This window comes from Streptomyces melanogenes (assembly GCF_014649795.1).
In the GTDB taxonomy this organism is placed as follows: Bacteria; Actinomycetota; Actinomycetes; order Streptomycetales; family Streptomycetaceae; genus Streptomyces; species Streptomyces noboritoensis.
Genome location: NZ_BMTS01000002.1, coordinates 1 through 56,352 on the forward strand (window position 1 = coordinate 1; position 56,352 = coordinate 56,352).

Annotated in this window: 53 protein-coding genes and 1 tRNA gene (1 of these 54 only partly in view); 31 read left to right on the top strand and 23 right to left on the bottom strand. The window is 71.2% G+C overall.

The window, feature by feature from the left end; translation table 11 throughout:
* Nucleotides 1-216: 216 nt before the first annotated feature.
* A complete protein-coding gene (locus IE252_RS03885) occupies nt 217-879 on the bottom strand; it encodes an FMN-dependent NADH-azoreductase (RefSeq protein WP_190087871.1) in 663 nt (220 codons plus the stop codon).
* Nucleotides 880-1,008: 129 nt separating this feature from the next.
* Here IE252_RS03885 and IE252_RS03890 point away from each other — a divergent pair, with 129 nt between their 5' ends.
* Nucleotides 1,009-1,617, top strand: a complete 609-nt coding sequence (locus IE252_RS03890) for a TetR/AcrR family transcriptional regulator (protein WP_190087872.1) — start codon at nt 1,009-1,011, stop codon at nt 1,615-1,617.
* Between the two features lie 5 nt (nt 1,618-1,622).
* Here the strand turns inward: IE252_RS03890 and IE252_RS43040 are convergent, their stop codons facing one another.
* From IE252_RS43040 to IE252_RS03930, 8 genes are all read right to left on the bottom strand, one after another.
* A complete protein-coding gene (locus IE252_RS43040) occupies nt 1,623-2,489 on the bottom strand; it encodes a LysR family transcriptional regulator (protein WP_268248387.1) in 867 nt (288 codons plus the stop codon).
* A 208-nt stretch (nt 2,490-2,697) separates the two neighbouring features.
* On the bottom strand, nt 2,698-3,072 hold the full coding sequence (locus IE252_RS03900; protein ID WP_190087874.1) for a cupin domain-containing protein: 375 nt from the start codon (nt 3,070-3,072) through the stop codon (nt 2,698-2,700).
* A gap of 63 nt (nt 3,073-3,135) precedes the next feature.
* On the bottom strand, nt 3,136-4,479 hold the full coding sequence (locus IE252_RS03905; protein WP_190087875.1) for an MFS transporter: 1,344 nt from the start codon (nt 4,477-4,479) through the stop codon (nt 3,136-3,138).
* Nucleotides 4,480-4,661: 182 nt separating this feature from the next.
* A complete protein-coding gene (locus tag IE252_RS03910; protein ID WP_190087876.1) occupies nt 4,662-5,075 on the bottom strand; it encodes a VOC family protein in 414 nt (137 codons plus the stop codon).
* A 24-nt stretch (nt 5,076-5,099) separates the two neighbouring features.
* On the bottom strand, nt 5,100-5,567 hold the full coding sequence (locus tag IE252_RS03915; protein WP_190087877.1) for a cupin domain-containing protein: 468 nt from the start codon (nt 5,565-5,567) through the stop codon (nt 5,100-5,102).
* Nucleotides 5,521-7,392 carry an FAD/NAD(P)-binding protein gene (locus IE252_RS03920; RefSeq protein WP_229847979.1) on the bottom strand — a complete coding sequence of 624 codons (1,872 nt, stop codon included), beginning with the start codon at nt 7,390-7,392 and terminating at the stop codon, nt 5,521-5,523. Before IE252_RS03920 ends, IE252_RS03915 begins: the two co-directional genes overlap by 47 nt.
* Entirely contained in the window at nt 7,389-8,240 is an 852-nt protein-coding gene (locus tag IE252_RS03925; RefSeq protein WP_190087878.1) for an N-acyl homoserine lactonase family protein, read from the bottom strand. Before IE252_RS03925 ends, IE252_RS03920 begins: the two co-directional genes overlap by 4 nt.
* 5 nt (nt 8,241-8,245) lie before the next feature.
* Nucleotides 8,246-9,598: a KamA family radical SAM protein gene (locus tag IE252_RS03930; protein ID WP_190087879.1), complete on the bottom strand. Its 1,353-nt coding sequence runs from the start codon at nt 9,596-9,598 to the stop codon at nt 8,246-8,248.
* A 358-nt stretch (nt 9,599-9,956) separates the two neighbouring features.
* On the opposite strand from IE252_RS03930, the gene IE252_RS03935 reads away from it, so the two are divergent.
* Both IE252_RS03935 and IE252_RS03940 read left to right on the top strand, forming a co-directional pair.
* Nucleotides 9,957-11,867, top strand: a complete 1,911-nt coding sequence (locus IE252_RS03935; RefSeq protein WP_229847981.1) for an FAD/NAD(P)-binding protein — start codon at nt 9,957-9,959, stop codon at nt 11,865-11,867.
* Nucleotides 11,864-13,105, top strand: coding sequence for an MFS transporter (locus IE252_RS03940; RefSeq protein WP_190087881.1), 1,242 nt, complete (start codon nt 11,864-11,866; stop codon nt 13,103-13,105). The genes IE252_RS03935 and IE252_RS03940 overlap by 4 nt, the downstream gene beginning before the upstream one ends.
* Here IE252_RS03940 and IE252_RS03945 read toward each other — a convergent pair.
* From IE252_RS03945 to IE252_RS03970, 6 genes are all read right to left on the bottom strand, one after another.
* Nucleotides 13,059-13,637, bottom strand: coding sequence for a TetR family transcriptional regulator C-terminal domain-containing protein (locus IE252_RS03945; protein WP_190087882.1), 579 nt, complete (start codon nt 13,635-13,637; stop codon nt 13,059-13,061). The genes IE252_RS03940 and IE252_RS03945 overlap by 47 nt on opposite strands.
* A 935-nt stretch (nt 13,638-14,572) precedes the next feature.
* Nucleotides 14,573-15,304: a GAF and ANTAR domain-containing protein gene (locus IE252_RS03950; protein WP_190087883.1), complete on the bottom strand. Its 732-nt coding sequence runs from the start codon at nt 15,302-15,304 to the stop codon at nt 14,573-14,575.
* A gap of 11 nt (nt 15,305-15,315) precedes the next feature.
* Nucleotides 15,316-16,170 (bottom strand): GAF domain-containing protein, encoded by an 855-nt coding sequence (locus IE252_RS03955; protein WP_190087884.1) that lies wholly within the window; start codon nt 16,168-16,170, stop codon nt 15,316-15,318.
* A gap of 24 nt (nt 16,171-16,194) precedes the next feature.
* A complete protein-coding gene (locus tag IE252_RS03960; RefSeq protein WP_190087885.1) occupies nt 16,195-18,060 on the bottom strand; it encodes a CheR family methyltransferase in 1,866 nt (621 codons plus the stop codon).
* Entirely contained in the window at nt 18,060-18,659 is a 600-nt protein-coding gene (locus tag IE252_RS03965) for a chemotaxis protein CheB (protein ID WP_190087886.1), read from the bottom strand. Before IE252_RS03965 ends, IE252_RS03960 begins: the two co-directional genes overlap by 1 nt.
* A 501-nt stretch (nt 18,660-19,160) precedes the next feature.
* Nucleotides 19,161-19,234 (bottom strand) — tRNA-Gly (locus tag IE252_RS03970).
* A 270-nt stretch (nt 19,235-19,504) separates the two neighbouring features.
* Between IE252_RS03970 and IE252_RS03975 the strand changes: the two genes are divergently transcribed.
* From IE252_RS03975 to IE252_RS03985, 3 genes are all read left to right on the top strand, one after another.
* On the top strand, nt 19,505-19,690 hold the full coding sequence (locus tag IE252_RS03975) for a hypothetical protein (RefSeq protein WP_190088447.1): 186 nt from the start codon (nt 19,505-19,507) through the stop codon (nt 19,688-19,690).
* A gap of 91 nt (nt 19,691-19,781) precedes the next feature.
* Nucleotides 19,782-20,357, top strand: a complete 576-nt coding sequence (gene dcd, locus IE252_RS03980) for a dCTP deaminase (RefSeq protein WP_101389042.1) — start codon at nt 19,782-19,784, stop codon at nt 20,355-20,357.
* A gap of 14 nt (nt 20,358-20,371) precedes the next feature.
* Nucleotides 20,372-20,869, top strand: a complete 498-nt coding sequence (locus IE252_RS03985; RefSeq protein WP_101392481.1) for a phosphoribosyltransferase — start codon at nt 20,372-20,374, stop codon at nt 20,867-20,869.
* 72 nt (nt 20,870-20,941) lie between these two features.
* On the opposite strand, the gene IE252_RS03990 is transcribed toward IE252_RS03985, so the two are convergent.
* Both IE252_RS03990 and IE252_RS03995 read right to left on the bottom strand, forming a co-directional pair.
* Nucleotides 20,942-21,883, bottom strand: a complete 942-nt coding sequence (locus IE252_RS03990; RefSeq protein WP_190087887.1) for a Yip1 family protein — start codon at nt 21,881-21,883, stop codon at nt 20,942-20,944.
* A 126-nt stretch (nt 21,884-22,009) separates the two neighbouring features.
* Nucleotides 22,010-23,107, bottom strand: a complete 1,098-nt coding sequence (locus IE252_RS03995) for an FG-GAP repeat domain-containing protein (protein WP_190088384.1) — start codon at nt 23,105-23,107, stop codon at nt 22,010-22,012.
* Between the two features lie 252 nt (nt 23,108-23,359).
* Here IE252_RS03995 and IE252_RS04000 point away from each other — a divergent pair, with 252 nt between their 5' ends.
* Nucleotides 23,360-24,337 carry a hypothetical protein gene (locus IE252_RS04000; RefSeq protein WP_190087888.1) on the top strand — a complete coding sequence of 326 codons (978 nt, stop codon included), beginning with the start codon at nt 23,360-23,362 and terminating at the stop codon, nt 24,335-24,337.
* A gap of 143 nt (nt 24,338-24,480) precedes the next feature.
* On the opposite strand, the gene IE252_RS04005 is transcribed toward IE252_RS04000, so the two are convergent.
* Complete coding sequence (locus IE252_RS04005) at nt 24,481-26,745, bottom strand: (Fe-S)-binding protein (RefSeq protein WP_190087889.1); 2,265 nt, start codon at nt 26,743-26,745, stop codon at nt 24,481-24,483.
* 253 nt (nt 26,746-26,998) lie between these two features.
* Between IE252_RS04005 and IE252_RS04010 the strand changes: the two genes are divergently transcribed.
* The 7 genes from IE252_RS04010 (at nt 26,999) to IE252_RS04040 (ending at nt 34,205) form a co-directional block, all read left to right on the top strand.
* Nucleotides 26,999-28,027: an MraY family glycosyltransferase gene (locus IE252_RS04010; protein WP_190087890.1), complete on the top strand. Its 1,029-nt coding sequence runs from the start codon at nt 26,999-27,001 to the stop codon at nt 28,025-28,027.
* Complete coding sequence (locus IE252_RS04015; protein WP_190087891.1) at nt 28,024-28,791, top strand: FkbM family methyltransferase; 768 nt, start codon at nt 28,024-28,026, stop codon at nt 28,789-28,791. The genes IE252_RS04010 and IE252_RS04015 overlap by 4 nt, the downstream gene beginning before the upstream one ends.
* 251 nt (nt 28,792-29,042) lie before the next feature.
* Nucleotides 29,043-30,896 carry a molecular chaperone DnaK gene (dnaK, locus tag IE252_RS04020; RefSeq protein WP_190087892.1) on the top strand — a complete coding sequence of 618 codons (1,854 nt, stop codon included), beginning with the start codon at nt 29,043-29,045 and terminating at the stop codon, nt 30,894-30,896.
* Nucleotides 30,896-31,537 carry a nucleotide exchange factor GrpE gene (gene grpE, locus IE252_RS04025; protein WP_190087893.1) on the top strand — a complete coding sequence of 214 codons (642 nt, stop codon included), beginning with the start codon at nt 30,896-30,898 and terminating at the stop codon, nt 31,535-31,537. The genes dnaK and grpE overlap by 1 nt, the downstream gene beginning before the upstream one ends.
* A 45-nt stretch (nt 31,538-31,582) precedes the next feature.
* Entirely contained in the window at nt 31,583-32,770 is a 1,188-nt protein-coding gene (gene dnaJ, locus IE252_RS04030) for a molecular chaperone DnaJ (protein WP_190087894.1), read from the top strand.
* A 1-nt stretch (nt 32,771) separates the two neighbouring features.
* Nucleotides 32,772-33,218, top strand: coding sequence for a heat shock protein transcriptional repressor HspR (locus tag IE252_RS04035; RefSeq protein ID WP_190087895.1), 447 nt, complete (start codon nt 32,772-32,774; stop codon nt 33,216-33,218).
* Nucleotides 33,219-33,317: 99 nt separating this feature from the next.
* A complete protein-coding gene (locus tag IE252_RS04040) occupies nt 33,318-34,205 on the top strand; it encodes a sigma-70 family RNA polymerase sigma factor (RefSeq protein ID WP_308434513.1) in 888 nt (295 codons plus the stop codon).
* A 63-nt stretch (nt 34,206-34,268) separates the two neighbouring features.
* On the opposite strand, the gene IE252_RS04045 is transcribed toward IE252_RS04040, so the two are convergent.
* Entirely contained in the window at nt 34,269-34,727 is a 459-nt protein-coding gene (locus IE252_RS04045) for a hypothetical protein (RefSeq protein WP_190087896.1), read from the bottom strand.
* Nucleotides 34,728-34,762: 35 nt separating this feature from the next.
* A complete protein-coding gene (locus IE252_RS04050; protein WP_229847983.1) occupies nt 34,763-35,689 on the bottom strand; it encodes a helix-turn-helix transcriptional regulator in 927 nt (308 codons plus the stop codon).
* 398 nt (nt 35,690-36,087) lie between these two features.
* On the opposite strand from IE252_RS04050, the gene IE252_RS04055 reads away from it, so the two are divergent.
* On the top strand, nt 36,088-36,405 hold the full coding sequence (locus tag IE252_RS04055; protein ID WP_101389032.1) for a Rieske (2Fe-2S) protein: 318 nt from the start codon (nt 36,088-36,090) through the stop codon (nt 36,403-36,405).
* 113 nt (nt 36,406-36,518) lie between these two features.
* Here IE252_RS04055 and IE252_RS04060 read toward each other — a convergent pair whose 3' ends face one another.
* Nucleotides 36,519-36,971 (bottom strand): pyridoxamine 5'-phosphate oxidase family protein, encoded by a 453-nt coding sequence (locus IE252_RS04060; protein WP_190087897.1) that lies wholly within the window; start codon nt 36,969-36,971, stop codon nt 36,519-36,521.
* A 142-nt stretch (nt 36,972-37,113) separates the two neighbouring features.
* On the opposite strand from IE252_RS04060, the gene clpB reads away from it, so the two are divergent.
* Both clpB and IE252_RS04070 read left to right on the top strand, forming a co-directional pair.
* The gene (clpB, locus tag IE252_RS04065) at nt 37,114-39,726 is read left to right on the top strand and encodes an ATP-dependent chaperone ClpB (protein ID WP_190087898.1); all 2,613 of its coding nucleotides are present in this window, start codon (nt 37,114-37,116) and stop codon (nt 39,724-39,726) included.
* 114 nt (nt 39,727-39,840) lie between these two features.
* Nucleotides 39,841-40,389 (top strand): type III secretion system chaperone family protein, encoded by a 549-nt coding sequence (locus IE252_RS04070; RefSeq protein WP_190087899.1) that lies wholly within the window; start codon nt 39,841-39,843, stop codon nt 40,387-40,389.
* Nucleotides 40,390-40,399: 10 nt separating this feature from the next.
* Here the strand turns inward: IE252_RS04070 and IE252_RS04075 are convergent, their stop codons facing one another.
* Both IE252_RS04075 and IE252_RS04080 read right to left on the bottom strand, forming a co-directional pair.
* Complete coding sequence (locus IE252_RS04075; protein WP_373298512.1) at nt 40,400-41,581, bottom strand: putative hexosyltransferase; 1,182 nt, start codon at nt 41,579-41,581, stop codon at nt 40,400-40,402.
* Between the two features lie 52 nt (nt 41,582-41,633).
* Complete coding sequence (locus IE252_RS04080; protein WP_190087901.1) at nt 41,634-42,848, bottom strand: pyridoxal phosphate-dependent aminotransferase; 1,215 nt, start codon at nt 42,846-42,848, stop codon at nt 41,634-41,636.
* A gap of 102 nt (nt 42,849-42,950) precedes the next feature.
* Here IE252_RS04080 and IE252_RS04085 point away from each other — a divergent pair, with 102 nt between their 5' ends.
* The 14 genes from IE252_RS04085 to IE252_RS04150 form a co-directional block, all read left to right on the top strand.
* Nucleotides 42,951-43,235, top strand: coding sequence for a hypothetical protein (locus IE252_RS04085; RefSeq protein ID WP_190087902.1), 285 nt, complete (start codon nt 42,951-42,953; stop codon nt 43,233-43,235).
* A gap of 333 nt (nt 43,236-43,568) precedes the next feature.
* Nucleotides 43,569-44,093, top strand: a complete 525-nt coding sequence (locus IE252_RS04090) for a DUF2617 family protein (RefSeq protein ID WP_190087903.1) — start codon at nt 43,569-43,571, stop codon at nt 44,091-44,093.
* A gap of 122 nt (nt 44,094-44,215) precedes the next feature.
* On the top strand, nt 44,216-45,796 hold the full coding sequence (locus IE252_RS04095) for a polyamine aminopropyltransferase (protein ID WP_190087904.1): 1,581 nt from the start codon (nt 44,216-44,218) through the stop codon (nt 45,794-45,796).
* Nucleotides 45,797-45,867: 71 nt separating this feature from the next.
* Nucleotides 45,868-46,704 carry an SRPBCC domain-containing protein gene (locus IE252_RS04100; RefSeq protein WP_190087905.1) on the top strand — a complete coding sequence of 279 codons (837 nt, stop codon included), beginning with the start codon at nt 45,868-45,870 and terminating at the stop codon, nt 46,702-46,704.
* A gap of 69 nt (nt 46,705-46,773) precedes the next feature.
* Nucleotides 46,774-47,580, top strand: coding sequence for an aldose epimerase family protein (locus IE252_RS04105; RefSeq protein ID WP_190087906.1), 807 nt, complete (start codon nt 46,774-46,776; stop codon nt 47,578-47,580).
* A 10-nt stretch (nt 47,581-47,590) separates the two neighbouring features.
* A complete protein-coding gene (pyrE, locus tag IE252_RS04110) occupies nt 47,591-48,130 on the top strand; it encodes an orotate phosphoribosyltransferase (RefSeq protein ID WP_190087907.1) in 540 nt (179 codons plus the stop codon).
* Nucleotides 48,131-48,437: 307 nt separating this feature from the next.
* Entirely contained in the window at nt 48,438-49,460 is a 1,023-nt protein-coding gene (gene fbaA, locus IE252_RS04115) for a class II fructose-bisphosphate aldolase (RefSeq protein WP_190087908.1), read from the top strand.
* A 97-nt stretch (nt 49,461-49,557) separates the two neighbouring features.
* Nucleotides 49,558-51,015, top strand: coding sequence for an MFS transporter (locus tag IE252_RS04120; protein ID WP_190087909.1), 1,458 nt, complete (start codon nt 49,558-49,560; stop codon nt 51,013-51,015).
* Nucleotides 51,016-51,292: 277 nt separating this feature from the next.
* Nucleotides 51,293-51,706 (top strand): DUF3151 domain-containing protein, encoded by a 414-nt coding sequence (locus IE252_RS04125; RefSeq protein ID WP_190087910.1) that lies wholly within the window; start codon nt 51,293-51,295, stop codon nt 51,704-51,706.
* A 278-nt stretch (nt 51,707-51,984) separates the two neighbouring features.
* Entirely contained in the window at nt 51,985-52,773 is a 789-nt protein-coding gene (locus tag IE252_RS04130) for a DUF3152 domain-containing protein (RefSeq protein WP_229847986.1), read from the top strand.
* Between the two features lie 133 nt (nt 52,774-52,906).
* Nucleotides 52,907-53,770 (top strand): tryptophan 2,3-dioxygenase family protein, encoded by an 864-nt coding sequence (locus IE252_RS04135; protein ID WP_229848040.1) that lies wholly within the window; start codon nt 52,907-52,909, stop codon nt 53,768-53,770.
* The gene (gene kynU / locus IE252_RS04140) at nt 53,763-54,953 is read left to right on the top strand and encodes a kynureninase (RefSeq protein WP_190087912.1); all 1,191 of its coding nucleotides are present in this window, start codon (nt 53,763-53,765) and stop codon (nt 54,951-54,953) included. Before IE252_RS04135 ends, kynU begins: the two co-directional genes overlap by 8 nt.
* Before the next feature lie 407 nt (nt 54,954-55,360).
* Nucleotides 55,361-56,230 (top strand): alpha/beta hydrolase, encoded by an 870-nt coding sequence (locus IE252_RS04145; protein ID WP_190087913.1) that lies wholly within the window; start codon nt 55,361-55,363, stop codon nt 56,228-56,230.
* Nucleotides 56,231-56,327: 97 nt separating this feature from the next.
* Nucleotides 56,328-56,352 carry the start of a sensor histidine kinase gene (locus IE252_RS04150; RefSeq protein WP_373298501.1) on the top strand. The gene runs 1,334 nt beyond the window's last position, so 25 of the gene's 1,359 nt are visible here — the first part of the coding sequence; it begins with the start codon at nt 56,328-56,330; the stop codon falls past the right edge of the window.

Consider the following 56,352-nt stretch of genomic DNA (forward strand, 5'->3'; position numbering starts at 1 on the left):
TGATCGCCCACCTGGACGCCCAGGCCCGTCTCAACACCCTGGCCCTGGACCCGTCCAACGGCTACCGCCCCACCGGCACCCCGACCTGGTCCGCCCACCCGACCCCGGCCTCCCGCGTGGCGGAACCGACCCGGGTCTGACGACGAAGGGGGCCCGGGGCTGTCGGCCCCGGGCCTCCTTCCGCTCCCTGCTCGCCCGTGGTCAGCCGCGCCACGATCAGGAGCAGCTGAAGTGGGCCAGTTTTTCCGCGAGTTCACGCGCCGCCCTGGTCGCTTCGGCCGACGACTCGCGGTGCTGGTCGAGGCGTGCGGCCAGCGTGGGGTCGACGCGGGCGTTGACGAGTTCGGCGCTGATGATCTCCGCGTCGTCGACGGCGTAGTGGCCCCGGAAGAAGTCCAGGAGGTAGCGGCCCTGGTGGTCGTACGGCTCTCGGGGCAGGCCGGGGCCGTAGGCGCCGCCGCGGGCGGAGGCGACCACGAATTTGCGCGGGGCCAGCACCATCTTGGGGAACGTGACCTGGTCGATCCACGCCTTGAGGGCGGCCGGGACCCCGAAGTTGTACATCGGCGCCCCGATGAGGACGACATCGGCGGCGACCAGCTCGGCGAGGAGCGGTTCGACGACCGCCCAGGCCGCCCGCTCCTCGTCGGTGCGGACGGCCTCGGCGTAACGGTCGATGTCGGTGATGCCCTCGCGCAGCAGCGTGTCGCAGATACGGGTCCACGCCTCCCCGATCGGCGGCACCGGCTCGGCGGCGAGGTCCCGGTACGTCACGGTGCCGCCGCCGGCCGTCCGCCACGCGGTCGTGAACGTCGCCCCCAGCCGTCGGGAGAAGGAGTCGCGGCGGGCGCTGGAGTCGAGGTGCAGGAGGTGCGGCATGGAGAACTCCCTTGGAAGGTCCGGGTGTTGCAAGCCGAAGGGAGTAAGTGGACGCGTTGTCCACTTGCCCCGCAACGGGACCGTACGCCTAAGTGGACAGCGTGTCCACTTGCCTTCTAGGGTGAGGGAGTGAGTGAACTTCCGCTGCTGCCCCAGGCCGGGTCCGCGCCCCCCGAGCGGGCCGACGCGGCCCGCAACCGGGCCCGTATCCTCGCGGCCGCCGAGCGGCTCTTCGCCGAGCGCGACCCCGCCTCGGTGACCATGGAGGACATCGCGAAGGCCGCCGGAGTCGGCCGGGGGACGCTCTACCGCCGCTATCCCGACCGTGCGGCGATCGCCCGCGCCCTGCTCGACGAGCACGAGCGGGCCCTCCAGGAGAAACTGCTGCGCGGCGCACCGCCGCTGGGGCCCGGGGAGCCGGGCGGGCGGTCCGCGTCGCCGGGGGAGCGGCTGGCCGCGTTCTACGCGGAGATGGCCGCCCTTCTGGAAGCCCACCTTCCGCTGGCCCTGGGCGCGGAGACGGGGGCGGCGCGGTACGGGACGGGTGCGTACGGCTTCTGGCGCGCGCACGTCGCCCAGCTGGTGCGCGAGGCCGGGCTCGACGACCCGCAGACGCTCGCCGACCAGCTACTGGCGCCGCTGGCCCCCGAGTTGTTCCGCCACCAGCGCGAGCTGGGCCTCAGCGGGGAGCGCATCGCGGCGGGGCTGGCGACGCTGGCGCGCCGCACTCTCGACTGATCCGGTCAGTCCGCACAGTCGGTCGGCGTACCGAGCGCCGCCTGGGCCATCGCCACGAACCGGCGGATCAGCGGATGTCCGCCCTGCTGCGGAAAGACCAGGTTGAGGGGGACGCGCGGCGCGTCGGGGACGGACAGGAACGACACGAAGGGGTGGATGTGCTGGCGGCCGACGAACTCCGGCACCACGCCCACGCCCTTGTTGGACGCGACGGCCTCCAGCCACTCGTCGAAGTTGCGGCAGACCACGGAGACACTGGGGCGGCGGTCCGCCGGCCAGTCCGCCAAGTCGGTCGTGCCGCTCACCTCGTTGAGGACGAGCCGGTGGTCGGCGATCTCCTCCCAGCGGATCTCCTCCTGCCCGGCGAGTTCCGAACGCGTCGACACCGCCACGATCCGGCGCTCTTGCAGCAGGGTGACGGACCGCATGTTCGCGGCGGATATACGGCCCCGGAGGATCGCCAGGTCGGCGTCGCCCCGGTCCACCCCCGCGAGTTTCGCGTCATGGCGGTGGACCCGTACCGACATCCCGGTCTCCGCCTCGAAGGACGCGATGACCTCCTGCGTCCATCCCGTGGGAAAGCCCCAGGCGAACCCCACGCGAAACACGTCCTCGTGGACTTCGGGCCGCAGCGCCGCTTCCAAGCGGGGAATGATGACCCGGAGTTGGTCATAGAGATCCTCACCGGCCGGGGTGAGAGCGACCTGACGCGTGGTCCGTTCCAGCAGGCGCCGGCCGACCAGTTCTTCGAGGCGTCGGATGGTGCGACTGAGCGTCGGCTGGGACACGTTCATCCGCTTCGCGGCCCGGGTGAAGTGCTTCTCGTCTGCCAAGGCCAGAAACCCGCGCAAGTGATGCAGCTCGATACTCATGGACAGCAGCATATGTAATGCCGCGAAGGGAGCCTTTACACCGTCGGGCGGCACTTGGTTGTGGGAGCGCACGATACCTGAGTCATTTCTCCCAAGGGTCATCGCGGGGTAATCGTGAACCTACAGAGGGAACAGCGGAGTTCGCCCTCTCAATGGCCCGTCGGCGCGGGGATGGGGGCCCCGCGCCGACGCTCCACCCGGCCGGGTTTCAGTCCCGGTACTCGGCCTCCGTCACGTGTTCCTTCCATTCCGTCGGACCGTCCGTGACGGCTATGTGCGTCATGAACGTGTTAGGGCCCGCGCCGTGCCAGTGCTCTTCGCCCGGGTGGCACACGACCGTGTCGCCCGCGCGGATCTCCTGGCGCTCGCCGCCCCGGTAGCCGACGACCCCCACACCCTCGGTGACGTGCAGGACCTGCCCCGCCGGGTGCCGGTGCCAGGCACTGCGGGAGCCGGGCGTGAACAGCACGTTCCGTACTTCCGTGTGGGCGGTGGCGCCGATGCGCGGCCACAGCCACACATCACCGAAGAAGCGGTCCTCGGGCCCCTTGATCGCATCTCCGGGGTGACGGATGACATCCACAGTACGAACTCCATTTCTTTTCGATTCGTTTGCTTTTTCTTGCGGGGATAAGCAAGGTCAATATCAGCTCTGTGCGGGCTTGTTAGCCGCCTCGGCCTTTCCCGCGAGCGCGATCAGCGCGGACGCGGCGAGCGACACGAGCGCCAGAACCGCGTTGGTCGTACTGAACGCGTCCCGCGGATCACCGCTGTGTTCGACGAGTCCCAGATATACGGTTCCGAAGACCGCCACACCCATGGTTCCGCCGACCTGGAGCGTCGTGTTGAACAGACCGCTCACGTCCGGCGCGTACCGCGCTTCGACGGAGTCCGTCAGACGGGCGAGCGTCCCGCTGAACGCCGCGCCGTACCCGACGCCCCCGATGCCGAGGAGGACAATCAGCCAGCCGGTGCTCTGCGCGCCGGCCGCCACACCGGCGAACGCCACCGCCATCAGCAGACCGCCGACGGGCGCCGCGAGCTTGCGGATGCGCGGCCCCGTCCGGCCGAGCACCGGCCCGACCAGCGCGAACGTCGCCACCCACGCGATCGGGACCAGTCCCGCGTACACCGCGCTCTTGCCGAGCCCCTGCTGGAGGTAGATCGCGAGGACGAACAGCAGCGCGAAGTACCCGGCCCGGGTGGCTCCTTGGGAGACCAGCGCCAGCGCGATCTGCCTGCGGGCGAGCAGTGAGACGTTCATCAGCGGGTCGCCGCCGCGCCGCGCGATGCCCCGCTCCACCCCGACGAACAGGGCGAAGACCGGCACGGACGCGATCAGGCTGACCCACGTCCACAGCGGCCAGCCCTCGTCCTGCCCCAGCACCAGCGGTGTCACCAGCAGGAACAGGGCGAGCGACAGCAGCCCGACGCCCCGCAGGTCCAGCTTCTTCCGCCCGGTGCTCTCGTCGGCGGGCAGGAAGGTGTACGAGGTGACGAACAGGGCGATCCCGATCGGCACGTTGATCAGGAAGATGGGCCGCCAGTCCATGCCCAGGATGTCGGCAGACACCAGGACCCCGCCGAGCGCCTGTCCGATCACCGAACTCACGCCGAGGACACCGGTGTAGGTGCCCAGGGCCCGCCGACGCGCGGCGCCCTCGAAGTTGACCTGAATGCCCGTCAGGACCTGCGACACCATCAGAGCGGCGCCGAGCCCCTGCACGACCCGCGCGCCCACCAGCGTGGTGCTGTCAGGAGCGAGGCCGCACGCGAGCGAGGACAGCGTGAAGACGGCGAGCCCGAACAGGTAGGTCCGGCGCCGCCCGCGGATCTCCCCCAGCCGCGCACCGGTGATCAGCAGCATCGCGTACGCGAGCGTGTAGCCCGAGACGATGAGCTCCAGCTCACCGCCGGACGCGTGCAGCCGGTCGCGGATCGAGGGGATCGCGACGTTGACGACGGCGATGTCCACGTTCCCGAGGAACATGCCGCCGAGCAGGGAGATCAGCAGCCAGGTCGACCGGCGCCCGTCCGGTCTGGATGCGCCTTGCTCTGTCCCGGCTCGCGCTTGGTCATGTGCAGGAGACGTCTTCAAGGAATCCACATCCAGGACTGTAGCTACTAGTAGGTACAGGCTGCAACGCGAGGCGTCGCAGGCCGGTCACCGGCCTACTGGACGGCGTCCCGCTGGACCAGCTGGAACTGGATGCCCTTCGAAGTCCCGGGCTCAGTCCACGCGTTGAGGTTCGGACCGACCGGGACGGGCTCGCTCGTGGTGAGCTCGATGCCGAGGCCCTGGACCGCCCGCATCATCTGGGACACGTCGTCGACCTCGACGCCGATGTGCTCAAGGCGGGCCTTGTTGCCCTCGCCCAGCCGGCGCTGCCGGGCCTCCGGAGTGGTGGGCTCGATGAGCTCGATGCGGCCGTCCCCGCAGTGGTAGAACGCGATCTTCACGTTCCGGGCCGGTACCTCCTCGGCCCGTTCCAGCCGCATTCCCAGGCTCTCCAGGAGCGCCCTCGCTTCGCTGATGTCGTCGACGACCACACCGATGTGGTCGATGCGCTTGAACATGTCCGCCATGTCCGCCTCCTGATGTGTTTTCTCTTAAGCGTTCTCTTTGGAGAACTTGTTGTGCAGACCGGCCATTTGCGGCAGGTTCGACATGTTGAGCAGCAGCAGATCCGTGTCCGCCCCGTGGTTCTCGAAGTGGTGGACGTGCCACGCCGGGATCAGCACGATGTCGCCGTCTGCGAGCGCGACCGTCTCGTCCGTCTCGTCGAATACGAGGACGCCCGATCCGGACCGTACGAAGTAGAGATGCCACCAGGAGTGCGTGTGCGGCGTGGTGCGGTCACCGGGCCGTACGGACTGGAAGGTCATCGACGTTCCCGGAATGACCTGGTGGTCGCCTCCGGGCGCGGCCAGCGTGACCGTGCCGTATTCCGTGTGCTCGGCCGCCTCGATTTCCTTGGCCAGGCTCTCCCACGGCCAGACGACCGGTTCGGGCCGCTCCTGCACATGGCGCTTACGGAACTCCGGGTAGGGAAACTGGCTTCCGCTCTGCACCGGCATGCTCGTCCTCCTGGCTGGTGTCGTGCAGGTCCTGGATGTGCCCGACCATGCCGCGCACGGCGGCGTCGGCGTCGAGGGTGAACTGCGAGGTCATGCCCTGGCGCGGCAGCGCGTGGGTGTAGAACCGCGGGCCCTCGACGAGATAGCCGACCGCCCAGGCGGTGCGCAGCGGCTCGCCCGCCGCGGTGAGCGGGCGGCCCTGCTCGTCGATGTCGAGGCCGCCCGGTGTGAACGGGCCGTTCGCGTAAGGGCGGACGAGCCCGCGCCCCAGGAGTCCGGCGATCAGCGGCGACCTGTCGTGCTCGGGGTGGAACGCGTCGAGCCGGGCGACCACCAGGGCGTCGGCGTGGCGGATCTCGGGGCCGTCCGGGTAGTCGGTGCGGACGGCGAACCGCGCCGCCTCCCGGTCGAGCACCAGCCGCCCGCCGGGCCCGCCGGCCAGGTCCACCATCCCGGCCCGCAGCAGGGCCAGGAGCTGGTAGTTACGGTGCCGGGGCGGGCCGAACGAGACCCGGTTCATGACCGGCACGTACGTGGCGTTGAACGTCCGGTGGGACGCGGGCGTCAGCCCGGAGAACTCGACGGCCTCCCGCAGACTCGCCCGGGTGTCGCGGATGACGTCCGTGGCGGCCTTCAGCGGGCTCGTGGTGTTGCCCAGCTCCGCGTGCTCCAGGTCGTCCTCGACGTAGTCCACGAAGAACTTCGTGAACGCGCCCTGGTTGGCGAAGTCCAGCCCGCCCAGCGGGTCGAGGATCTCCTCGACCACCCGGCGGTCGGCCTCGGTGAGCTCGTACTCCTCGGGCGGAAGGGAGCGCTGCTCCGCCGCGCGATAGGCGTAGCCCATCTCGCGCAGCAGGAGCGGAAGGACGTCCTCGGTGAAGTCGAGCCGGGAGTCGCCGCGCTCGGCCGCCCGCTCCCGCGCCCGCCGCACCGCTTCCTTGGTGAAGAACCGCGGCCGGTGCGCCCCGGTGATCCCCTTCTGGTTCACTCCGCGCGCGCTGAACGGCAGGCACTGGCGGGAGAAGAGGAGGATCTTGGGTTCGCGCCCCGAGGGGCGGTACTCCATGGCGTGGCCGGAGCCGTGGAACGTACCGCCGCGCCCGACCGTGAGCTCGGAGATGACGTCGTGCGCGGTCAGCCCGAACCCCTGGACCGCGACGGTCGAGCCGGGCGCGATCGCCTGGAGTCGTTCGACCGGATAGGGCGTGGAGCAGTACGCGAGCGCCGGGTTGCGGTCCGCGTGCTCCCGGGCGAACTCCTCGTACGCGAGGTCCTCCTCGGTCGGGATCCGCTCGCAGTGTCCGGTGGTGAGGAAGACGTAGTCGCTGGGGAGGGCGAAGCCCTTCTCCAGGTGGACCACGAACCGGTCGCCGTCCCTCTGCTCGATGTCCACGGCCCGGTCGCGGTGGTGGACGACCCGCACCTGCGGCGGCAGCGTGCGGACGGTCCGGTCGAAGACCCAGCTGAGATACGCGCCGAGGATCTGCCGGGGCAGATAGGCGTGCTCGCCCAGCGGCTCGCCCGATTCGCCACCGGTCGGGTGGAAGACGCCGTCGAACTCCCGGTACCCGGCGGACTGCGCCCACTCGGTGAACGAGGGTCCCCGGTTGTCGGCGAACATCGTCACCTGGCTGGCGACGGTGTTGGTCAGCAGGTGGGAGGGCTGGCGGGCCGAGTGCGTGCCCTGGCCGCCGTCGCCCGGGTCGATGAGGTGCACGTCCAGCGTGCGCCCCTCGGGCAGCCGGTCCGCGAGGTCGGAGATCCGCTGGAGCACGCTCAGGCCGCGCGGGCCCACTCCGACGACTGCCACCTGGAGCGCCGTCATCGGACGGCTCCACCGGCCACGGCGGCGGCTTCCAGGCTGTCGAGCGCGGGCTCGTGGAGCCGCACCCAGTCGGGCGCCCCCGGCAGCGCCGGGAACCGCAGGGCGACCTGGGGGTCGTGGCCGGGGATGATGTGGTCGTCGCCGTCGGCCAGCGCCTCGATCTTCTCGTACCCCTCCAGCATCGGAGTGAGGTGGTCGAGGATGGGGAACGGGCTGCGCAGCCGGATGTTCGCCCACAGGTGCGTGGCGTCGCTCGCCAGCACGACCCAGCCGCGCGCGGTGGGGACGCGGACCACCTGGGTGCCCGGCGTGTGGCCCGGCACCGGATGCACGGTCACGCCGGGGATGATCTCCGCTTCCCCCCGGTGCAGGACGAGCTGGTCCTCGAACAGCCCCTGGACCGCCGTCTTCACGTTGACCGGCTCGAAGGGCTTGCGCACGACGTGGTGGCGCATGGCGGGGCCGGTGCAGAAGCGGAGCTCGTCCTCCTGCAGATGGATCCGGGCGTGCGGGAAGCGGTCCAGGTTGCCCGCGTGGTCGTAGTGCATGTGCGTGACGACCACGTCCGAGACGTCCTCGGCCGCCACGCCGAGGTCGGCCAGCGCGTCGACCGGGCAGCGGAACAGGGTGCGGCCCCGGCGCCGCGCCATCTCCTCGTTGAACCCGGTGTCCACGAGCAGGAAGTGCCGGTCGTTGCGGATCACCCACAGGTAGAAGTCCATGGGCATGTCGCTGCCCGGGGTGAACTGCCCCTCGTTGACCAGGAAGTTGTCCCGCGCGGGCCGGTCGGCGTGCGTACCGAACCGGAGCGCCAGGACCTCGTACTCAGGAGGCGTGTCCTCGGCCATGTCCCTCACGCCCCCACGAGGTCGAGCGGCTTGCCGAGCACGGAGGAGTCGGCGGCCGACGGCTCCTCCTCGAAGAGGAACTTGCTCTCCCCGAAGGCGGGTTCGAGCTGGTCGAACCAGGTCGCGGCCGGGTCGAACTTCGCGTAGAAGGGCTGCCGGACGAGACCGCCGCGGCGCGCCTGGAGCAGTTGCAGGGCGAAGACCTTCTCGCCCCGGATCGTCGGCGTACCGTCGATCAGGACCTTGCCGGGGAACGCGCTCATCGAGGGCCCGCGCACGGTGCGCGAAAGCCCGGAGACGCCCGCGTACGCCGTGCGGAAGATGTCGTACGCCTCGGCCAGCGGCAGCTCGAAGTAGGAGCGCGCGCCGGTGTCCCGCTCGACGAACATGTAGTACGGGATGGCGCCCAGCTTCACGCCCGTGGTCCACAGCTCGTGCCAGGCGGCCGGGGCGTCGTTGATGTGCCGCAGCACGGGCGACTGCATGCGCACGACGGCGCCGGTCGCGGTGATGCGCCGCAGGGCGTCCTGCGCGATGGCGGGGCGCAGTTCGGCCGGGTGGTTGTAGTGGCCCATCAGCGCGAGGTGCTTGCCCGCGCCCACCACGCGCTCGAACAGGCGCAGCAGGTCGTCGGCGTCCACGTCGCTGACGAAGCGCTGCGGCCAGTAGCCCACGGCCTTGGTGCCGATCCGGATGTTCTGGATGTGGTCCAGCTCGGGCACCAGGAGCGGTTCGAGGTAGCGCTCCAGATTGGCCGTGCGCATGATCATCGGGTCGCCGCCGGTGATCAGGACGTCGGTGACCTCGGGGTGCCGCTTGAGGTAGGCGGCGAGCCCCGCCGCGTCCCGGGCCGCGAAGTGCAGGTCCTCCTCGCCGACGAACTGCGGCCACCGGAAGCAGAAGGTGCAGTAGGCGTGGCACGTCTGCCCGGCGCTCGGGAAGAAGAGGACCGTCTGGGCGTACTTGTGCTGGATCCCGGGGACGACCTCGCCGTCCAGCTCCGGCACGTTGTGCGTCAGCTGGCCGGCCGGGTGCGGGTTCATCCGCGAGCGGACCACGTGGATCTGCTTGGCCAACTGCTGCTTGTCGCCCGACCGCAGGAGATCGCGCAGGGTCGCGAAGTCGTCCGGGTCGAGCATGCTCTGGTGCGGGAAGTTGAGCCGGTAGATCGGGTCGTCGGGGATGCGGTCCCAGTCGATGAGCTCGTCGAGCACGTACTGGTTGGTCCTGAACGGCAGCACGTGCGACACGACGTCGACCGCTTCGCGCAGGTCGTGCGGTATGCGCTCCCATTGCGGCGCCTTTTTGATCGACGACCGATTGTAGGGCTTGTACTTGATGGGGGTGGAATCACCCATGAGGATTCTCCGTCCGGAAGGCGGAAAGTGGGGGCCGGCGGCCGCGCCTCGACGGCAACGGCCCGCCGGTTGACGGGGATTGCGCGAGCGTGGAGGCTCCCGCGCATTTCTGCTTCTCCACGCTCGCGCGGCCAGGTGGAACCCGACCTTGCGGGCAACCCTCGCTCGCCGGTTCAGAAAGCTATCCGGAGGAATTGCGGGGTGGGAAATAGGCGGACCGCCCCACTTATTCAGCAGGCGCATGAATAGATCTATGTGTCATATGAATCAATCGGTCGTGCGACGCATTGATGGATTTGCTCTCGGCTTAGGATCGGCAACTGCCCGAGCATGGACAACAGAAGAAGTGGGGCTCGCGTTGAACGGTCGGCTCAGCGTCGGCATCGTGGGGACGGGGCCGCGCGGGCTCATCGTCCTGGAGCGGTTGTGCGCCAACGCGGCGGCGGATCCCGGCGCGCGCCCGGTGACCGTGCACACCGTCGACCCGGCCCCGGCGGGCGCGGGCCGGGTCTGGCGCACGGACCAGTCCGCGCACCTGCTGATGAACACGGTCGCGGAGCAGATCACGGTGTTCACCGACGCGAGCGTCTCCTGCGCGGGCCCGGTGGTGCCGGGCCCCAACCTCCACGAGTGGGCGACCCTGCTGGCCGTCGTCGGCGAGGCCGAGGGGTACCCGGACGACGTCGTCGCGCAGGCGCGGGAGCTGGGGCCCAACTCCTATCCCACGCGCGCCCTTTACGGGCGGTACCTGCGGTGGGCGTTCCGGCGGACGGTGGAGACGGCGCCGCGCCATGTGACGGTACGGGTCCACCGGGACACGGCGGTCGAACTGGGGGAGGAGGACGGGCGGCAGGTGCTGCGGCTGGCGGGCGGGGAGCGGCTGGTGCTCGACGCGGTGGTCCTGGCCCAGGGCCATCTGGCGGCCGAGCCCGCGCCCGGCTTGGCGGCTCGCCACATCGCGCCGGGCAACCCCGCCGACGTGGACCTCGACGCGATCGGGCCCGGCGAGCCGGTGGCGCTGCGCGGCCTCGGGCTCACCTTCTTCGACTACCTGGCGCTGTTCACCCAGGGCCGCGGCGGCACGTTCGTGGAGCGCGCGGACGGCCGCCTCGACTACCGCGCCTCGGGCCGGGAGCCCCGCCTGTACGCGGGCTCCCGCCGGGGCGTCCCGTACCAGGCGCGCGGCGACAACCAGAAGGGCCTGGGCGAACGCCACGAGCCGCTGCTGTTCACCCCGCAGACGATCGCCGCGCTACGGGAACGCGCCGCCGCGCACGGCGACGTCCGCTTCCGCAGGGACGTCTGGCCGCTGATCGCCCGGGAGGTGGAGATCGTCTATTACCGGACGCTGCTCCGCCGACGCGGTGAATCGGGCGAGGCGGTGGAGGAATTCGTGCGGTGCTGTCTGCTGGGCGATGCGGACGGCCCGTTGGACGAGAAGCTGTTGCGGCGGTACGGGATCGAGGAGGGCGACCGCTGGAGCTGGGAGACCGTCGAAACTCCCTATGAGGCCCAAGCGCTGAGCGGGCCAAGGGAGTTCACGCAATGGCTCGTCGGCCACCTGGAACGAGATGTCGTGCGCGCAAGCGGAGGCAATGTAGGCGACCCGATCAAATCGGCTCTGGACGCCCTGCGTGATTTGCGGAACGAGATACGCCAGGTGGTGGATCACGCGGGTCTCACCGGGAACTCCTACCGCGATGAACTCACGGGCTGGTACTCGCCGTTCAATGCCGCGCTGTCGATAGGCCCGCCCAGGCGGCGCATAGCGGAGATGGCCGCGCTGATCCGTGCGGGTGTGCTGGAGCCGGTGGGCCCAGGAATGCGAGCGACACCGGAGCCAAAATCCGACGGCTTCCTCATTTCCTCCTCCGTGCTGCCGGGGTCGCCGGTCCACGTCACTACCCTCATCGAGGCCCGCATCCAGGACCCGGACGTACGCGCGACCGCCGACCCGCTGCTGCGGGGCCTCCTCGACACGGGTCAGGCCACGCCGTACCGCCTGCCGAACCCGGACGGCGACCCGCACGAGACCGGCGCGCTCGCGGTGACCGAGCGCCCGAGCCGCCTCCTGGACGCGCACGGCCGGGCCCACCCCCGGAGGTTCGCGCTCGGCATCCCCACGGAGGGCGTGCACTGGGCGACGGCGGCGGGCGTACGGCCGGGGGTCGACTCCGTGTCGCTGGGCGACGCGGACGCGGTGGCCCGGGAGTTGCTGGCGTGCGGGGCGGAACGGCCCACGGGCAGGGTCGAGGTGAACGCGTCGTGAGCGTCCTTGTCCGTACGGAGGCGCGCGACACGGCCGACGCGGGTCCTCCACCGGCGGGGATGTCCACCGCGTCGGGCGTCGCGGCGGTCACCGTCCTCACCTCGCTGCCGGTGTTCCTGCCCGGCGCGGCGAACGGCCTGATCTGCGCCGAACTGGGCTGGAGCCCGGTACGGATGGGGGCCGTCCTGGCCGTGTACTGGCTGGCGTCCCTGTCGGGCGCCTTCGTCAGCAGACGGGCCGCGCTGCCGCCGGTGGTGGAACGCACCCTGTGCATCGCCCTGTTCGCCACGGCCCTGGGCCTGCTCACCGCGGCGACGGCTCCGTCCGCAGGCCTGTGGATCAGCTCGGCGGCCGGGGGCTACGCCTACGGCTACACCCAGCCCCACACCAACGCGTTGCTCATGCGGCGATGCGCGCCCCGACTGCGCGCCTTCGCCTTCGGCCTGAAGCAGGCCGCGGTGCCGACGGCCACGCTGCTGGCGAGCGTGGCGATGCCGCTGCTGGCGGGCCCGGTGGGCTGGCGGCTGGTGTTCGCGGGGACGGCGGTGGTGTGCGGCGCGGGCGGCGCCTTTCTCGTACGACAAGGTCACTCAGGCGCACAGCACCCAGCGCCGGTACGGGACCGAGGCGCCGCCCTCCGCATGGAGCCCTTCCTCCTGGCCCTCACCAGCGCGGGCTTCTTCGGCGCGATGGTGGGGAACGGCCTGGGCGGCTTCCTGGTGCTCGCGCTGACGACCCGAGGGGTGTCGCTGTCGACGGCAGGAGCGGTGGCGACGGCGGGTGCCGCGCTGAACATCGCGGTCCGCCTGGCGATGGGCTGGCTGGTCGGCAGGGCGCCGGGCGTGGCCTGGACGGCGTTGACGGTGCTGTTCCTGACGGGCGCGGCGGGCACCGCGCTCCTGACCCGGCCGGGCCTCGGCGCGCTGACGGTAGGCGCCCTGCTGGCGTACGGCGGCGGCTGGGGCTGGGCGGGCCTGCTCCACTACGCCATCGGCCTCCCCTACCCCGGCCAGGAGCAACGGGCCACGGCGTACAGCCAGATGGGCGTCTCCCTGGGCGCGGCCACCGGCCCACTGGTGTGCGGCCTGCTGTTCCAGGTGGACCCGGACGCGGCCTGGTGGGCACTGACGGCGGCGGGGCTGGCCGCAGCGGCCAGCGTCCTCATAGCCCGCAGACGTCCAAACGCCGACGTCAGCCCCGCCCGGAACCGGCAACGAGATTCCCCACGACCTGCTTGACCCCATCAACGGCCTGCCGGAACGCCGCCGGGTCCTGATGGGCACGGGCCAGGGTGTACCCGCCCTGCACCGCCGCGATGATCAACGACGCCATCACGTCGGGCCGGGTGTCGGCCCGGAGCTCCCCGGTACGCACCCCGTCCGCGAGCACGCCCGCCAGCCGCCCCTCGACCCAGCTGAAGAACTCGGCGGCGGGCGCGCGCAGGACGTCGTCGCTGACGACATCGTGATCCTGCGTCAGCCGCCCGATCCGGCACCCGGCGAGCGGATCGCGCTCCAGATCGAGAAAGGCGTTGATCCGCGAGACGGCCGACCCGTCACCACCCAGCGCGTCCTCGGTACGGGCCCGCAGCTGATCACTCATCTGCACCATGGCAGCCACCGCGAGCTCGGCCTTGCCGGAGAAGTGGTGGTACATACTCCCCTGCCCCGCCTGAGCCCGCTCCAGAATCATGGCCGGGCTGGTACCGGTGTACCCCCGCTCCCAGAGGAGATCGGCAGCGGCGCGGGTGAGTGCCTCCTTCTTGCTCATGGAGGCGAGTGTACCTACCACTCCTTACAGGACGCGGTAAGTCGGAAAACAAAGAAGCCCCGGGCCGCTGGGCCGGGGGCTTACTGGAGCGAGTGACGGGAATCGAACCCGCGCTCTGAGCTTGGGAATCGCCCGGGCTGCGGGAGTCGATGTGGCCTCTGACCTGCAGGTATGCCTTCAGCGGGCGAGGCTGGGGGGTGGCCGTGGGGCGTCTCTGCCGGCCGCTGTTTACCGCCCTGTATGGCATGTAGTGGCACGGAGGTGCATACGAGACGGACCCCGGCAACGCCGAGGACGGCTGATTCGGAGCCCTGTCAGGTGGGCCTGCCAGGTACTACCGTGGGCTGTGCGGCCCAGGACCCCGGTCGACTCGTTGCCTCCCGAACGCCTGCCGGGCTCTTGTTCCGCAGCCCGCCGTACCGGTTGAGGCGCACTACCCGAGACCTCGCGGTGGGCGTGCGGCGCGTCCGTACGGCCGGGCGCGGTGCGTCCGAGACAGCAGCGGGTGGATGAACTCCTGGGTGAATTCCGCTCGTTGCGTGTGAAGGCCGCCGCCGGAGGCATGGGCTGACATCGGCGGCGGCCACGAGTGCGGGAACGTCACGGCTCCCCCTCCGTGCGGTCCTCGCACCCACCGTCCTCATCGGCACCCGGAGTGCGCGGGAGTACACCCCGGCTCGAACATGCCAGGAGGACGAAAGGCCGGAGCCGCCGTGAGTCGGCGCATGCGCGGCTCCGGCCGCTCAGAGCGTGGAGAGTACTGAGGCCCGGGGGCCGGGGGCCGGATCAGCGGGGGAGGCACCGGCCGACGGTGGGACACGGTCCGGCGCTCTCCGATACCACACATGCTAGGTCCGGTCGGGCGGCGAGCAACACCGCGTGAACCGGCCGCGCTCCGCCACCCGGTGCGAGGAGGCAGGGCCGTGCCGCTCGGTTCACCGGTCGGTGAGATCGGGATCCGCGCGGCCCTCGATCACTTCACGGGCCACGTCCCTCAGCGGCCGCTGCCGTGAACGGGCGTGCTTGCGCAGAAGGTCGAAGGCTTCGTCCAGGGGCACGGCCCAGCGAGTCGCGAGCACGCCCTTGGCCTGTTCGATGACCACGCGGCTGGCCAGCGCCTGTTCCAGCTGGGCGGTGAGCGTACGGCTGCGGTCGGCCTCGCGGGCGCGTTCCATGATGACGGCGGTGAAGTCCGCGAGCGACCGGCCGAGGACCAGTGTCGAGGGAGGGAAGGCGTGCTGTGCGCCGGACAACAGGGTGAGCACGCCCTTCGTCACGGTGTGTTCGCGCAGGGGGAGGGCCACGACGTGGGTGTAGCCCAGCGTCAGCGCCCGTGGGGTGTAGCGCGGCCACCGCTGCCTGGTGGGGCGGCTGGTGAGAGCCGTCTGGGCCCAGGGGCCCGCGTCGGCCCGGTGACAGTCGTGGCCGGGACCCTCCCGCCACCCGATGGCCTCGTGTTCCAGGCGGGACACCAGGGGGTTGGAGCCGGCCGCGCGCGCCGCGTCGTACTTCCCCGGGGCGAACACCACGGTCGCGGCATGAACGCTGAGCAACGCCGGGGCGCGGGTTGCCAGGACACTCAGCGGTCCGGGCACGTCCGACGAACCGTCCGCCGTGCTGCCGGCCAGGGCCACGAATGCGTCGGCCAGCCGCTGTTCGGGCGTCATGACACCTCTCCTCAGATGAGTTTCCGGTCGCCGTGCACGATCTCCCCGGCCACGGTCTCGGAGGAGACCTCTTCCGTGAACGCCCGCGCCTTGATGAGTGCCAGCGCGTCCGAGACGGAGCAGCCGGTCCGTGCGGACACCATGCCGGCCGCCTGGTGCACGGTGGCGCGCATGTCCGTCCCGCCGTAGAGGTCCGGGTCGGCGTCGGGGTCGAGCAGCACGATGTGGGTGAGGGCCTCGGCGACCTCGGCGAGGTGAACGGGTCCGGTGTCCGTGGGCCGCGTGTCGAAGACGGTGAGTGCGCCGATGCAGCTGTTCTGTGCCCGCAGCGGTACGGCGGCCACGGAGGCGATGCCCAGCGAGAGCAGGGAAGGCCCGCACCACGGCCAGCGCGCCTCGATCCGGGGCCCGGACAGGTGCACCGGGCGGTGTCCCGCCGCCGCGTCCTGGCCCGGCCCCTCACCGAGGACGAACTCCAGGTCCTGGGCCGTACGGGCCAGCCGGTCGGATGCGGCGACCGCGAGCTGGTTCCGTTCGGCGTCGAGCAGCGCGATCGCCGCGCTGGGGGTACCGCACGCCTCCGCGACCACCGTCATGAACCGCGGCCGGGTGCCCCGCTCTCCGGACCAGGCCGCTGCGCGCGCGGCGAAGTCGTCCTGGAGACGGGCCGAGGCGCGATGGCACTCGGCGGTTCTGCGATGCGTTTTCGCGATCTGCGCGTGGAACTCCTGGCCGGGCCTCGCCGCCAGGAGCTCGTGCCGCTCGGCGACCGCGTCCGCCCGGTCCGCCCGCTCACGGGCCAGAGCGGCACGCTGCCGGGCCATCGCTGTCAGACCGAGGTTCTCCCTGCGCCCCTGAGGGTCCATGAGTACGAAGCTACGCCGCCGGGTTCAGCTGGAGGTGTTGTTTCGGCTCTCTTCCATCATCAGGACGACGCCGCCGTGGTTCCCGCCGAACGGGGAGAAGAACACGTCGCAGGTGATGGGCCGGCCGATGCGGCTGAGGGCCTCCACACCGAGCGGGCCGGAGCGTTCGCGGGTCTCCATACAGCGCTCCACTACGGACCGCAGTTCCTTGGTGGGCAGTCCGAAGTCCAGGTCGAAGAACGGCCGGTCCAGCACCTCGTCGGCGCGCAGTCCCCACAGGTCGACGGCGCCCCGGTTCCAGCTCTTCACCTTCAGGTCCTTGCCCAGGACCACCACACCCGCCGCGATGCTCGTGAGAACCGCTTCCAGGAACGCCCTGGCCTCGTCCAGTTCGTCCGTGCGGATGCGCATCTCCTCGTTCATCGTCTCCAGTTCCTCGTTGCCGGACTGGAGTTCCTCGTTGGTGGTCTCCAGCTCTTCGTTGGTGGACTGGAGTTCCTCGTTGGTGGTCTCCAGTTCCTCGATGCTGGACTGGAGTTCCTCGTTGGTGGTCTCCAGTTCCTCGTTGGTGGACTGGAGCTCCTCGTACGCCGTCTCCAGCTCCTCCCGGACCCTTTTGACCTCGGCCTTCAGCTGTGTGGCGACGGTGACGTCGGTGAACGAGATCACGGTGGCGACGTGCAGCCCGCTGGGTCCGGAGAGTGGCTGGATGAGGATGTCGCAGTACTGGACGTCCTCGGCCCCCCGGCGCTCGACGCGGTTGACCCGCAGCGTCCGGCGCTCGTGCGTGGACTGGTCGATCAGGGAACGGAGTTCGACCGGCCGGTAGGAGACCTCCAGATCCTGGAAGGGGCGGCCGATGTCGCTGGTGGTCAGGCCGAGCTGGATCCTCGCCTGGCTGTTGACCGCGACGACGGTTCCGTCGGCGTCGAGGGCGATCAGCGGGGTGGGTCCGGCGTCGAGCGCCAGGTCGCGCAGCTGGCGGGTGCGCGCCACCGAGTGCACCTCCGTGCCCGTGGCGGCCCTGAGCTTCACGGGGGCCGGGTGGTAGGCCGGGCCCTTGCTGTTGCCGGCCCGGCGCCGGAAGACGCGCTGGCGCATGTTCACGACTTCGAACCGCTCGCTGTCGTTCAGCAGCATCTCGGCCTTGCCGAGGAAGAGGAAGCCGCCGGGGCGCAGGGCGAAGTGGAAGCGGTCGACGATCTGCGTCTGGGCCTCGACGTTGAAGTACATCATCGTGTTCCGGCACACGAGCAGGTCGAGCCGGGAGATCGGGGCGTCGCGGGTGATGTCGTGGCGCCCGAAGATCACCCGGCGCCGCAGGTCGAGGCGGAAGCTGAACTGCGCGCTGTTCTGCTCGAAGTACTTCTCCCGCAGATCCGAGGGGAGCGACTCCAGGGCCTTCGGCGTGTACAGCCCGGAACGGGCCTCACGCAGTGCTTCCTCGTCGACGTCCGTGGCGTAGATCTTGACCCGGCGCAGGCACTCCTCGATGCCCAGGGCCTCCGAGAACATCATGGCCAGCGAGTACGCCTCCTCGCCGCTGGAGCAGCCCGCGCTCCACACCCTGATCTCCTGTTCCGGATCGAGCGTCCCGAGCAGCTCGGGGACGACCTCGTGCTGGAGGAGGGTCCACGCCTCAGGGTCGCGGAAGAAGGAGGTGACGTTGATCAGGATGGTGTTGAAGAGGGCGCTGAACTCGTCTGCGTCGGTCTCCAGGAGATCCTGGTAGTCCGGGTACGAGCGGATGCCGACGTCGTTCATCCGCTTGTGGATGCGCCGGGCCAGCGTCGAGCGCTTGTAGCCGGTGAAGTCGAAACCGCGGGCTTCCCGGATGAATCCGAGCAACTCCTCCAGCGCCTCGTCGTCAGCGTCCTGCGGTCCGCCCATCACTGCCTCTCGGCCTCGACAAGTCCGCGTACGACCGCGGCGATCTCCTCAAGAGGTAGCACGAAGTCCACCGCCCCCGTGTCCACGGCCGACTGCGGCATCCCGGTGAACTCCGCGGTCTTCGGGTCCTGGGCGATCACCGTGCCGCCGTGCGCCTTCACGGTCTCGACTCCCGTGGCTCCGTCCCGGCCGGTCCCGGTGAGTACGCAGGCGATCGCGGCCGGACCGTAGGCACGGGCGACCGAGGCGAAGAGAAGGTCGGCGGAGGGGCGTACGAAGTGGACGGCCTCGGTGGTGGACAGGCTCAGCACGCCGTCGGAGCCGACGAGCAGGTGCTGGCCGGGAGGAGCGATATATACGGTGCCGGGCCGCACGCGCTCCCCGGCCTCCGCGAGCTTGACCAGAAGCGCGGTCCGGCGGGCGAGGACCTGGTCGAGCACCGTCCGGTGCCGTGGGTCGAGGTGCTGGACCACCAGCACAGGTACCGGCAGCTCCGGGCCCAGCGCCCCGAGTACCGCGCTCAGTGCCTGGATGCCGCCCGCGGACGATGCGACGGCGACGATGCCGTAGTGATCTGCGGGTGGCCGTTCGCGCGTCACATCACGAGCGTAACGGAACCTGACCGCTGGGTGAGGAGCTGAAGAGGCCGACGGGCGCCGGACAGTCCGATTAGTGGGCTGTTGCCTGCGGACGAGGCGCCCTAGGCTGCTGGGCAAGGAACTCTCGCGCTCACCGAGACAGAGGCAGCAGTAGCGGCCTGTGTGGTGGGCGGTTTCCGACCCCGGGCCCCCGGGTCGGGAGAGGCGTATCCGTCAAGTGGCCGAGCCCCGTCCCGCAAGGGACGTGAACGGACTCCGGCCCGCGTCCTCCCGGTTTCCGGTTGGGGCCACACTCCCGCGATGCCTCAACGGCTGTGAGGACGATCCGCGCGCGCGGATCCCGTGATGTGGGGGGGCAACTCCGCGCGCAGGCGGCCGTCGCCGACGCACGGCGACGGCCGCCTCCAAAGCGCCCTCGGCGCCTTATGGCACGCGAATGACATGCGCCCCGGAAATGGCCCAGAAAACAAACAAACCCCAGGTCGATGACCTGGGGCTTTCTGGAGCGAGTGACGGGAATCGAACCCGCGCTCTGAGCTTGGGAAGCTCATGTTCTACCATTAAACTACACTCGCGCAACGATCCCCCCGAAGGGGATTCGCATCGTTGCTCACCCTACCCCATGCCAGCCCTCCGGCGTATCCGCCCGGGGGCTGTTCGCGTTCCGGGTGGCGTGAAGGGGGTGCGGAGGTGGCGGGATTCGGGTGCCGGGGGCCGGAGTTGGGGCGTACGGTGCAGGGGGTCCACAGGGGCGGGCGCGTCGTCGGAGTGCCGCCTGGAGTGGCGTCCCGTTCATCCCTTAATGTGGTGGTTTCTCCGTCCATGCTTGTTGTTGGGGAAGGGACTTGAGCCACTTGATGGACTCGCTGGAGCGCACCGTCGTCCGCTGTGCCGAGGGGCACGTCTTCACCACCGATTCGTTCCCGATGCAGCAGCTCGGGGCCGAGCGGATCGGTCCCGGCCGGCTGCTCCGGTGCCCCCGCTGCGCCCGGCTGCGGCACGCCGTCCCGGTGGCGGACGAGCGCCACTAGGTGGCGGGCGCACACCCGTAACCGGTACGCGGTGGCACGCGCGGGTCTGTCCGATTACGGCAGCCCCGCGCACCCTGCGTATCCTCGGGACGTGCTTCTCTCAGACAAGGACATCCGGGCCGAGATCGACGCGGGTCGCGTCCGCATCGATCCGTACGACGAATCCATGGTCCAGCCATCCAGCATCGATGTGCGGCTCGACCGCTATTTCCGGGTGTTCGAGAATCACCGGTACCCGCACATCGACCCCGCGGTCGAGCAGGCGGACCTCACCCGGCTCGTCGAGCCGGACGGCGACGAGCCCTTCATCCTGCACCCGGGTGAGTTCGTGCTCGCCTCGACCTACGAGGTCATCTCTCTCCCCGACGACCTCGCCTCCCGCCTGGAGGGCAAGAGCTCGCTCGGGCGGCTCGGCCTGGTCACGCACTCCACGGCCGGCTTCATCGACCCGGGCTTCTCGGGCCATGTGACGCTGGAGCTCTCCAACCTCGCGACCCTCCCGATCAAGCTCTGGCCGGGCATGAAGATCGGGCAGCTGTGCCTCTTCCGGCTGACCTCCTCCGCCGAGTCGCCGTACGGCTCGGAGCGGTACGGGTCCCGGTACCAGGGACAGCGCGGACCGACCGCCTCGCGGTCGTACCTCAATTTCCATCGGACCCAGGTGTGAGCGGCAGCGAGAACATGAGCGACGTACGAGAGAACCTCACCTACGAGAAGTTCGGGGGCGCCATCCGCGACCTCGCGCAGACCATCGCGGACGACGGCTACGAGCCCGACATCGTCGTCTCCATCGCCCGCGGCGGCGTCTTCGTCGCCGGCGGCCTGGCGTACGCCCTGGACTGCAAGAACATCCACCTGGTGAACGTGGAGTTCTACACGGGCGTGGGCACCACCCTCGAAATGCCCGTGATGCTCGCGCCGGTCCCCAACGCGATCGACTTCTCCGGCAAGAAGGTCCTGATCACGGACGACGTCGCCGACACCGGCAAGACGCTCAAGCTCGTCCATGACTTCTGCGTCGACCACGTCGCCGAGGTCCGCAGCGCCGTGATCTACGAGAAGTCGCACTCCCTGGTGAAGTGCGAGTACGTCTGGAAGCGCACCGACGAGTGGATCAACTTCCCGTGGAGCGTCGAGCCGCCCGTCGTACGCCGTGAGGGGCAGGTTCTGGACGCGTAGTCCGGAGAAGTACGTAGGTGTACGTGAAGGGGCCCGGGGTTCGTCCGAACCCCGGGCCCCTTCACGTACTGCTCAGATCGTGCCCAGCTTGATCAGGCTCAGCAGCGCCACCAGCTGGATCGCGCTCGCGCCGAGGGCGCGGGGCCACGGCAGGTCGTGGGACTTGCTCACCATCGACGTGAACAGCGCGCCCGCCGCCAGCCAGGTCGCCCAGCCGACCACCTGCACCAGGCCGTTGTCGCCGCCCAGGAACAGGGCCAGCAGCAGCCGGGGCGCGTCCGTGAGGGACATGATCAGCATGGAGAGGCCGACGGTCGGCTGCCAGGAGCCGTCGCCGCCGAGCTGGCGCGCCATCGTGTGGGTGACCGCGCCAAGGATCATGCCGCCGAGGACGAAGACCACACCGGTGGTGAGGACCACCGGGACCGCCTTCGACAGCGTCGTGTTGATGACGTCCGCGCGCGCCTTGTCGAAGCCGAAGATCGCCAGCAGGCCGTAGAGGAACGTGATGGTGAGCGCCGGGCCCCACACGGCGTAGTCGCGCATCTGCCAGAACGTCGGCCCCGGCCGCATCACGATGCCGTTGAGCAGTTCCTTCCAGCGCAGCCGGGGGCCGGACGGCGGCGCCGCGGCGGCACCGGCGCGATAGGTCGCCCCCGCGCCGTACGGATCGTCGTTGATGCTGAAGGCCTGGGTGTGGCCCGGGTTGTTGGCGTACGGGTCCTGGGCAGGCGCGTATCCCTGCGGCATCCCCTGGCCGTACGGCTGCTGGCGGCCCTGGCCCTGGCCGTATCCGCCCTGGGGCTGGCCCTGGCCCTGGCCGTAGGGGTCGCCGAAGTACTCCGGCTCGCCCTGCTGCGGGTACGGCTGCTGCTGCCCGTACCCGTACTGCTGCTGTGCGCGCTGCTGCTGGGGGTCGGGCCACTGCTGTCCTTGGCCGTGTCCCTGCCCCTGCTGCGGTTGCCGTCGCGGGTTCCGGTCGTCCCGGCCGCGCCCCATCCTGAATCCTGCCACGCCTTCGAACGTACCTGTTCTGACGGGTCGCCAAGCCGGGGGGCCGGTAACCGGCCGTCTTTGCGGCTGAGCTGTGACATCCCCTAGGGGGACCCGGAAGGGGCGCGCGGGAGGCCCCCGCGCGCCTCAGCCCCAGCCCGCCGTCGTGAACCCGACCAGCGGTTTCTCCCGTACGCCGGTGCCCGCGCCCGCGTACACCGCCACCAGGTCGCGTGTCTCGCCCCGGTGGACGCGGACCGCCACATCGGGCACCTTGTCGCCGGTGAAGTCCGCGACCTGGAGGACATCCGTCACGGGGGCCGGGCCGCCGCCCGGGAGGGCGGCGGCGGGCAGCTTCGGCGGGCGGGCCGAGGTGTTCCGGGCGTACGTATAGGTGCCGCCCGGCCGCACCGGGCCCCGCGGGCCGCCGAGGAGCAGCCGGGGCCGCGCGCCCGGCGCGCTGACCACGAGGTCGTCGTACCCGTCCCCGTTCGCGTCCGCCCTCGGCTCCGGCGCGGCCAGGACGGGCCCGCCCCCGGGCAGCGAGTCGCCCGCCGCGCGCGGGGCGCCGGTGCGGGCGAACGGGCCGCGCAGGAAGCTGACGCGCCCGCCGGTCGCGGTGACCGCGAGGTCGGTCGCGCCGTCGCCGTCGAAGTCGCCGCAGACGGGGTGGTCGGGCCAGTCGTTGCCGTACCGGGCCCGCTCGGGGATGCCGAGGACCACCGCGCGTCCGGTGAGGCCGCCGGGGCCGCCGAAGAGGACCTGGAGGGGCACCGGCGGGCGGCCGACGCCGTCGTACGGCGGGTCGGTCGTCACGATCAGGTCGCCGAACCCGTCCCCGTCCAGGTCGCACGCCGCCTCGGCGTCGAACGTGGCGGGCGGCTTGCCGCCGACCGGCGCCGCGTCGCGCCGGGTGGTGAGGACCTGGCGGGCGGCCGGGTCGAGGGCGCGGCCGGAGCCGGTGCCGTAGACGACCGCGATGCCCGCGTCGTCGCCGTAGCTGTCGCCCTTGGCCAGGTCGTTGACGACGAGGTCGCGGTGGCCGTCGCCGTTGAAGTCGTACGGGACGTGGCTGCCCCGGCCGTGCGGTACGGGCCGGGGCACGTCCCCGGCCCGGGCGGCGGCCGGGGTGGTGGGCGCGGGGTGGTGGGCGGACGCGGAGTCGCACCCCGCCGCGCCCCACAGGGCGGCGGCGACCAGCGCGGCCACTCCTGCCACGGCTTTACGGGTACGCACCGGCCTCATCACGCGCCACAGAATGCCGCATCGTGGGCCAAGGGTTAAGCGCTGGGTAGCCGGGGTGGTGCGCTGCGTATCATTTTGGTTGAAATTGGCGGTATTTACATTTCCGCAGGACAAGTACGAGTTGTCCGTTACATTGCCTACGCATTACCCAGACATCCCGCTCGTAACTTTCTTGGTGTCGCCGCCACAAAGGGCTACAGACACGACGAACACGACACCGAGACCGCCGAGTTACGAGGAAGAGCCACCGATATGCGCGCCACCCGTCGCACCATTCGTACCGCCGCCATCGCCACCGGAGCCATCGCCGCCCTCGCCCTTCCGGCCGGTGCGGCCTTCGCCGCGGATTCCACTCCGGGGCCGGTTGACCAGGGTCAGGGCCAGGAGGGGCAGAAGCCCACGGACGATGAGCAGAAGCCGCAGGTTCTGCCCGGCACGGACGACGAAAAGAAGGACGAGTCCAAGAAGGACGAGTCCAAGAAGGACGACACGAAGAAGGACCTTCGTTCCTTCGTGAAGTCCGTGAAGCTCGCCGACGGTTCCGTCGCCAAGGTCTACAAGCTCGGCCAGAACCACTACGAGGCCGAGATCTGGGCGAACGGCAGCAAGCTCGACACCCTCGTGGCCAACGGCTCCAAGGCGGTCGGCGAGAACAACGGTCTGCACGTCGTCCTCAACCCGGACGGCACGGTCACCTCGTGGGTCGACGGCGGCAAGAAGCCGGAGAAGAAGCAGGAGAAGAAGGCCGACTCCAAGGTCGTCTCCTCCGTGAAGATCACCATGCCCGACGGGCGCATCGCCAAGCTGATCAAGACCACCGACGGGCCGCGCGTCGAGATCTCCATGCCGAACGGCAACTTCCTCGGCTCGATCGACCTGAAGAACCCGTCGACCCTGAACGACGGCTGGACGTACAAGATCGTCAACGCGGGCAAGGGCTTCTACAAGTTCGTCGTCATCGACGGCAAGCACGGGGGCAACAGCTGGGTGTACGACTTCCAGGGGAAGCTGATCGAGAAGTACGGGGTGGAGGGGAAGGGCGGGAAGAAGGCTGTGGCCCCGACCACCGGCGTTGTGCCCAAGGGCGGCGTAAAGGCTGGTGCCGAAGGGGTTTCCGGTGGGTCCGGGAACCAGGCGCCGCTCATCGCGGCCGGTGGGGGGATGGCTGCGGCCGGTGCGGCCGGGCTGGGGTTCGCGCTGTACCACCGGCGTGGGCAGCAGCGCGGCTGACGTACGTACGGGAAACGGCTGTGGCCGGTGCTGCCTCGGGGGCAGGACCGGCCACAGCCGTTTGCTTTGTGCTTTGTCTGCGGACCGTGGGTGGCTGGTCGCGCCCACGCGGCGGAGCCGCAAGTGTTACAGCCCCGCGCCCCTTAGGGGGACACGGGCTCCGGGGTGGATTCCGCGTCCTCGGCCGACTCGCCGTCCAGCGGCTTCTTCACCGAATCCAGCAGCAGCTGTGCCACATCCACCACCTGGATCGACTCCTTCGCCTGGCCGTCGTTCTTCTTGCCGTTGACCGAGTCGGTCAGCATGACCAGGCAGAACGGGCAGGCCGTCGAGACGATGTCCGGGTTGAGGGAGAGGGCCTCGTCGACGCGCTCGTTGTTGATGCGCTTGCCGATCCGCTCCTCCATCCACATCCGCGCGCCACCGGCGCCACAGCAGAAGCCGCGCTCCTTGTGGCGGTGCATCTCCTGCTGGCGCAGGCCCGGGACGGCCGACATGATCTCGCGCGGGGGCGTGTAGACCTTGTTGTGGCGGCCCAGGTAGCACGGGTCGTGGTAGGTGATCAGGCCCTCCACCGGCGTCACCGGGATCAGCTTGCCCTCGTCGATGAGGTGCTGGAGCAGCTGGGTGTGGTGGATGACCTCGTACTCGCCGCCGAGCTGCGGGTACTCGTTGGCGATCGTGTTGAAGCAGTGCGGGCAGGTCGCGACGATCTTCTTGGAAGCCTTCGGCTTCTTCGTCGACTCGTCCTCGTCGTCCTCGCCGAACGCCATGTTCAGCATCGCCACGTTCTCCTGGCCGAGCTGCTGGAACAGCGGCTCGTTGCCCAGGCGGCGCGGGGAGTCGCCGGTGCACTTCTCGTCGCCGCCCATGATGGCGAACTTGACGCCCGCCATGTGCAGGAGCTCCGCGAAGGCCTTGGTGGTCTTCTTGGCGCGGTCCTCCAGGGCGCCGGCGCAGCCGACCCAGTACAGGTAGTCGACCTCGGACAGGTCCTCGACGTCCTTGCCCACGATCGGGACCTCGAAGTCGACCTCCTTGGTCCACTCGACGCGCTGCTTCTTGGCCAGCCCCCAGGGGTTGCCCTTCTTCTCCAGGTTCTTGAGCATCGTGCCCGCCTCGGACGGGAACGCGGACTCGATCATCACCTGGTAGCGGCGCATGTCGACGATGTGGTCGATGTGCTCGATGTCGACCGGGCACTGCTCGACACAGGCGCCGCAGGTGGTGCAGGACCACAGGACGTCCGGGTCGATGACGCCGTTCTCCTCGACGGTGCCGATCAGCGGGCGCTCGGCCTCGGCGATCGCCGCCGCGGGGACGTCCTTCAGCTGCTCGGGCGTCGCCTTCTCGTTGCCCTCCATGTCCTTGCCGCCGCCCGCGAGCAGGTACGGCGCCTTGGCGTGCGCGTGGTCGCGCAGCGACATGATGAGGAGCTTCGGCGAGAGCGGCTTGCCTGTGTTCCAGGCCGGGCACTGCGACTGGCAGCGGCCGCACTCGGTGCAGGTGGAGAAGTCGAGGATGCCCTTCCAGGAGAAGTGCTCGATCTGGGAGACGCCGTAGACGTCGTCGTCGCCCGGCTCCTCGAAGTCGATCGGCTTGCCGCCGGAGGTCATCGGCTGGAGCGCGCCGAGGGCGACGTCGCCGTCCGCCTCGCGCTTGAACCAGATGTTGGGGAAGCCGAGGAAGCGGTGCCAGGCCACGCCCATGTCGGTCTTGAGGGAGACCGTGATCATCCAGATGAAGGAGGCGGCGATCTTGAGGCCCGCGACCGCGTAGGTCACGTTCTGGATCGTCGTCAGGCTCAGGCCCTTGAGGGCCAGGATCAGCGGGTACGAGGCGAAGAAGCCGGGCTCGTAGCTGTCCACGTGGTGCTGGACGCCCTCCAGGGCGCGCAGCGTCATGATGCAGACGCCGACGATCAGGATGATCGTCTCGACGAAGTAGGCCTGGCCGGTGTTGGAGCCCGCGAACCGGGACTTGCGGCCCGGCTTGTCGGCCTTGCTCAGCTGGCGGACGGTGATCAGCGTGAGGATGCCGAGCGTCGTCATCAGGCCGAGGAACTCGACGAAGATCTCGTACGGCAGCCAGTCGCCGATGATCGGGATCAGCCAGTCGGCCTGGAAGAGCTGGCCGATGGCGTTGACGATCGTCAGCAGCAGCGAGAAGAAGCCCACCGCCACGAACCAGTGCGCGACGCCGACGATGCCCCAGCGGTTCATCCGGGTGTGGCCGAGGAACTCCTTGACCACCGTCACGGTGCGCTGGACGGGTTCGTCGGTCCGGGTGCCCGCGGGCACCGGCTGGCCGAGTCGCACGAACCGGTAGATCTGCCAGATCGCACGGCCGAACAGCGCTACGCCGACCGCGATTAGGACCAGCGACACAATGATCGCGGCGAGTTGCATGTGGGGGCTCCTCGGGCCTGCCAGGGATTACTAAGCAGTAACTTATCGAGCTCGTCTGAGCGTACCCATTTATACGGCGGCGCTGTAGCCGCGCACGCGGTGATCTGTGTCGCTCAGGCGGCCCTCAGTGAGCGGGTCGACGACGGATCGCCGACCGGGGTCGGGGACCAGTGTCGGACAGGGTTCGGCACTTTTGAAATGTCCATCGTGTTATTCAGCCCATACACGGACATAACAATCTAACTTGGTTCGCATGATCTCCGGGCTCACGGCCGCCGTCGCCGCCCTGCTCTGCACCGCCCTGCTGACCCCCGTGGTCCGCGCGGCGGTCCTGCGCGCCGGGGCCCGGGGCCGGGGCACGCGCCCGGCCCGCACCCCGCACCTGGGCGGGATCGCGGTCGCGGTGGGCACGCTCGCCGCGGTCGGGGCCGGTCCGGTGCTCGGGCTCGCGGGCCTGGGGGACGGGGTGGGGCCGCTGCTCGGCGCCGCCGGGGCCGTGGCCCTGCTCGGCCTCGCCGGGGATCTGCGGCCGCTCGGGGCCCGGGTCAGGATCGGGGTGCAGACCGCCGCCGCGACCGTGGTGGTCGCCCTGGCGTCCGGGCTCTCGCCAGGTCCGGGCGCCCTCGCCGTGCTGTGGATCGTCCTGGTCACCAACGCGTTCAGCCTGCTCGACGCCTCCGACGGGGCGATGGGGACGGTGGCCGCGGTGACCGCGCTCGGGCTCGCCGTCTGCGCCATCGCCGACGCGCTGCCGGGGCTCGCCCTGCTGCTGAGCGTCCTGGCCGCCTCGCTGACCGGGTTCCTGCTGCACAACTGGCACCCCGCGCGGATCGTGCTCGGCCACTGCGGCTCGCTCTTCACCGGGTTCCTGCTCGCCTCGGCCGCCGTGCTCGTCCACACCGAGGCCGACCCGGCCCGGGCCGCCGCCTCCCTGTTCGCCCTGACCGCCGTGGTCCTCGCCGACGCGGTCCTGGTCCTGGTGTCGCGGCGGCGCGCCGGGCGGGCGCTGGCCGACGGCGCGGCCGACCACATCGCGCACCGGCTGCGCCGGGGCGGGCTGACCGTGCCGGGCACGGCGGTGGTCCTCGGGACCGCCGCGCTCGCCGGGACGCTCACCGCGCTGCTCGTCCACGACGGCCGCCTCGCCCCGCCCGCCGTGCTGCCGCTCGTCCTGGGTGCGGCGGTCGCGGTGGTGCTGCTGCTGAAGGTGCCGGTGTACGGCGACGAGGCCCTGCGTACCGAATCCGCGCCCGACGCGGCCCCCGAAGGAGCACCGGCGTGAGCATCGACCTCCTGGACCGCGCGCGCACCACCCTGCGCCGCCTCGGCACGCCCCGGCCGCCGGCCGTGGACGACGGGCCGTCCCTGGCCCGGCTGCTCCGGCGGTACGAGATCGACCTCGTCCTGGACGTGGGCGCGTACTCCGGCGCGTACGGCTCGATGCTGCGGCGCTGCGGCTACGAGGGCCGGATCGTCTCCTTCGAGCCGCTGCGCGAGCCGCGCGCGGAGCTGCGGCTGCGGGCGGCGGAGGATCCCTTCTGGTCCGTGCTGCCGTACGCGCTCGGCGACCGCGCGGGGTCGCTGACACTGAACATCGCGGGGGACGCGGGGGTGAGCAGCTCGGTGCTGCCGATGCTGCCTCGGCACCGGGCGGCGGCGCCGCAGGCGGCGTACACGGGCACGCGCAGCGTCGAGGCGCACCGGCTCGACGCCCTGTGGGAGGGCGTCACGGCTCCGGGTGAGCGGGTTTTCGTACGGCTGGCTGTGCAGGGGTACGAGCGGGAGGTGCTGCGGGGTGCGGGGGCGTACGCCGACGAGATCATCGGTCTCCAAGTGGGCGCCGCGCTGGTGCCGCTCCACGAGGGTGGGGCGGGCTTCGACGATGTCCTGTCCCACGCGCGCGAGGATCTCGGCCTGACCCTGATGTCGGTCCGCCCCGGCCTCACGGACCCCCGGGACGGCCGCCTGCTCCAGTGCGAGCTGGTACTGCTGCGGGAGGACACCCCGTCCGAACAGGTCCCGGCACAGGTGCCGCACGGCGGTTGACACGCTCTCGTCTGCGGACCGTGCTGGGTTGCTCGCGCAGTTCCCCGCGCCCCTTAGATGCCGCTTCGCGGCATCCTCTAGGGGTGCGGGGAACTGCGTGCTCAGCCACCCACCCAGCCGCAGACAAAGGCCGGGCACACATAAGCCGCACATAAAAGTTGAGCCGACCAGACTCAGCTCTGTTGACGGCCCGGGACGGGTGAGGCATCCTTGAGTCAGTTCCACTCAAGATGTCAGTTGGAGGAATCAAAATGGCACGTGCGGTCGGCATCGACCTGGGCACGACTAACTCCGTCGTCAGCGTTCTCGAAGGCGGCGAGCCCACCGTCATCACCAACGCCGAAGGCGCCAGGACCACGCCGTCCGTCGTCGCCTTCGCCAAGAACGGCGAGGTCCTCGTCGGTGAGGTCGCCAAGCGGCAGGCCGTCACCAACGTCGACCGGACCATCCGCTCGGTCAAGCGCCACATGGGCACCGACTGGAAGATCGACCTCGACGGCAAGACCTTCAACCCGCAGCAGATGAGCGCCTTCATCCTGCAGAAGCTGAAGCGCGACGCCGAGGCGTACCTGGGTGAGAAGGTGACCGACGCGGTCATCACCGTCCCGGCGTACTTCAACGACTCCGAGCGTCAGGCGACGAAGGAGGCCGGTGAGATCGCGGGCCTCAACGTCCTGCGCATCGTCAACGAGCCGACCGCCGCCGCCCTGGCGTACGGCCTCGACAAGGACGACCAGACCATTCTCGTCTTCGACCTCGGCGGCGGCACCTTCGACGTGTCGCTCCTGGAGATCGGTGACGGCGTCGTCGAGGTGAAGGCCACCAACGGTGACAACCACCTCGGTGGTGACGACTGGGACCAGCGCGTCGTCGACTACCTGGTGAAGCAGTTCCACTCCGGCCACGGCGTGGACCTCTCCAAGGACAAGATGGCGCTCCAGCGCCTGCGCGAGGCCGCCGAGAAGGCGAAGATCGAGCTGTCCTCGTCCACCGAGACCTCGATCAATCTGCCGTACATCACGGCCTCGGCCGAGGGCCCGCTGCACCTGGACGAGAAGCTGACGCGCGCTCAGTTCCAGCAGCTGACCGCCGACCTGCTCGAGCGCTGCAAGCACCCGTTCCACAACGTCATCAAGGACGCGGGCATCCAGCTCTCCGAGATCGACCACGTCGTCCTCGTCGGTGGCTCCACCCGTATGCCCGCCGTGGCCGAGCTCGTGCGCGAGCTGACCGGCGGCAAGGACGCCAACAAGGGCGTCAACCCGGACGAGGTCGTCGCCATCGGCGCCGCCCTGCAGGCCGGTGTCCTCAAGGGTGAGGTCAAGGACGTCCTGCTCCTCGACGTGACCCCGCTGTCCCTCGGCATCGAGACCAAGGGCGGCATCATGACCAAGCTCATCGAGCGGAACACCACGATTCCGACGAAGCGCTCCGAGATCTTCACGACGGCCGAGGACAACCAGCCGTCCGTGCAGATCCAGGTCTACCAGGGCGAGCGCGAGATCGCGGCGTACAACAAGAAGCTCGGCATGTTCGAGCTGACGGGTCTGCCGCCGGCCCCGCGCGGCGTCCCGCAGATCGAGGTCGCCTTCGACATCGACGCCAACGGCATCATGCACGTGACCGCGAAGGACCTGGGCACGGGCAAGGAGCAGAAGATGACCGTCACCGGCGGCTCCTCGCTGCCGAAGGACGAGGTCAACCGCATGCGCGAGGAGGCCGAGCAGTACGCGGAGGAGGACCACCGCCGCCGCGAGGCCGCCGAGTCCCGCAACCAGGGCGAGCAGCTCGTCTACCAGACCGAGAAGTTCCTCAAGGACAACGAGGACAAGGTCCCCGGTGAGGTCAAGACCGAGGTCGAGACCGCCGTCACCGAGCTGAAGGAAAAGCTCAAGGGCGAGGACACCGCGGAGATCCGCACCGCGACCGAGAAGCTCGCGGCCGTCTCCCAGAAGCTCGGCCAGGCGATGTACGCGGACGCGCAGGCCGCCCAGGGCGCCGAGGGCGCTGCCGGTGACGGCGCGCACAAGGCCGAGGACGACGTCGTCGACGCCGAGATCGTCGACGACGAGAAGCCGGGCGACGCGAAGGGCGGCGCGGTCTGATGTCTGAGGAGACCCCGGGCTTCGAGGAGAAGCCCGACGTCCCCTCCGGCGCACCCGAAGACGCCGAGCCGAAGGCCGCCGACTCCTCCAAGGAGGGGAAGGCGGCCCCGGCCGGGGACGCAGCCAAGGAGATCGCTCTGACGGCACAGCTGGACCAGGCCCAGACGGCGCTCTCCGAGCGCACGGCGGACCTCCAGCGCCTTCAGGCGGAGTACCAGAACTACCGCCGCCGCGTGGAGCGGGACCGCGTCACGGTCAAGGAGATCGCCGTCGCCGGCCTCCTGACCGAGCTGCTGCCCGTGCTCGACGACATCGGCCGGGCCCGTGAGCACGGCGAGCTGACCGGCGGCTTCAAGTCGGTGGCCGAGTCCCTGGAGACGGTCGCCGCGAAGATGGGCCTGCAGCAGTTCGGCAAGGAGGGCGAGCCCTTCGACCCGACGGTCCACGAGGCCCTGATGCACAGCTACGCGCCGGACGTCACCGAGACGACGTGCGTCGCGATCCTCCAGCCCGGGTACCGGATCGGCGAGCGCACGATCCGCCCCGCCCGGGTCGCCGTGGCCGAGCCCCAGCCGGGCGCGGCCAAGGAGGGCAAGGAAGGCAAGGCCGACGAGGAGAGCGGTGGCCCGGACAAGGGCTGACGCAGCGGTCGAGGATGAAGTGACCGTCCGGAAGGAGGGACGTCGATGAGCACGAAGGACTTCGTCGAGAAGGACTACTACAAGGTCCTCGGCGTCCCCAAGGACGCCACCGAGGCCGAGATCAAGAAGGCGTACCGCAAGCTCGCCCGCGAGTTCCACCCGGACGCCAACAAGGGCGACGCCAAGGCGGAGGAGCGCTTCAAGGAGATCTCCGAGGCCAACGACATCCTCGGCGACCCCAAGAAGCGCAAGGAGTACGACGAGGCGCGCGCCCTCTTCGGCAACGGCGGCTTCCGGGCCGGGCCCGGTGCCGGAGGCGGCAGCTTCAACTTCGACCTGGGCGACCTCTTCGGGGGCGCCCAGGGCGGGGCGGGCGGCGGTGGCGGCTTCGGCGGCGGCCTGGGCGACGTGTTCGGCGGCCTCTTCAACCGGGGCGGTACGGGCACGGGCACCGGCACCCGGACCCAGCCGCGCCGGGGCCAGGACCTGGAGTCCGAGGTGACGCTCAGCTTCACCGAGGCGGTCGACGGGGCCACGGTCCCGATCCGGCTCTCCAGCCAGGCCCCCTGCAAGGCCTGTTCGGGCACCGGCGACAAGAACGGCACGCCTCGGGTGTGCCCGACGTGCGTCGGCACCGGCCAGGTCTCGCGCGGCACCGGCGGCGGCTTCTCGCTCACCGACCCGTGCGTGGACTGCAAGGGCCGGGGCCTGATCGCCCAGGACCCCTGCGACGTCTGCAAGGGCAGCGGGCGCGCCAAGTCGTCCCGGACCATGCAGGTCAGGATCCCGGCGGGCGTCTTCGACGGCCAGCGGATCCGGCTGCGCGGCAAGGGCGCGGCGGGCGAGCGCGGCGGCCCCGCGGGCGACCTCTACGTGGTCGTCCACGTGGACAGCCACCCGGTGTTCGGCCGCAGGGACGACAACCTCACGGTCACCGTGCCCGTCACCTTCGTGGAGGCGGCGCTCGGCGGCGAGGTGAAGGTGCCCACCCTCGGCGGGCCCCCGGTCACCCTGAAGCTCCCCGCGGGCACGCCCAACGGCCGTACGATGCGGGCCCGGGGCAAGGGAGCCCTGCGCAAGGACGGCTCGCGCGGCGACCTCCTGGTCACCGTGGAGGTCGTGGTGCCCAAGGACCTCGACGACAAGGCGCGCGACGCGCTGGAGGCGTACCGCGAGGCGACTGCGGACCACGATCCGCGGGCAGAACTGTTCCAGGCCGCGAAGGGAGCATGAGATGGACGGCCGACGACGCAATCCGTACGAACTGACCGACGAATCGCCGGTGTACGTCATCTCGGTCGCCGCTCAGCTCTCCGGTCTGCATCCGCAGACCCTCCGGCAGTACGACCGCCTCGGCCTGGTCTCGCCCGACCGCACGGCCGGGCGCGGCCGGCGCTACTCGGCCCGCGACATCGAACTGCTCCGTACGGTGCAGGCGCTGTCGCAGGACGAGGGCATCAACCTGGCGGGCATCAAGCGCATCATCGAGCTGGAGAACCAGGTGGCCGCGCTCCAGCAGCGCGTCGCCGAGCTCTCGTCGGCGGTGGACGGGGCGGCGGCCGCGATGCGGCAGCGCGAGGCCCAGGTCCACGCGTCGTACCGGCGCGATCTGGTGCCGTACCAGGACGTGCAGCAGACCAGCGCGCTGGTGGTGTGGCGGCCGAAGCGGCCGCAGGACTGACCCTGCCCAACTGCCTGGAGCCCGCGCCCTTTTGGGGCGCGGGCTCTCTGCATTGGATACAGTCGGTGTCACCTCTTCGGGTGAGGCAGGGGAAGACAAGTGACCGTGAACGTGGACGAGGGCGAACGGCTGGCGGAGCGGTTCGAGGCCAACCGCACCCACTTGCGGGCCGTCGCCTACCGGATACTCGGCAACCTCAACGAGGCGGACGACGCCGTCCAGGAGGCGTGGCTGCGGCTCAGCCGCACCGACGCGAGCGGCGTGAAGAACCTCGGCGGCTGGCTCACCACGGTCGTGGGGCGGGTCTGCCTGGACATGCTGCGCTCGCGCGACTCGCGGCGCGAGCTGCTGTACGACGAGCCCGTGCCGGTCCACGCGCGCGGCCACGAGGAGCCGGGCGACCCCGAGCACGAGGTGCTGCTCGTGGACTCGGTGGGCCTGGCGATGCTGGTCGTCCTGAACACGCTGGCGCCCGCCGAGCGGATCGCCTTCGTGCTGCACGACATGTTCATGGTGCCGTTCGACGAGATCGCCGCGGTGGTGGGGCGCTCCACGGTCGCCACCCGGCAGCTGGCGAGCCGGGCGCGGCGCCGGGTGCAGGAGTCGGCGCCGGTGCCGGACGCGGATCTGGCGCGCCAGCGGGAGGTCGTCGACGCGTTCTTCGCCGCCTCGCGGGCGGGCGACTTCGACGCGCTGCTCGAACTGCTCGACCCCGATGTGGTGGTGCGGGCCGACCGGGCGACCGTGGAGGTCGGCGCGATGGACGAGGTCCGGGGTGCGCTCGCGGTGGCCGGCACGTTCAAGGGCCGCGCCCAGACCGCGCAACTCGCGCTGGTGGACGGCACGGTGGGCGCGGTGTGGGCGCCGGGTGGGTGCCTCAAGGTCGTCATCGGCTTCACGTTGTCGGCCGACCGCATCACCGAGATCACGCTACGGGCGGACCCGGAGCGGTTGCGACGGCTGGACCTGGCGGTACTGGCTTCCTAGGCCCGGTCTTCGTCTGCGGGCCGTCACCAGCCCGCCACAACCCGCAGACGAGCCCCGGGCCCCTCAGTTCAACAGATCCGCCACGATCTCCGTCGCCGTCATCCACATCGGCTGCGCCCCCGTACCGAACCCCGCCGCCAGCGCATGGCCGACGCTCACGTCCAGCGGCAGGACCTTGGCCGTGTCGTGCCACGACGCGTCCACCCGCCCGTCCCCGTCGCACTCGAGCGACCCCAGGCGGCGCCCGTCCCGCAGCAGGCGGCTGCCCGCGAACGAGTCGGGGACGAGCCGGTAGCGGACGTCGCCGCACCTGACGTCGACCCGGTAGGAGCGCCGCGTCAGACGCCCCTTGGCCAGAGCGAGCGCGGCCGGCGCGCCGTCGACGGTGAGCGCGAGCCGGTCGGCCGCGCGCGTCCCCACGGGCGTGTGCGCGTCCGCCTCGCCGCCGGTGCGGCGCAGCTCGACACGGGGCAGACCGTCGCCGGAGACGGTCACCGCACCGGCGACGGGATCGAACTCCACGAGCGGCTCTTGGGGCTCGTGGGTGGGAAGCGCGTTCAGTTGTCCTGCTCCAGAATTCCGGACTGGGCGATGAGGTAGCCGAGCTGCGCCCGGCTGCCGCTGCCGAGCGCGGCGTTGAGTTTGGCGATGTGCGCGCGGCAGGTGCGGACGTTCATCCCGAGCCGCCGTGCGATCGAGTCGTCCACGTGCCCCTCCACCAGCAGCTTGGCGATGGAGCGCTGGACGCCCGTGATGCCCTCCGCCTTCTGGGCGTACGGGACTTCCTCCTCCCACGGCACCGCGTGCAGCCAGAACTGGTCGAAGACGCCGACCAGATACTGCACCAGGCCCTCGTGCCGCAGCTCCAGCGCGACCCGGCGGTCGCTGCGCGCGGGGATGAAGGCGACCCGCCGGTCCACGATGATCAGCCGGTCGATGATCTCTTCCAGCGTGCGCACTTCGAGCCCGTACGGCGCGATGCGCTCCACGTATCCGATCGTCGCGGAGTGGTGGCGGGCGGTGTGCTGGTAGAGGGTGCGCATGTCGACGCCCCGGTCGAGCAGCGGCTGGACCCGGCGCAGGCCCGACTCCAGGGTCTCGGGTCTGCGTCCGCTGCCCGGCTGGATGGTCAGCAGCTCCTTGGTGCACTCGTCGATGACGCGGTCCAGCGTCGCGTTGATGAGTTCGAGCCCCTCAAGGACCGTGATCGCATGGGTGCTTGCCGCGTCTTCGCTGGTGATGGCCATGAATGGCTCGAAAGTACTGGCCAGCGACATCGACAGCTTCCTGCGCTCCTGAATCTCGCGTTCCAGCGGCTGCACGAGCTGGTTCAGGACGACGGAGGGAGGGACGGGCCGCAGCTGCTCCGCGTCGTCCGCATCGGGCCGCAGCAGCGCGAGATCGATGAGACAGGGAGCGGCCTGGGCTTCCGTGCGAGTTATTCCGCCGGTACGCAACGCGGTGGCGTAGAGGGTCTTGCCCATCTCGCACAGGTCTGTAGGGCCATGGCTATGTCCGAAGTGCCCCTGATACAACCGGATTACACCCCCCTCATACTCCTGAATTACAGGAACATGATGCCTGGCCTCGCTGGTGGAAGCGCTCAGAGTGAGCCATCGTCTTATGCGCGGGGGGAGGGAATGATCATAAAGAGGTGGAGATCGGCCATGAGCAGGATGGTTCGAGCACTTAGCGCTATAGCCGTTGTCACGGCTGCTCTTTGCGCTCTCGCCGCGAGTGGGGAACCCACGTGGGAGAGCAAGCCGTCCCACGGAACCGTAGCGGCTCCGGGCGAGCCCACTTGGGAGCACAAGCCGGTGACGCGGGTCCTGGCGGCTCCGGTGGAGCCCACCTGGGAGGTCGCGCCCGCGGGTGTCGGCGCATGATCCCGCCGGACGACCGGGTCTTCCGGCGCGAGATGGCCACGGCCTACCGCTCGGGGTGGCACTTCATCGACCTCGTCACGGCGATTCCCCATCGTGGCGATTCGTTGATGGTCACCCTGTTCGGCGAGCCGATCCTGGTCGCGCGTGAGGACGACGAAGACGTCCGTGCCTACCGGTGCCTCCGCCGGCCACGAGGGGCGCCGCAGCCGATCCGCTGTGCCGTGAGGTACGGCATGGTGTTCGTCAACCTGGACCAGCGTGACCACCAGCTGTTCGACCCCGAGTCATCTACCGCCACCCCCCGCAGTGCCTGAAGCGATTCCCCCGTCGTTGTAAATCGCTCAGGCGCTTCCCCCACACAGCGGCGCCATCGTGGACCTGAACACGGTGGCGCCGCTGTGCTGCCCCGGTACGGCCGGGGGCCCGCTCAGCCCTTGCCCATCGCCCGGTCCAGGACGATCTCGATCAGCACCCGGTCCGGGTTCTCGCGCGGCACCCGTCCGTACCGCTCGGCGTACCGCGCCACCGCCTCGGCGATCGGCCCCGGCTCCGTACGTACGTAAGCGCGGCCCTCCAGCGTCGCCCACCGGCGTCCGTCCACCTGGCAGACCGCCGCGCGCACCCCGTCGGGCCCCGCGGCCAGCACGTTCAGGACCTTCTTGCTCGACCTGTTGGCGATCACCCGGGCGACCCCCGCCTCCGGGTCGTACGTGACCCCCACCGGCACCAGGTGCGGGCTGCCGTCCGGGCGCGGGGTCGTCAGCGTGCACAAGTGCCGCTCGCGCCAGAAGCTGAGGTAGGCGGGGTCGGGCCGGCGGGGGTCCAGCGGGGTACGGGTGCGGGTGGCCGGGACGGCGGCCGGCTCCGTGGTCGTGGTCATGCGCCGAAACCTACGCGAACCCGGACCCGCGCCGAATCCGCACCGAATCCGTCCCTCTACCTTGAGCGGAATAGGCTCAACTTTATGTACGCTGGATGAGTCATGGAGTTCTGACCCCTACGCCGAGGAGGAGAGACCGCACGTGGACGCCGAGCTGACCAACAAGAGCCGGGACGCGATCAACGCCGCCAGCAACCGGGCCGTGTCCGACGGACACCCGGACCTGACGCCCGCGCACCTGCTCCTCGCCCTCCTGACGGGCGAGGAGAACGAGAACATCGTCGACCTGCTGGCGGCCGTCGACGCCGACCAGGCTGCCGTGCGGTCCGGGGCGGAGCGGCTGCTCGCCGCGCTGCCCAGCGTGACCGGGTCCACGGTCGCCCCGCCGCAGCCCGACCGCGAGCTGCTGGCCGTCATCGCCGACGCCGCCCGGCGCGCCAAGGAGCTGGGCGACGACTTCCTCTCCACCGAGCACCTGCTCATCGGCCTGGCCGCCAAGGGCGGCCGGACCGGCGAGCTGCTCGCTGAGCAGGGCGCCACGGCGAAGAAGCTCCTTGAGGCATTCGAGACAGTACGAGGAGGACGGCGGGTGACCACCCCCGACCCCGAGGGCCAGTACAAGGCCCTGGAGAAGTTCGGCACGGACTTCACGGCAGCGGCCCGCGAGGGCAAGCTCGACCCGGTCATCGGCCGGGACCAGGAGATCCGCCGGGTGGTGCAGGTGCTCTCCCGGCGCACCAAGAACAACCCGGTGCTCATCGGTGAGCCGGGCGTCGGCAAGACCGCGGTCGTGGAGGGCCTGGCCCAGCGGATCGTGAAGGGCGACGTCCCGGAGTCCCTGAAGAACAAGCGGCTCGTCTCGCTGGACCTCGGCGCGATGGTCGCCGGGGCGAAGTACCGGGGCGAGTTCGAGGAGCGCCTGAAGACCGTCCTCTCCGAGATCAAGGCGAGCGACGGCCAGATCGTCACGTTCATCGACGAGCTGCACACGGTCGTCGGCGCGGGCGCCGGCGGCGACTCGGCGATGGACGCGGGCAACATGCTCAAGCCGATGCTGGCCCGCGGCGAGCTGCGGATGGTCGGTGCGACGACCCTCGACGAGTACCGCGAGCGCATCGAGAAGGACCCCGCCCTGGAGCGCCGCTTCCAGCAGGTCCTGGTCGCCGAGCCCACGGTCGAGGACACCATCGCGATCCTGCGCGGCCTCAAGGGGCGGTACGAGGCGCACCACAAGGTGCAGATCGCGGACAGCGCGCTGGTGGCCGCCGCGACCCTGTCCGACCGGTACATCACCTCCCGCTTCCTGCCCGACAAGGCGATCGACCTGGTCGACGAGGCCGCCTCGCGGCTGCGCATGGAGATCGACTCGTCCCCCGTGGAGATCGACGAGCTCCAGCGCGCGGTCGACCGCCTCCGGATGGAGGAGCTGGCCCTGTCCAAGGAGACGGACGCGGCGAGCAAGGAGCGCCTGGAGAAGATCCGCCGCGACCTCGCCGACAAGGAGGAGGACCTGCGCGGCCTCACCGCCCGCTGGGAGAAGGAGAAGGAGGGCCTGAACCGGGTCGGCGAGCTCAAGGAGCGCCTGGACGACCTGCGCGGCCAGGCCGAGCGCGCCCAGCGCGACGGCGACTTCGACACCGCCTCCAAGCTCCTTTACGGCGAGATCCCGACCCTGGAGCGCGAGCTGGAGGCGGCCTCCGAGGCCGAGCAGGAGGCGGCGAAGACCGCCGACACCAAGAGCAGCATGGTCAAGGACGAGGTCGGCGCGGACGACATCGCGGACGTGGTCGGCGCCTGGACCGGCATCCCCGCCGGGCGCCTCCTGGAGGGCGAGACGCAGAAGCTGCTGCGCATGGAGGACGAGCTGGGCCGCCGGCTGATCGGCCAGAGCGAGGCCGTCCGCGCGGTCTCGGACGCGGTCCGCCGTACGAGGGCGGGCATCGCGGACCCGGACCGCCCGACGGGCTCGTTCCTCTTCCTCGGCCCGACCGGCGTGGGCAAGACGGAACTGGCCAAAGCCCTGGCCGACTTCCTCTTCGACGACGAGCGGGCGATGGTCCGCATCGACATGTCGGAGTACGGCGAGAAGCACAGCGTGGCCCGTCTGGTCGGCGCCCCGCCCGGGTACGTGGGGTACGAGGAGGGCGGCCAGCTCACCGAGGCGGTCCGCCGCCGTCCGTACAGCGTGGTCCTGCTCGACGAGGTCGAGAAGGCGCACCCGGAGGTCTTCGACGTCCTGCTCCAGGTCCTCGACGACGGCCGCCTCACCGACGGCCAGGGCCGCACGGTCGACTTCCGCAACACGATCCTGGTGCTGACGTCGAACCTGGGCAGTCAGTACCTGGTGGAGCCGCTGACCTCCGAGGACGAGAAGAAGCAGCAGGTCCTGGAGGTGGTGCGGGCGAGCTTCAAGCCCGAGTTCCTCAACCGGCTGGACGACCTGGTGGTCTTCTCGGCGCTCACCAAGGACGAGCTGGCGCACATCGCGGAGCTCCAGATCGCCCGCCTCGCCAAGCGCCTGGCCGACCGCCGCCTCGCCCTGGAGGTCACCCCCGAGGCCCTGGCCTGGCTGGCCGACGAGGGCAACGACCCGGCCTACGGCGCCCGCCCCCTGCGCCGCCTGATCCAGACCGCCATCGGCGACCGCCTCGCCAAGGAGATCCTGGCGGGCGAGGTCAAGGACGGCGACACGGTCCGCGTCGACCGGTTCGGCGACGGCCTGATCGTCGGCGCGGCGACCGGAAAGAGCCTGTAGAGCGACCCGCGCGCCAGGATTCGGTCAGCCGTCAGCGGATACCCGTGGCGGGGGTTGCCAGCCCCCGCCCGGCATGGGGGAGGATGACCGGAACCGTACGAAGGAAGATTCACGATGAGCATCGACCCGTCCTCGATTCCGAATTTCGGGGCTCAGCCCGGCCCGCAGCCCACCGGTGGACCGGCCGGGCCCGTCGTACCCGACCAGGACCTGGTCAAGCAGCTCCTGGAGCAGATGGAGCTCAAGTACGTCGTGGACGACGAGGGCGACCTCGCCGCGCCGTGGGAGGAGTTCCGCACGTACTTCATGTTCCGTGGCGAGGAGGACCAGCAGGTCTTCTCGGTGCGGACCTTCTACGACCGCCCGCACAGCATCGACGACAAGCTCGCGCTGCTGGAGACGATCGACGACTGGAACCGCCGCACCCTGTGGCCGAAGGTCTACACGCACACCCACGACGACGGCGCCGTCCGGCTCATCGGTGAGGCGCAGATGCTGATCGGCACCGGCGTCGCCCTGGAGCACTTCGTGTCGTCGACCGTCAGCTGGGTCCGCGCCTCGATCGAGTTCGACAAGTGGCTCGTGGAGCAGCTCGGCCTGGAGAAGGACGCCGACGCCGCCGAGGGCGACGACGAGGGCGACGCCCCCGGCGACGACGCCTGAGCCGCCGCGCTCACAGCGCCATCGGGGCCAGCGTCAGCAGATACGCCCCGTACGCGAACGACAGCCCGGCCAGGGCCGCGGTCACGATGACCGCCGCCCTCGGCCGGGCTTTCGTCAGCGCGGCCGCGAGCGGCAGCAGCAGCGGGAAGGCCGGGAGCAGGAACCTCGGCTTCGACTCGAAGAAGCCCGACCCGCCGACCGTGATCAGGACCAGCACCGCCGTGTAGACCAGCACCGGCAGGGGCGGCCGCTCCAGCAGGAACAGGGCGAACAGCAGCAGCGCCGCCGCCGTGATCAGGAACGCCATCGTGTAGCCGAGGTCGTACGGCCTCATCGCCAGCTTCCGTACGAAGCGCAGCGAGCCGTGGCCGAAGTCGAACCTGGACGTCCAGGCGGCCTGGACCGTGAAGTAGCCGCGCAGCGGATCACCTTTTCGGGCGCCGACCGACAGGACGTACCCGCACCAGCCGAGCGGCGCCGCGAGGCCCGCCGCCCACACCCGCCAGTCCCCCCGTACGGCCCGCCCACCGCGCCACAGGGCGACCGCGGCGGCCGCGGTGACCGCCGCTGCCACCGCGACCGCGTTCGGCCGCGAGAGGCCCGCCAGCGCCGCCAGCGCCCCCGCCCACAGCCAGCGCCGCTCCAGGACCGCCCGCAGCGCCCAGGCGGCCAGCGCCGTCATCACGGGCTCGGTGTAGGCCATCGACAGCACGATGGAGTGCGGCAGCAGGCCCCACAGCAGCACCAGGGCGGTCGCCGTGCGGCGGCCCGCCAGGCGGTCGCCGACCGCGTAGATCCCCCACGCCGCCGCGGCCGCCGCCGTCCAGGAGACCAGCAGCCCGGCCGTGCCGCCCGCCACCGGCAGCGCCGTCGTCACCGCCCGCAGCAGGCTCGGGTAGAGCGGGAAGAACGCCAGGTCGCTCTGGACGACCCCGCCCGGCCAGTACAGCGTCCGCCCGTAGCCGTTCGCCGCGATCTTGATGTACCAGTCGGCGTCCCACGTCGTCGCCAGCAGCGCGCGCGGCGAGCGCCCCAGGTGCCAGGCCCACCCCGCCAGGAACAGCATCCCGGAGAGCCGCGCGGCGGCGAACAGCCCGAGCGCGGGGGCCGCCCGGCGCAGCGCGGTCAGCCGCCGCGGCGTGGCCAGGGCGGCGCCGGACCGGCGTACGAGGGCGGTGATCTCGGCGGACAGGGTGCACCTCCGGGCGCGCGCGTAGTCGGTCCCGCGGGCCTGCCCCGCGAGCTCAGCCCGCGAGCGCCTTCAGCCGGGAGACGGCCTCTTCGAGCACACTCTCCCTCTTGCAGAAGGCAAATCGGACGAAAGGCGCGCCCGCGTCCCGGTGGTCGTAGAAGACGGCGTTGGGAATCGCCACCACCCCGCAGCGCTCCGGCAGCGCCCGGCAGAAGGCGAAGCCGTCGCCACCGTGCGACAGCTCCGCGCCCAGCGGGCGGATGTCGGTGGTGACGAAGTAGGTGCCCGCCGGGCGATACACCGCGAAGCCCGCCGCCGCCAGGCCCTCGCTCAGCAGGTCCCGCTTGGCCCGCAGGTCGTCGCGCATCCCGTCGGTGAACGCGTCCGGCAGCCGCAGCGCCTCGGCGACCGCGTACTGGAAGGGCCCGGAGGCCACGTACGTGAGGAACTGCTTGGCCGAGCGGACGGCCGCGACCAGCTCGGGCGCGCCGGTGGCCCAGCCGACCTTCCAGCCGGTGAACGAGAACGTCTTGCCCGCCGAGCCGATCGTCAGGGTGCGCTCGCGCATCCCCTCCAGCGTCGCCAGCGGCACGTGCTCGCCGTCGAAGACCAGGTGCTCGTACACCTCGTCGGTCACCACCAGCAGGTCCCGCTCGCACGCGAGCTCGGCGACCGCCGTCAGCTCCGCGCGCGTGAGCACGGTCCCGGTGGGGTTGTGCGGGGTGTTGAGCAGGATGAGGCGGGTGCGCGGGGTGACGGCGGCGCGCAGCTCGTCGAGGTCGAGCACGAAGCGCCGCTCGCCCCCTTCGGTCCGGGGCCGCAGCGTCACCGGGACGCGGGTGCCGCCCGCCATCGCGATGCAGGCGGCGTACGAGTCGTAGTACGGCTCCAGGGCGATCACCTCGTCCCCCGGCTCCACCAGGGCGAGCAGCGCGGCCGCGAGCGCCTCGGTGGCGCCGGCCGTCACCAGCACCTCGCGGTCCGGGTCGAGCGCGAGCCCGTAGCGCCGCAGCTGGTGGTCGGCGATCGCGGTGCGCAGCTCGGGGACGCCCGGGCCCGGCGGGTACTGGTTGCCGCGCCCGTCGCGCAGCGCCCGCACGGCGGCCTCGCGCACCTCCTCGGGGCCGTCGGTGTCGGGGAAGCCCTGGCCGAGGTTGATGGCTCCGGTCCGCGCCGCGAGGGCGGACATCTCGGCGAAGATCGTGGTGCCGAACTCGGCGAGGCGGCGGTTCAGGAGAGGGCGCGCGCTGGAGGTCATGGCCGCCATCCTGCGCGGAACCTCTGGAGTTGCTCAAGTCTGCTTTCGCGCGCGACGGCCGAGGGCATCCCCCTGTCACGCACGAGAGAAGAACGAAGGACGGTGGGGGAGATGGGATATGTCGTCGCGGGGGCCGTGCTGGTACTGATCTGGTACGTCGTCGGCAGGCTGACCCGGGGAAGCAACGCCAAGTGGCGGCGCGGGTGGTACGCGTCCGGATCCGGCCGCTCGGCCGGCTCGGGCGGCTCCTCCTCCGGGTCCTGGTGGGCCGGTGACAGCGGCGGCGGTGGCGGCCACGGCCACCACGGCGGCCACTCGTGCGGCGGCGGCCACTCCTCCTGCGGGGGCGGTTCGTCCTGCGGAGGCGGGGGCGGCGGCTGCGGCGGCTCCAGCTGACGGTCTGCGGCGGTCGCGGCTGACACGGGGCAGCCGATTCCGTCCGCACGCCCCTTCCGCGCGCCCGGCGGGCAGCCACCCGCCGGGCGCCTTCGCGCACACCCTCGGGTTGAACAGTTGAACCGTGTTGCATCCCAGGGGATGGAAACCACGTCAAGTTGGGTAAAAACGCTGTGAGCGCCGCGCACTTCATGATTCCCTCGCTGATGAGAAACGCAGCCCACGGACCCCCACCGGGCGGACCTGAGCAGGCGGTCCCCCCTTCCCTCGCACCGGTTCCGGGGTGACCCCGGTCGTCCACCCTCCACATGTGTGTTTTTGCGGAGCCCACCCATGCTCACGACTCTCCAGACCGTCTACACCGACACGCGTGCCAGTGACCTCGCCTGGGCTCTGGGCCGGGAGCCGCTGCCCGCGCTGGCCGTCCTCGACCTCGAACTCTCCGGCGCCAAGCTCCAGTTGAGACTTCTCGGCGCCTCCCACCAGGTCCTCCTCGAAGAGGAGCAGGGCTCCTGTTCGGAGACCGTCGCCTGTATGCCCGGCAGCAGCACGCCGCTGCCCCTCGGGGTGGCGAAACGTCTCGGGGAGTGGGAGTACGAGTTCGCCGCGCGGGTGGAGACGCTGTCCGGGGGCTCGTTCGCCGGGCGCGCCCAGGAGCTCCTCGCGCTGGTCGCGGACCACCCCAACGGTCTTGCAGGGACGTTTCCCGGCTCGCCGCACGCGTTCACCGCGATGCTCGCGCAGCGCGGCGAGGGCCAGGTGCGCTGGCGGACCTGGCACGCGTACCCACAGGAGGGGCAGTTGGTGGTGACCCGTACGAGGGTCGGTGTCCGGATGGCGGCGCCCGTGGTGCTCTGAGAATGCGTGCAGGCAGGAGGGGGTGCACCGCCACTCCGGGGGCCGTAATTCCCTCCGCAGTGCGCGAGTTGCACTCGTGTGGGTGACAGGATGCCAGCGAGTCGTGACGTAGCGTTCCCATCATGATCGAACCGTCTGTGCCCGTCCTGCCCTGTGGCATCCCGCCGCCGGCACCCCGGCGCAGCACCGCGCGGTTCATCGTGCTCGGCACCGTGTTCATCTGCGCGGCCTGCGGACTCGTCTACGAACTCGAACTGGTCGCCCTCGCCTCGTACTTGATCGGCGACTCGGTCACCCAGGCCTCCGTCGTGCTGTCCGTGATGGTCTTCGCCATGGGCATCGGCTCCCTGCTCGCCAAACGGCTGCGGCTGCACGCCGCCGTCGGCTTCGGCCTGATCGAGGCGGCCCTCGCGCTGGTCGGCGGCTGCTCGGCGATGGTGCTGTACGCGACGTTCGCCTGGATCGGCGGCGCGAGGTACGCACTGGTGGCGTTCTCGCTCGGGATCGGCGTGCTCATCGGCGCGGAGATCCCGCTCCTGATGACCCTGATCCAGCGCGTCTCCCGGCAGGACCCGGGCGGCACGGTCGCGGACCTCTTCGCCGCCGACTACGTGGGAGCGCTCGTCGGCGGCCTCGCCTTCCCCTTCCTGCTGCTGCCGCTGCTCGGCCAGTTGACGGGGGCGCTGCTGACCGGCGCGGTCAACGCGGTGGCGGGCGGCGCGCTGGTGCTGTGGCTGTTCCGGCGCGATCTCACCCCCCGCGCGCGCTGGTGGCTCTTCGCTGCGAACGTGCTGGTCCTGGCGGTGCTCGCGACGACCACGGCCCTGGTGGGCGCCTTCGAGCAGGCGGCGCGGCGCGCGGTGTACGGGGGGCAGGTGCGGGTCGCGGTGCAGACCGGGGTGCAGGAGATCGTCCTCACCGGCAGCCGCACCGGGCACGGCCCCGGCGGCCCGCTCGACCTCTTCCTCGACGGCCGGCTGCGCGTCAGCGGCCGCGACGAGCACCGCTACCACTCGGCGCTCGTGGGCCCCGCCATGGAGTCGGGCCCGCACGGGCGGGTGCTGATCCTGGGCGGCGGGGACGGCCTCGCCGCGCGCGAGGCGCTGCGCAACCCGGGCGTGCGCTCGGTGACGTTGGTCGAACTCGACGCGGGCGTCGTGGACTTGGCCCGCCACGACCCGGCCCTGTCCGCGCTGAACGGCCATGCGTACGACGACCGGCGGGTGCGGCCGGTGGTCGCGGACGCGTTCGGCTGGCTGCGGGGCCCCGGCCGGTCGGCCGGGCCGTTCGACGTGGTGGTCTCCGACCTGCCGGACCCGGGCATCACCCCGAGCACCAAGCTCTACTCGGAGGAGTTCTTCGGCCTGGCCGCGCGGGTGCTGGCGCCGGGCGGGCGGATCGTGGTGCACGCGGGCCCGGTCGCGACGCGCGAGCACACGTACTGGACGGTGGAGTCGACGGTACGGGCGGCGGGCCTGTGGACCGTGCCGTACCGCGCGACGGGCCGCCTCACGGGCTTCACGGCGGGCCCCGACCGCGCCTCGGACGCCACCAGGGCCCCGCACGACTGGGGCTTCGTCCTGGCCTCGCCGTCCGGGCCGCCGGGCGCCCCGCTCGGCCCCGAGCTGGAGCCCCTGGCGGACGCCCGCCCGCGTGCCGAGCTGCCCCCGTCGACGCTGGTGCACCCGCGCTATACGGGATGAGGGGGGTTCGCCGCCGCCGGTCGCGGCGTTTGCGCAGACGGGACGGCCGCCCCTGAGTAGGCTCGTTTCCCATGGAGCATGAGGTGTTCGTTCCGGTTGAGGTCCAGTCACTCCGCCAGACGCTGCGGGACCCGGCGAGGGTCGCCCGCTGCGTCCCCGGCCTGCAGCAGGACGCGGGCGAGCCACCGGTGGCCGGGCGGCTGAAGCTCCGCGTCGAGGGGCACACGATCACCTACCGGGGCACGCTGCGGATCACCGAGCTCGACGAGGACACCTTCGGCGTGGAGGCGGAGGGCACGGAGGTGCGCGGCACAGGCGCCGCGAAGTTCTCCCTCACTCTGCGGCTGGCCCCCGAGGCCGAGGGCACCCGCCTCGCCTTCACCGCCACGGCGACCGCGGACGGCCGCGTGGCCACGGCGACGCCGGAAGGGGCCAGGGCCTCGGCCGCCCGTCTGCTGGACCGTTTCGGCGCGGCGCTGGCGGCGGATGCGGGGACCCCGTCCGGCGAGGTGCCAGGTGACGTACCCGGCGACGAGCCCGAGGCGGATCCCGCCGGGCCGACCGCGTCCGGGACCGGCACCGCCCCCGGCGCCGACGCCTCCGACGGCACCGGCCACTCCGTCTTCGACGCCGTCGTCCCGCCGCCCTCGCTCGATCCGCTCGCGGAGGAGGAGTTCGACGTGCCGGGGGACGCGGACTACGTACCCGCCGAGGCCGCGCACGCGCGCCGGACCATGATCGGGCGCAGCGCCGAGGAGGTCGACCACGCGCCGCCGCGCGGGCGGTACGCACCGGTGCCCGCCCCGGCCGGCGCCGGCGGGGCCACTCTGCGCTGGGTCGCCCCGGCCGCCGCCCTCGCGCTGGCCTCCGCCGTGGTGGTCGGACGCGCCCTGCGCCGCCGCCGCTGACCGCACCACTGTGGCCAACACGGCGGCGCGCGCTCCGGCGCGTGCGGTGACGCAAGTAGTGTCGGGGGCGTGAGTAGCGACAAGAGTGTCCGGCTGGCGGCCGGCGACGTCGAGTTGACGGTCCGTCCGGACCTCGGATGCCGGATCGAGAGCCTGCGCATCGGCGGTACGGAAGTGCTGCGCCAGGGCGAGCACTACGGCTCGTTCCCGATGGTCCCCTGGTGCGGCCGCATCGAGCACGGCGAGTTCCGCAACGGCGGCACCAAGTACCAGCTGCCGCTGAACTCCCCGCCGCACGCCATCCACGGCACCGGCCGCGACACCGTCTGGAAGCGGGTGCGCACCGGCGGGGGCGAGTCCGGCCACGCCGAGGCCCACTTCACGTACGACCTGGCCGAGCCCTGGCCGTACACCGGCCGCGTCACCCAGATCTTCGAGCTGTCCGAGAACGCGCTGACGCTCACCATGGGCGTCGAGACGTACGGCGACTCCTTCCCCGCGCAGGTCGGCTGGCACCCGTGGTTCCTGCGCAACCTCGGCGGCGAGGACGTCCGGCTCGGGTTCACCCCCGCCTGGCAGGAGGAGCGCGGCGACGACCACCTGCCCACCGGCCGCCGCATCGACCCCCTGCCCGGCCCCTGGGACGACTGCTTCGGGATGCCCGACGGCGTCGACGTCACCCTCACCTGGCCGGAGCAGCTGGAGCTGAAGGTGACCAGCCGCAGCGAGTGGGTGGTCGTCTACGACGAGCAGGAGGCGGCGGTGTGCGTGGAGCCCCAGTCGGGCCCGCCCAACGGCCTCAACACGCTCCCGAGGCTGGTGACGCCGGTGGACCCGCTGGAGCTCGCGACGACCTGGAGCTGGCGGCGCCTCTAAGCTGGCGGGCATGACTGACGTACGCGCTGACCTGCTCCAGCAGATCAAGGACAAGGCCGTGGTGCACGGCAAGGTGACCCTCTCCTCGGGCCTGGAAGCCGACTACTACATCGACCTGCGCCGGATCACGCTGGACGGCGAGGCCGCGCCGCTGGTCGGTCAGGTCATGCTCGACCTCACCGCCGACCTGGACTTCGACTGCGTCGGCGGGCTGACCCTGGGCGCCGACCCGGTGGCGACGTCGATGCTGCACGCCTCGGCCGCGCGCGGGCAGCGCCTGGACGCCTTCGTCGTGCGCAAGGCGCAGAAGGCGCACGGCATGCAGCGCCGGATCGAGGGCACGGACGTCAAGGGCCGCCGCTGCCTGGTGGTCGAGGACACCTCCACCACCGGCGGCTCGCCGCTGACGGCCGTCGAGGCGGTGCGCGAGGCGGGCGGCGAGGTCGTGGCCGTCGCCACGATCGTCGACCGGGGCGCGGCCGACGCGATCGCCGAGGCGGGTCTGGCGTACCTCACGGGGTACCGGCTGGGCGACCTGGGCCTGGCGTAACAGGGTCCGGCATAACGGGGTAAATGCCCGGATTGCCACCGTCGCCGTAACCGGTCCGGGGTACCCGGCAAGATCGACTGACGGGCACTCCGAAAGTGGTGACCTAGGTCCTCGATGCCGCCCATACCGGCTCTGACCTGTGCTTTCCCCGAGGGGGCTGCCGTTTCACGTGAAACGGCAGCCCCCTCGTCCGTCCGCAGGGTGGAGCCGGGCGCAGAGTCTGGAAAGATGGGCCGCGACGATGACGTCGCCCCCAGGTCAGGGCCAGCACATATCGCACACCCCGCACATCACAAGGAGCGGACAGATGCCCATCGCAACCCCCGAGGTCTACAACGAGATGCTCGACCGGGCGAAGGCAGGCAAGTTCGCCTACCCGGCCATCAACGTGACCTCGACCCAGACCCTGCACGCTGCGCTGCGCGGCTTCGCGGAGGCCGAGAGCGACGGCATCATCCAGATCTCCACCGGCGGTGCCGAGTTCCTGGGTGGCCAGTACAACAAGGACATGGTCACCGGCGCGGTCGCCCTGGCCGAGTTCGCGCACGTCGTCGCCGCCAAGTACGACATCACCGTCGCGCTGCACACCGACCACTGCCCCAAGGACAAGCTGGACGCCTACGTACGTCCGCTCCTGGAGGTCTCGGCCGAGCGCGTCGCCAAGGGCCTGAACCCGCTCTTCCAGTCGCACATGTGGGACGGCTCCGCCGAGACCCTCGCGGACAACCTGGCCATCGGCCAGGAGCTGCTCGCCAAGGCCGCCGCCGCCAAGATCATCCTTGAGGTCGAGATCACCCCGACCGGCGGCGAGGAGGACGGCGTCAGCCACGAGATCAACGACGAGCTGTACACGACCGTCGACGACGCGCTGCGCACCGCCGAGGCGCTCGGCCTGGGCGAGAAGGGCCGCTACCTGCTGGCCGCCTCCTTCGGCAACGTCCATGGCGTCTACAAGCCGGGCAACGTCGTGCTGCGTCCGGAGCTCCTCAAGGACCTCCAGGAGGGCGTCGCCGCGAAGTACGGCAAGGCCTCCCCGTTCGACTTCGTCTTCCACGGCGGCTCCGGCTCCAGCGAGCAGGAGATCGCGACCGCGCTGGAGAACGGCGTCGTGAAGATGAACCTGGACACCGACACCCAGTACGCCTTCACGCGTCCGGTCGCGGACCACATGTTCCGCAACTACGACGGCGTCCTGAAGGTCGACGGCGAGGTCGGCAAGAAGTCCACCTACGACCCGCGTACCTGGGGCAAGCTCGCCGAGGCGAGCATGGCCAAGCGCGTCACCGAGGCGTGCGCGAACCTGCGCTCGACCGGCACGAAGCTGAAGTAACGGGCGCGCGGGCCCGCCGCCCGCGCTCCCCCGCACGAGGCCCGGCCTCCCCCGCTCGGGGGGTGCCGGGTCTCGTGCGTTGGGCGAGAGTGGATCCATGAGCGTACGGATGGGCACGGCGGCCGGACGGTGGGTGCTGTTCACGACCGTGCTCGGGTCCGGGATGGCGATGCTCGACTCGACCGTGGTCAATGTGGCCCTGCCGCGCATCGGGGCGGACCTGGACGCGGACATGGCGGTGCTCCAGTGGACCGTGAACGCGTACATGCTCACGCTCGCCGGGCTGATCCTGCTCGGCGGAGCGCTGGGCGACCGGTACGGCCGCCGGAAGGTCTTCGTCTTCGGCGTGGTCTGGTTCGCCGCCGGGTCGCTGCTGTGCGGCATCGCGCCCGACGCGGGCGTCCTGATCGCCGCCCGCGCCCTCCAGGGCATAGGCGGCGCGCTCCTCACCCCCGGCTCGCTCGCCCTCATCCAGGCGAGCTTCCACCCCGACGACCGGGCCGCCGCCGTCGGCGTCTGGTCCGGGCTCGGCGGGGTCGGGGCGGCCGTCGGCCCGTTCCTGGGCGGCTGGCTGGTGGACGGCCCCGGCTGGCGCTGGGTGTTCCTGCTGAACGTCCCGCTGGCCGCGCTGTGCGTCCCGGTGGCGCTGCGGCACGTCCCGGAGTCCAAGGACGCGCGCGTGCACACGGCCCGGTTCGACGTCACCGGGGCGGTGCTGGGGGCGCTGGCGCTCGCACTGGTGACGTACGCGCTGATCGAGGCGCCCGGGCAGGGGGCGTCGCCGCTGGTGCTCGGCGCGGCGGCGGCGGGTCTCCTGCTGGGCGTGGCCTTCGTCCGTCTGGAACGCCGCCTGCCGGATCCCATGCTGCCGCCGGAGATCTTCGCGTCGCGCCAGTTCACGGCGGTGAACGTGGTGACGGTGTGCGTGTACGCGGCGTTCGGCGGCTTCTTCTTCCTGGCGGCGCTCCAGCTCCAGGTGGTGGCGGGGTACTCGGCCCTGGGCGCGGGCGCGGCCCTGCTCCCCACCACGGTCCTGATGCTCCTGCTCTCGGCCCGCTCGGGCGCGCTGGGCGAGCGGATCGGCCCGCGCATACCGCTGACGGTGGGGCCGCTGCTGTGCGCGGCCGGGATGCTGCTGATGCTGCGGGTGGGGGTGGACGCGTCGTACGTACGTGACGTGCTCCCCGCGGTCGTCGTCCTCGGCCTGGGCATGGTGACCCTGGTCGCGCCGCTCACGGCGACGGTGCTCGGGTCGGTGGACGCGGGGCGGGCGGGTCTGGCGAGCGGGATCAACAACGCGGCGGCGCGGGCGGCGGGGCTTATCGCGGTGGCGGCGCTGCCGTTGGTGGCAGGCATGTCCCCGTCCGCCTACCGCTCCGCGGCGGAGTTCGGGTCGACGTTTCGGCGGGCGATGCCGGTGTGTGCGGGGGTGTTGGTGGTGGGGGCGGTGCTGGCGTATCTGACGGTTCGCCGTCTGCCGGTGGGGGTGTGCCATCCGGAGTGCCGGGTGTCCTGCGGGGTGACGCCGCCGCTGGAGCGGGACCGGGGGGTTTGACCCCCACCCCGCCCCTTCCCTAAACCCTCCGGGGGATCCGTGTCCGTCTGCGGGCCGGTGGTGGGCTGGTCGCGCAGTTCCCCGCGCCCCTAAGAACGCCCCTTCGGGGCGCCCAGGGGATTGCCGCGGAGCGGCATTTTTAGGGGCGCGGGGAACTGCGCGACCAGCCACAGACGGCCTGCAGCCGACGAACCCGGCCGTCCGCCAGAGGACTTTCGGGAAGGGGCGGGGAGGGGCCAAAACCCCCGGTGGGTGGCGGACGCGGCAGACTGGAGGCATGTCCATTCACGAGAACCTCCTCGGCGGGCCCGCCCCGACCCACCTCCCCGACGACCCCGAACCGCGCGACCTGCTCGCGCAGGGCACCGCCCCCGCCGACGTCGCCGCCAAGTACCCCACCTCCTCCCTCGCCTGGGCCCAGCTCGCGGACGACGCGTTCGACGCGGGCCGCACGGTCGAGTCGTACGCGTACGCCCGCACCGGCTACCACCGCGGCCTCGACTCGCTGCGCCGCGCCGGCTGGAAGGGCCACGGCCCGGTCCCGTGGGAGCACGAGCCCAACCGCGGCTTCCTGCGCGCCCTGCACGCACTGGCCCGCGCCGCCCAAGCCATCGGCGAGCAGGCCGAGTTCGAGCGCTGCACCACGTTCCTGCGGGACTCCTCGCCGCTCGCCGCCGACACGCTGGGCTGACCTGCACGAACGCGTACCGCCCGGACAACTCCCGTACGGGCGGTACGATCGCACGCACCATCGATTACAGGACAACAAACCGAAAACCGCGGATCGTATCCGAGCGCTGGCGCACGAGGCCCCACACCTCTTCCCCCCAACTCCAGCCGTGACAAGGGGAGAAGTCTGTCTTGGGCAAGCGAGCAGCCCGCAGCGGAGACCGTCGTGGCCGTGGCCACACCCGACCCCGTGGCCGTGGCAGACGCTCGGCCCGGCGCCACCCGCGCGCCCTGCTCCTCGTGGGCGGCCTCCTCGGCCTCGCCCTCATCTGCGGCTCCGCCCTCGCCGAGTGGCGCGGCCGCGACGGCTACACCCCCGAACCCGGATACGCCGCCGAGAGCCCCCTCGGCTCCCGCACCCCCCTCCCGACCGCCCCGCCCCCGAAGCAGTCGAAGAAGGACGAGAAGCCCGGCGAGGGGAGCGACTCCGGCAAGAAGGGCGACGGGGGCGACGACGTGCCCGCCGCCGGGCCCGGCACCTTCACCCCCGCCCGCGCCTCCGGCGTCCCCGTCGGCACCGGCGGCCCGCTGCGCCGCTACAAGGTGCTCGTCGAGGACGGCGTCGACGTCTCGCCGCGCCAGGCCGCCACCGAGGTCCAGGCGATCCTCGCCCACCCCCGCAGCTGGGCCGCGCACGGACGCGGCCGGTTCCAGCTGGTCTCCGGCGACGACAGCGCCGACGTGACCATAAAGATCGCCACCCCGGCCACCACGGACCGGCTCTGCGCGGTCAACGGCGACACCCACGGCGAGCTGAACTGCGAGGTCGCGGGCGGTGTCGTGGTCAACCTCAAGCGGTGGGTGAAGGGCTCGCCGCAGTACGACGGGCCGCCCGCCGAGTACCGGCACCTGATCATCAACCACGAGATCGGCCACATGATCGGCTTCCATCAGCACATGGACTGCCCGGGCGAGGGCAAGGCCGCGCCGGTGATGATGCAGCAGATCAAGGGTCTGAAGGGTTGCAAGTCCAACGCGTGGCCGTACGCCAAGGGCGGCGCCTTCGTGGACGGCCCGGCCGTGCCGTAGGCCACTTTCCGGGCCCTGACGAGGGTGGGCGGGGCGTGCTTATGATGCGGGTGGGGACCGGGGCTCCGATGCCGATGAAGGAAGGGGCGGACCGCTACCCGGACACATCAGGGAGACAGCGATGTCATCAAAGATGTCCGAACCGGTAGAAACCGCCGGAGCAGCCGCCGCCGGAGCCGTCGACCCGGCCGAAGCCCCCAACCTGGACTTCGCGGGCACCACGCCCTACGAGGACTACGTCCAGGCGGACGTCCTCACCCACCTCCAGCACCTGCGCTCGGACGACCCCGGCGAGATGGTCTTCCTGGTCACCACCCAGGTCATGGAGCTGTGGTTCACCGTGATCGTCCACGAGTGGGAGACCGCCACGCGCGCGTTGCGCGAGGACCGGGTGCCGGTGGCCGTGGACGCGCTCAAGCGGTCCGTACGCGAGCTGGAGGCGCTCAACGCGTCCTGGACGCCCCTCGCGCAGCTGACCCCGGCGCAGTTCAACTCCTACCGCGCGGCCCTCGGCGAGGGCTCCGGCTTCCAGTCGGCGATGTACCGCCGGATGGAGTTCCTGCTCGGTGAGAAGTCGGCGTCCATGCTGGTGCCGCACCGGGGCGCGCCGCGTGCGCACGCCGAGCTGGAGAAGGCGCTCCAGGAGCCGAGCGTGTACGACGAGGTGCTGGCGCTGCTGGCGCGGCGCGGGTACGCCGTTCCGGCCGCCGTCCTCGACCGCGACCTCTCCCAGCGGTACGAGCCGTCGCCGCAGGTCGAGGCCGTCTGGGCGGAACTTTACGCCGGGGACCAGAACGGGGAACTCGTACGCCTGGGCGAGGCGTTGACCGATGTGGGCGAGCTGGTGTGGCGCTGGCGCAACGACCATCTGGTGGCGACGAGGAGAGCGATGGGCGCGAAGACCGGCACGGGCGGTTCGGCGGGCGTGGCCTGGCTGGAGAAGCGCGCGGCGAAGAACGTGTTCCCCGAGCTGTGGACGGCGCGCAGCCATGTCTGAGTCCCTGGCCGGCAAGGCCGCGGCGCTGGACGCCGCAGACGAACTCGCCAAGCACCGCGACCTGTTCGCCCTCGACGACGACACGGTCTACCTCGACGGCAACTCGCTGGGCGCGCTGCCGCGCCACGTTCCGGCCCGGATGCAGGAGGTCATCGCGCACGAGTGGGGCGAGCTGCGCATCCGCTCCTGGGACGAGAGCGGCTGGTGGACGGCGCCGGAGCGGATCGGCGACCGCATCGCGCCGCTGGTCGGCGCGGCGCCGGGCCGGATCGTGGTGGGCGACTCCACGAGTGTGAACGTCTTCAAGGCGCTGGTCGCGGCGGTGCGGCTGGCGCCGTCCGACCGCGACGAGATCCTGGTCGACGAGTCGACGTTCCCGACGGACGGGTACGTGGCGGGGTCCGCCGCGCGGATGACGGGCCGGGCGGTCCGCCCGGTCGCGCCCGGCGAGATGGCGGCGGCGGTCGGTCCGCGTACGGCCGCGATCCTGGTCAACCACGTCGACTACCGCACGGGCCGGCTGCACGACCTGCCCGGCATCACCGCGGCCGCGCACGTGGCGGGGGCACTGGCGGTCTGGGACCTGTGCCACAGCGCGGGCGCGCTGCCGGTGGGCCTGGAGGCGCACGGGGTGGACTTCGCGGTGGGCTGCACCTACAAGTACCTGAACGGCGGGCCGGGTTCGCCCGCCTATCTGTACGTCCGGGGCGACCACCAGGCGTCCTTCGACTCGCCCCTTCCCGGGTGGAACTCGCACGAGGATCCCTTCGGGATGCGGGGGGAGTACGTGCCGGGGGCCGGGGCGGTGCGGGGCCGTGTGGGCACGCCGGACATTCTGTCCATGCTGGCCCTGGAGTCGGCCCTCGACGTCTGGACGGGGGTCTCGATCGACGCGGTCCGCGCGAAGTCGTTGGCGTTGACGGACTTCTTCTTGGAGTGCGTGTCGGCGTACGTGCCGCAGGGGCGGGTGGCTTCGGTTACGCCTGCGGCGCACGGGGAGCGGGGCAGCCAGGTCGCCCTCCGCTGCGACGACGCGGGTTCGGTGATGGCGGCGCTCATCGCGGCGGGTGTCGTGGGCGACTACCGCCGCCCCGACGTCCTCCGGTTCGGCTTCACGCCGCTGTACGTGGGGTTCGGGGACGCGGAGAGGGCAGCGCGAGCCCTGTCGACGGCCCTGGCCTAGCCCCCCCACCCCGCCCCTTCCCTAAACCCTCCGGGGGTGGGGAGGGGGCGAGGGCGGTCTCTCGGGGGCTACGCCCCCGGACCCCGAGGTATTCGTTCGTCTGCGGCCCGTCCCCCACTGGTCGCGCAGTTCCCCGCGCCCCTAAAAGGCTCGGCTTCGCCATCGCCGTCGCCCGTACCCCCTAGGGGCGCGGGGAACTGCGCGAGCAACCGGCCACGACCCGCAGACGAACACCGGGCCGATAAGGGGCGCGGGGAACTGCGCGACCAGTGGGGACGGCCCGCAGACAAAGCACCCGGCCGCCCGCCCAGGGCTTTGGGGAAGGGGTGGGGTGGGGGAATTACCGCCCGGGCCGCGAACCCCCTGCTACCGTCCGCCTCCGCCCCCACAAAAGAGACAGGTGACCCATGCACGACCCCGCCGCCAGGGACGCCGCCGAAGCCGCCGCGGCCTTCTCGCATCCAGCCGTCCCCCCCGACACCACCGCCCCCTACGGCCCCCACCCCGACCAGGTCATCGACTTCTACGCACCCAGAGGGGAGGCCCACGACACCCCCCTCGTCGTCGCCCTGCACGGCGGCGCCTGGCGCGAGCGCTACGACCGGGCGCACCTCACCCCGTTCGTGGACTTCCTCACCCGCAGGGGATTCGCCGTCGCCAACGTCGAGTACCGACGCGGCGGCCTCCTGCCGAAGCAAGGAGGGACGGGACCCGTCGCCGGACGCTGGCCGGACACCTTCGACGACGTGGCCGCCGCCCTCGACGCCCTCCCCGACCTCGCCCGCACCCACCTCCCCACCGCCGGCCTCCGCCGTACCGTGATCACCGGGCACTCCGCCGGCGGCCACCTCGCCCTGTGGGCCGCGTCCCGACACGTACTGCCGCCGGACTCCCCGTGGCACACCCCCACCGCCGCCCACCTGCGCGGAGTCGTCGCCCTCGCCCCCATCGCCGACTTCACCACGGCGGTGGCGTTGGAGGTGTGTGACGGGGCTGTCCAGCAACTCCTCGGCGGGGACGGGGCGTTCAGCGCTCGCGCCGCCGCCACCGACCCCGCCGCCCTCCTCCCCACCGGCGTCGCCACCACCCTCGTCCAGGGCCGGGACGACATCGTCGTGCCGCAGGCCGTGGCCGAGGCGTACGTCGACGCCGCCGCCAGGGCGGGGGAGACCGTCGGGCTCACGCTGCTCGACGGCGTCGGCCACTTCCCCCTCATCGACCCCGCCGCCGACGCCTGCGCGGTCGTCGCCGAGGAGATCGCCCAGCTGGCGTACTGAGAGGCCGGACGGAGGAGCCGTAGTACCTGAGGCGGACCCCGCCGGATCCGTAGCGCAGGGGACGCCCCGGCCACTCGCCCCCGCCTACCGTGGGCACGTGACCGAGACCCTCAGCCCCAAAC

Excerpts from the sequence above, each read along its gene's own strand:
- IE252_RS03945 (WP_190087882.1), bottom strand. The coding sequence starts at position 13,637 with ATGAGCAAGAAGGAGGCACTCACCCGCGCCGCTGCCGATCTCCTCTGG.
- IE252_RS04090 (WP_190087903.1), top strand. The coding sequence starts at position 43,569 with ATGCTCACGACTCTCCAGACCGTCTACACCGACACGCGTGCCAGTGAC.
- IE252_RS04145 (WP_190087913.1), top strand. The coding sequence starts at position 55,361 with ATGCACGACCCCGCCGCCAGGGACGCCGCCGAAGCCGCCGCGGCCTTC.
- IE252_RS04055 (WP_101389032.1), top strand. The coding sequence starts at position 36,088 with ATGATCCCGCCGGACGACCGGGTCTTCCGGCGCGAGATGGCCACGGCC.
- IE252_RS04135 (WP_229848040.1), top strand. The coding sequence starts at position 52,907 with ATGTCCGAACCGGTAGAAACCGCCGGAGCAGCCGCCGCCGGAGCCGTC.
- IE252_RS03995 (WP_190088384.1), bottom strand. The coding sequence starts at position 23,107 with ATGAGGCCGGTGCGTACCCGTAAAGCCGTGGCAGGAGTGGCCGCGCTG.
- IE252_RS04060 (WP_190087897.1), bottom strand. The coding sequence starts at position 36,971 with ATGACCACGACCACGGAGCCGGCCGCCGTCCCGGCCACCCGCACCCGT.
- IE252_RS03930 (WP_190087879.1), bottom strand. The coding sequence starts at position 9,598 with ATGGGTGATTCCACCCCCATCAAGTACAAGCCCTACAATCGGTCGTCG.
- fbaA (WP_190087908.1), top strand. The coding sequence starts at position 48,438 with ATGCCCATCGCAACCCCCGAGGTCTACAACGAGATGCTCGACCGGGCG.
- IE252_RS03925 (WP_190087878.1), bottom strand. The coding sequence starts at position 8,240 with ATGGCCGAGGACACGCCTCCTGAGTACGAGGTCCTGGCGCTCCGGTTC.
- dnaJ (WP_190087894.1), top strand. The coding sequence starts at position 31,583 with ATGAGCACGAAGGACTTCGTCGAGAAGGACTACTACAAGGTCCTCGGC.
- IE252_RS04100 (WP_190087905.1), top strand. The coding sequence starts at position 45,868 with ATGGAGCATGAGGTGTTCGTTCCGGTTGAGGTCCAGTCACTCCGCCAG.
- IE252_RS03915 (WP_190087877.1), bottom strand. The coding sequence starts at position 5,567 with ATGCCGGTGCAGAGCGGAAGCCAGTTTCCCTACCCGGAGTTCCGTAAG.
- IE252_RS04035 (WP_190087895.1), top strand. The coding sequence starts at position 32,772 with ATGGACGGCCGACGACGCAATCCGTACGAACTGACCGACGAATCGCCG.
- grpE (WP_190087893.1), top strand. The coding sequence starts at position 30,896 with ATGTCTGAGGAGACCCCGGGCTTCGAGGAGAAGCCCGACGTCCCCTCC.
- IE252_RS04080 (WP_190087901.1), bottom strand. The coding sequence starts at position 42,848 with ATGGCGGCCATGACCTCCAGCGCGCGCCCTCTCCTGAACCGCCGCCTC.
- IE252_RS03910 (WP_190087876.1), bottom strand. The coding sequence starts at position 5,075 with ATGGCGGACATGTTCAAGCGCATCGACCACATCGGTGTGGTCGTCGAC.
- IE252_RS04085 (WP_190087902.1), top strand. The coding sequence starts at position 42,951 with ATGGGATATGTCGTCGCGGGGGCCGTGCTGGTACTGATCTGGTACGTC.
- IE252_RS03885 (WP_190087871.1), bottom strand. The coding sequence starts at position 879 with ATGCCGCACCTCCTGCACCTCGACTCCAGCGCCCGCCGCGACTCCTTC.
- pyrE (WP_190087907.1), top strand. The coding sequence starts at position 47,591 with ATGACTGACGTACGCGCTGACCTGCTCCAGCAGATCAAGGACAAGGCC.
- IE252_RS43040 (WP_268248387.1), bottom strand. The coding sequence starts at position 2,489 with ATGAGTATCGAGCTGCATCACTTGCGCGGGTTTCTGGCCTTGGCAGAC.
- IE252_RS04120 (WP_190087909.1), top strand. The coding sequence starts at position 49,558 with ATGAGCGTACGGATGGGCACGGCGGCCGGACGGTGGGTGCTGTTCACG.
- IE252_RS03905 (WP_190087875.1), bottom strand. The coding sequence starts at position 4,479 with ATGTTCCTCGGGAACGTGGACATCGCCGTCGTCAACGTCGCGATCCCC.
- IE252_RS04125 (WP_190087910.1), top strand. The coding sequence starts at position 51,293 with ATGTCCATTCACGAGAACCTCCTCGGCGGGCCCGCCCCGACCCACCTC.
- IE252_RS03950 (WP_190087883.1), bottom strand. The coding sequence starts at position 15,304 with ATGACGCCCGAACAGCGGCTGGCCGACGCATTCGTGGCCCTGGCCGGC.
- IE252_RS04050 (WP_229847983.1), bottom strand. The coding sequence starts at position 35,689 with ATGGGCAAGACCCTCTACGCCACCGCGTTGCGTACCGGCGGAATAACT.
- IE252_RS04095 (WP_190087904.1), top strand. The coding sequence starts at position 44,216 with ATGATCGAACCGTCTGTGCCCGTCCTGCCCTGTGGCATCCCGCCGCCG.
- IE252_RS03960 (WP_190087885.1), bottom strand. The coding sequence starts at position 18,060 with ATGGGCGGACCGCAGGACGCTGACGACGAGGCGCTGGAGGAGTTGCTC.
- IE252_RS04070 (WP_190087899.1), top strand. The coding sequence starts at position 39,841 with ATGAGCATCGACCCGTCCTCGATTCCGAATTTCGGGGCTCAGCCCGGC.
- IE252_RS03955 (WP_190087884.1), bottom strand. The coding sequence starts at position 16,170 with ATGGACCCTCAGGGGCGCAGGGAGAACCTCGGTCTGACAGCGATGGCC.
- IE252_RS03985 (WP_101392481.1), top strand. The coding sequence starts at position 20,372 with ATGAGCGACGTACGAGAGAACCTCACCTACGAGAAGTTCGGGGGCGCC.
- IE252_RS04000 (WP_190087888.1), top strand. The coding sequence starts at position 23,360 with ATGCGCGCCACCCGTCGCACCATTCGTACCGCCGCCATCGCCACCGGA.
- dnaK (WP_190087892.1), top strand. The coding sequence starts at position 29,043 with ATGGCACGTGCGGTCGGCATCGACCTGGGCACGACTAACTCCGTCGTC.
- IE252_RS04005 (WP_190087889.1), bottom strand. The coding sequence starts at position 26,745 with ATGCAACTCGCCGCGATCATTGTGTCGCTGGTCCTAATCGCGGTCGGC.
- IE252_RS04010 (WP_190087890.1), top strand. The coding sequence starts at position 26,999 with ATGATCTCCGGGCTCACGGCCGCCGTCGCCGCCCTGCTCTGCACCGCC.
- IE252_RS03920 (WP_229847979.1), bottom strand. The coding sequence starts at position 7,392 with ATGACGGCGCTCCAGGTGGCAGTCGTCGGAGTGGGCCCGCGCGGCCTG.
- kynU (WP_190087912.1), top strand. The coding sequence starts at position 53,763 with ATGTCTGAGTCCCTGGCCGGCAAGGCCGCGGCGCTGGACGCCGCAGAC.